The 54,159-nt window shown below is 66.1% G+C and carries 59 protein-coding genes and 1 tRNA gene (2 of these 60 cut by a window edge); 20 read left to right on the top strand and 40 right to left on the bottom strand.

Annotated features, from left to right (window positions below; genetic code table 11):
• The 10 genes from XM1_RS21025 to XM1_RS20980 form a co-directional block, all read right to left on the bottom strand.
• Positions 1-1,089, bottom strand: the 5' portion of a protein-coding gene (locus tag XM1_RS21025) for a hypothetical protein (RefSeq protein ID WP_068436955.1). The gene continues 621 nt to the left of window position 1, outside the view; the window shows 1,089 of its 1,710 coding nt (coding positions 1-1,089); it begins with the start codon at positions 1,087-1,089; the stop codon falls past the left edge of the window.
• Positions 1,086-1,487 (bottom strand): response regulator, encoded by a 402-nt coding sequence (locus tag XM1_RS21020; protein WP_068436953.1) that lies wholly within the window; start codon positions 1,485-1,487, stop codon positions 1,086-1,088. The genes XM1_RS21025 and XM1_RS21020 overlap by 4 nt, the downstream gene beginning before the upstream one ends.
• A 16-nt stretch (positions 1,488-1,503) precedes the next feature.
• Positions 1,504-3,519 carry an ATP-binding protein gene (locus XM1_RS21015; RefSeq protein WP_068436949.1) on the bottom strand — a complete coding sequence of 672 codons (2,016 nt, stop codon included), beginning with the start codon at positions 3,517-3,519 and terminating at the stop codon, positions 1,504-1,506.
• Between the two features lie 21 nt (positions 3,520-3,540).
• On the bottom strand, positions 3,541-4,986 hold the full coding sequence (locus tag XM1_RS21010) for a glycosyltransferase family 2 protein (protein ID WP_156428816.1): 1,446 nt from the start codon (positions 4,984-4,986) through the stop codon (positions 3,541-3,543).
• Complete coding sequence (locus tag XM1_RS23650; protein ID WP_082700634.1) at positions 4,983-6,032, bottom strand: HEAT repeat domain-containing protein; 1,050 nt, start codon at positions 6,030-6,032, stop codon at positions 4,983-4,985. Before XM1_RS23650 ends, XM1_RS21010 begins: the two co-directional genes overlap by 4 nt.
• 2 nt (positions 6,033-6,034) lie before the next feature.
• A complete protein-coding gene (locus tag XM1_RS21000; protein ID WP_068436946.1) occupies positions 6,035-7,156 on the bottom strand; it encodes a YaiO family outer membrane beta-barrel protein in 1,122 nt (373 codons plus the stop codon).
• On the bottom strand, positions 7,153-7,539 hold the full coding sequence (locus XM1_RS20995) for a response regulator transcription factor (RefSeq protein ID WP_197603091.1): 387 nt from the start codon (positions 7,537-7,539) through the stop codon (positions 7,153-7,155). The genes XM1_RS21000 and XM1_RS20995 overlap by 4 nt, the downstream gene beginning before the upstream one ends.
• Before the next feature lie 290 nt (positions 7,540-7,829).
• Positions 7,830-8,237, bottom strand: a complete 408-nt coding sequence (locus XM1_RS20990) for a DUF1489 family protein (RefSeq protein ID WP_068436942.1) — start codon at positions 8,235-8,237, stop codon at positions 7,830-7,832.
• Positions 8,238-8,379: 142 nt separating this feature from the next.
• Positions 8,380-9,174 carry a TOBE domain-containing protein gene (locus tag XM1_RS20985; protein ID WP_068436939.1) on the bottom strand — a complete coding sequence of 265 codons (795 nt, stop codon included), beginning with the start codon at positions 9,172-9,174 and terminating at the stop codon, positions 8,380-8,382.
• An 87-nt stretch (positions 9,175-9,261) separates the two neighbouring features.
• Positions 9,262-9,465: a molybdopterin-binding protein gene (locus tag XM1_RS20980; RefSeq protein ID WP_068436936.1), complete on the bottom strand. Its 204-nt coding sequence runs from the start codon at positions 9,463-9,465 to the stop codon at positions 9,262-9,264.
• A 546-nt stretch (positions 9,466-10,011) separates the two neighbouring features.
• Here XM1_RS20980 and modA point away from each other — a divergent pair.
• The 3 genes from modA to XM1_RS20965 are packed head-to-tail and all read left to right on the top strand — an operon-like array spanning position 10,012 to position 11,762.
• Entirely contained in the window at positions 10,012-10,782 is a 771-nt protein-coding gene (gene modA / locus XM1_RS20975; RefSeq protein WP_068436932.1) for a molybdate ABC transporter substrate-binding protein, read from the top strand.
• A 36-nt stretch (positions 10,783-10,818) separates the two neighbouring features.
• Positions 10,819-11,184, top strand: coding sequence for a NifB/NifX family molybdenum-iron cluster-binding protein (locus tag XM1_RS20970; RefSeq protein WP_068436930.1), 366 nt, complete (start codon positions 10,819-10,821; stop codon positions 11,182-11,184).
• 14 nt (positions 11,185-11,198) lie between these two features.
• Positions 11,199-11,762, top strand: a complete 564-nt coding sequence (locus tag XM1_RS20965; RefSeq protein ID WP_231920612.1) for a nitrogen fixation protein NifQ — start codon at positions 11,199-11,201, stop codon at positions 11,760-11,762.
• Between the two features lie 10 nt (positions 11,763-11,772).
• Here XM1_RS20965 and XM1_RS20960 read toward each other — a convergent pair whose 3' ends face one another.
• From XM1_RS20960 to XM1_RS20935, 6 genes are all read right to left on the bottom strand, one after another.
• Entirely contained in the window at positions 11,773-12,429 is a 657-nt protein-coding gene (locus tag XM1_RS20960; RefSeq protein WP_068436928.1) for a nitrogen fixation protein NifQ, read from the bottom strand.
• A gap of 65 nt (positions 12,430-12,494) precedes the next feature.
• The gene (locus tag XM1_RS20955) at positions 12,495-12,908 is read right to left on the bottom strand and encodes a winged helix-turn-helix domain-containing protein (RefSeq protein WP_082700633.1); all 414 of its coding nucleotides are present in this window, start codon (positions 12,906-12,908) and stop codon (positions 12,495-12,497) included.
• 98 nt (positions 12,909-13,006) lie between these two features.
• Positions 13,007-14,344, bottom strand: a complete 1,338-nt coding sequence (locus tag XM1_RS20950; RefSeq protein ID WP_068436926.1) for a di-heme oxidoredictase family protein — start codon at positions 14,342-14,344, stop codon at positions 13,007-13,009.
• Positions 14,341-15,612, bottom strand: coding sequence for an ABC transporter substrate-binding protein (locus XM1_RS20945; RefSeq protein WP_068436924.1), 1,272 nt, complete (start codon positions 15,610-15,612; stop codon positions 14,341-14,343). Before XM1_RS20945 ends, XM1_RS20950 begins: the two co-directional genes overlap by 4 nt.
• A gap of 22 nt (positions 15,613-15,634) precedes the next feature.
• Complete coding sequence (locus XM1_RS20940; protein ID WP_068436923.1) at positions 15,635-16,387, bottom strand: TonB family protein; 753 nt, start codon at positions 16,385-16,387, stop codon at positions 15,635-15,637.
• A gap of 8 nt (positions 16,388-16,395) precedes the next feature.
• A complete protein-coding gene (locus XM1_RS20935; RefSeq protein ID WP_172821950.1) occupies positions 16,396-18,432 on the bottom strand; it encodes a TonB-dependent siderophore receptor in 2,037 nt (678 codons plus the stop codon).
• 492 nt (positions 18,433-18,924) lie between these two features.
• On the opposite strand from XM1_RS20935, the gene XM1_RS20930 reads away from it, so the two are divergent.
• The 3 genes from XM1_RS20930 to XM1_RS24325 all read left to right on the top strand — a co-directional run bounded on the left by XM1_RS20930 (position 18,925) and on the right by XM1_RS24325 (position 21,928).
• Complete coding sequence (locus XM1_RS20930; protein WP_068436920.1) at positions 18,925-20,040, top strand: site-specific integrase; 1,116 nt, start codon at positions 18,925-18,927, stop codon at positions 20,038-20,040.
• A gap of 88 nt (positions 20,041-20,128) precedes the next feature.
• A complete protein-coding gene (locus XM1_RS24330) occupies positions 20,129-20,446 on the top strand; it encodes an AAA family ATPase (protein WP_156428815.1) in 318 nt (105 codons plus the stop codon).
• 18 nt (positions 20,447-20,464) lie between these two features.
• A complete protein-coding gene (locus tag XM1_RS24325) occupies positions 20,465-21,928 on the top strand; it encodes a hypothetical protein (RefSeq protein ID WP_156428814.1) in 1,464 nt (487 codons plus the stop codon).
• A gap of 24 nt (positions 21,929-21,952) precedes the next feature.
• Here the strand turns inward: XM1_RS24325 and XM1_RS20920 are convergent, their stop codons facing one another.
• The 4 genes from XM1_RS20920 to XM1_RS20910 all read right to left on the bottom strand — a co-directional run bounded on the left by XM1_RS20920 (position 21,953) and on the right by XM1_RS20910 (position 23,916).
• A complete protein-coding gene (locus XM1_RS20920; protein ID WP_068436916.1) occupies positions 21,953-22,234 on the bottom strand; it encodes a helix-turn-helix domain-containing protein in 282 nt (93 codons plus the stop codon).
• A 58-nt stretch (positions 22,235-22,292) separates the two neighbouring features.
• The gene (locus XM1_RS24320; RefSeq protein WP_068436914.1) at positions 22,293-22,508 is read right to left on the bottom strand and encodes a type II toxin-antitoxin system PemK/MazF family toxin; all 216 of its coding nucleotides are present in this window, start codon (positions 22,506-22,508) and stop codon (positions 22,293-22,295) included.
• Positions 22,509-23,178: 670 nt separating this feature from the next.
• Positions 23,179-23,442, bottom strand: coding sequence for an AlpA family transcriptional regulator (locus tag XM1_RS23645; protein ID WP_156428813.1), 264 nt, complete (start codon positions 23,440-23,442; stop codon positions 23,179-23,181).
• A gap of 382 nt (positions 23,443-23,824) precedes the next feature.
• A tRNA-Ser gene (locus XM1_RS20910) sits at positions 23,825-23,916 on the bottom strand.
• A gap of 201 nt (positions 23,917-24,117) precedes the next feature.
• Here XM1_RS20910 and XM1_RS20905 point away from each other — a divergent pair.
• The gene (locus XM1_RS20905) at positions 24,118-24,957 is read left to right on the top strand and encodes a hypothetical protein (protein ID WP_068436912.1); all 840 of its coding nucleotides are present in this window, start codon (positions 24,118-24,120) and stop codon (positions 24,955-24,957) included.
• A 12-nt stretch (positions 24,958-24,969) separates the two neighbouring features.
• On the opposite strand, the gene XM1_RS20900 is transcribed toward XM1_RS20905, so the two are convergent.
• Complete coding sequence (locus XM1_RS20900) at positions 24,970-25,626, bottom strand: MBL fold metallo-hydrolase (protein ID WP_068436906.1); 657 nt, start codon at positions 25,624-25,626, stop codon at positions 24,970-24,972.
• Positions 25,627-25,775: 149 nt separating this feature from the next.
• Here XM1_RS20900 and XM1_RS20895 point away from each other — a divergent pair, with 149 nt between their 5' ends.
• A complete protein-coding gene (locus XM1_RS20895) occupies positions 25,776-26,672 on the top strand; it encodes an LOG family protein (protein WP_068436904.1) in 897 nt (298 codons plus the stop codon).
• 349 nt (positions 26,673-27,021) lie between these two features.
• Here XM1_RS20895 and XM1_RS20890 read toward each other — a convergent pair whose 3' ends face one another.
• The 6 genes from XM1_RS20890 to XM1_RS20865 form a co-directional block, all read right to left on the bottom strand.
• The gene (locus XM1_RS20890; protein WP_068436902.1) at positions 27,022-27,288 is read right to left on the bottom strand and encodes a hypothetical protein; all 267 of its coding nucleotides are present in this window, start codon (positions 27,286-27,288) and stop codon (positions 27,022-27,024) included.
• Between the two features lie 93 nt (positions 27,289-27,381).
• On the bottom strand, positions 27,382-29,091 hold the full coding sequence (locus XM1_RS20885) for a methyl-accepting chemotaxis protein (protein WP_068436900.1): 1,710 nt from the start codon (positions 29,089-29,091) through the stop codon (positions 27,382-27,384).
• A gap of 62 nt (positions 29,092-29,153) precedes the next feature.
• On the bottom strand, positions 29,154-29,459 hold the full coding sequence (locus XM1_RS20880; protein ID WP_068436898.1) for an STAS domain-containing protein: 306 nt from the start codon (positions 29,457-29,459) through the stop codon (positions 29,154-29,156).
• 180 nt (positions 29,460-29,639) lie between these two features.
• Positions 29,640-30,413: an ATP-binding protein gene (locus XM1_RS20875; RefSeq protein WP_068436895.1), complete on the bottom strand. Its 774-nt coding sequence runs from the start codon at positions 30,411-30,413 to the stop codon at positions 29,640-29,642.
• A 2-nt stretch (positions 30,414-30,415) separates the two neighbouring features.
• Entirely contained in the window at positions 30,416-31,720 is a 1,305-nt protein-coding gene (locus tag XM1_RS20870) for a PP2C family protein-serine/threonine phosphatase (RefSeq protein WP_068436894.1), read from the bottom strand.
• 146 nt (positions 31,721-31,866) lie between these two features.
• Positions 31,867-32,298 (bottom strand): hypothetical protein, encoded by a 432-nt coding sequence (locus XM1_RS20865; protein ID WP_156428812.1) that lies wholly within the window; start codon positions 32,296-32,298, stop codon positions 31,867-31,869.
• A gap of 179 nt (positions 32,299-32,477) precedes the next feature.
• Here XM1_RS20865 and XM1_RS20860 point away from each other — a divergent pair, with 179 nt between their 5' ends.
• Positions 32,478-34,163 (top strand): PAS domain S-box protein, encoded by a 1,686-nt coding sequence (locus XM1_RS20860; protein WP_231920611.1) that lies wholly within the window; start codon positions 32,478-32,480, stop codon positions 34,161-34,163.
• 129 nt (positions 34,164-34,292) lie between these two features.
• Entirely contained in the window at positions 34,293-34,547 is a 255-nt protein-coding gene (locus XM1_RS20855) for a hypothetical protein (protein WP_068436888.1), read from the top strand.
• 127 nt (positions 34,548-34,674) lie between these two features.
• Here XM1_RS20855 and XM1_RS20850 read toward each other — a convergent pair whose 3' ends face one another.
• Together XM1_RS20850 and alaS are read right to left on the bottom strand one after the other, a co-directional pair.
• A complete protein-coding gene (locus XM1_RS20850; protein WP_068436886.1) occupies positions 34,675-35,220 on the bottom strand; it encodes a hypothetical protein in 546 nt (181 codons plus the stop codon).
• Between the two features lie 712 nt (positions 35,221-35,932).
• Positions 35,933-38,569, bottom strand: coding sequence for an alanine--tRNA ligase (gene alaS, locus XM1_RS20845; RefSeq protein ID WP_068436884.1), 2,637 nt, complete (start codon positions 38,567-38,569; stop codon positions 35,933-35,935).
• Positions 38,570-38,856: 287 nt separating this feature from the next.
• Between alaS and XM1_RS20840 the strand changes: the two genes are divergently transcribed.
• From XM1_RS20840 to XM1_RS20830, 3 genes are read left to right on the top strand one after another with little or no spacing between them, the layout of a single operon-like run.
• Positions 38,857-39,087, top strand: coding sequence for a DUF2249 domain-containing protein (locus tag XM1_RS20840; RefSeq protein WP_068436882.1), 231 nt, complete (start codon positions 38,857-38,859; stop codon positions 39,085-39,087).
• A 15-nt stretch (positions 39,088-39,102) separates the two neighbouring features.
• Positions 39,103-39,564: a hypothetical protein gene (locus XM1_RS20835; RefSeq protein ID WP_068436880.1), complete on the top strand. Its 462-nt coding sequence runs from the start codon at positions 39,103-39,105 to the stop codon at positions 39,562-39,564.
• Positions 39,565-39,582: 18 nt separating this feature from the next.
• Positions 39,583-40,122: a thermonuclease family protein gene (locus tag XM1_RS20830; RefSeq protein ID WP_068436877.1), complete on the top strand. Its 540-nt coding sequence runs from the start codon at positions 39,583-39,585 to the stop codon at positions 40,120-40,122.
• Here the strand turns inward: XM1_RS20830 and XM1_RS20825 are convergent.
• The 3 genes from XM1_RS20825 to XM1_RS20815 all read right to left on the bottom strand — a co-directional run bounded on the left by XM1_RS20825 (position 40,119) and on the right by XM1_RS20815 (position 42,675).
• The gene (locus XM1_RS20825) at positions 40,119-41,003 is read right to left on the bottom strand and encodes a GyrI-like domain-containing protein (RefSeq protein ID WP_068436875.1); all 885 of its coding nucleotides are present in this window, start codon (positions 41,001-41,003) and stop codon (positions 40,119-40,121) included. The genes XM1_RS20830 and XM1_RS20825 overlap by 4 nt on opposite strands.
• Before the next feature lie 90 nt (positions 41,004-41,093).
• Positions 41,094-41,600: a heme utilization protein gene (locus tag XM1_RS20820; protein WP_068436873.1), complete on the bottom strand. Its 507-nt coding sequence runs from the start codon at positions 41,598-41,600 to the stop codon at positions 41,094-41,096.
• 58 nt (positions 41,601-41,658) lie between these two features.
• Positions 41,659-42,675: a glycosyltransferase family 1 protein gene (locus XM1_RS20815; protein ID WP_068436871.1), complete on the bottom strand. Its 1,017-nt coding sequence runs from the start codon at positions 42,673-42,675 to the stop codon at positions 41,659-41,661.
• A 317-nt stretch (positions 42,676-42,992) separates the two neighbouring features.
• Between XM1_RS20815 and XM1_RS20810 the strand changes: the two genes are divergently transcribed.
• The 4 genes from XM1_RS20810 to XM1_RS20800 all read left to right on the top strand — a co-directional run bounded on the left by XM1_RS20810 (position 42,993) and on the right by XM1_RS20800 (position 44,338).
• On the top strand, positions 42,993-43,187 hold the full coding sequence (locus XM1_RS20810; RefSeq protein WP_231920610.1) for a hypothetical protein: 195 nt from the start codon (positions 42,993-42,995) through the stop codon (positions 43,185-43,187).
• An 88-nt stretch (positions 43,188-43,275) separates the two neighbouring features.
• Complete coding sequence (locus XM1_RS20805; protein ID WP_068436867.1) at positions 43,276-43,539, top strand: hypothetical protein; 264 nt, start codon at positions 43,276-43,278, stop codon at positions 43,537-43,539.
• Between the two features lie 75 nt (positions 43,540-43,614).
• On the top strand, positions 43,615-43,836 hold the full coding sequence (locus XM1_RS23640; RefSeq protein ID WP_156428811.1) for a hypothetical protein: 222 nt from the start codon (positions 43,615-43,617) through the stop codon (positions 43,834-43,836).
• A 97-nt stretch (positions 43,837-43,933) separates the two neighbouring features.
• Positions 43,934-44,338: a bacteriohemerythrin gene (locus XM1_RS20800; protein WP_068436865.1), complete on the top strand. Its 405-nt coding sequence runs from the start codon at positions 43,934-43,936 to the stop codon at positions 44,336-44,338.
• A gap of 3 nt (positions 44,339-44,341) precedes the next feature.
• Here XM1_RS20800 and XM1_RS20795 read toward each other — a convergent pair whose 3' ends face one another.
• Positions 44,342-46,153: an aminopeptidase P family protein gene (locus XM1_RS20795; protein WP_068436863.1), complete on the bottom strand. Its 1,812-nt coding sequence runs from the start codon at positions 46,151-46,153 to the stop codon at positions 44,342-44,344.
• A gap of 247 nt (positions 46,154-46,400) precedes the next feature.
• On the opposite strand from XM1_RS20795, the gene XM1_RS20790 reads away from it, so the two are divergent.
• Entirely contained in the window at positions 46,401-47,237 is an 837-nt protein-coding gene (locus tag XM1_RS20790) for a hypothetical protein (RefSeq protein WP_068436861.1), read from the top strand.
• Positions 47,238-47,249: 12 nt separating this feature from the next.
• Here XM1_RS20790 and cyoE read toward each other — a convergent pair whose 3' ends face one another.
• From cyoE to XM1_RS20760, 6 genes are all read right to left on the bottom strand, one after another.
• Positions 47,250-48,101 (bottom strand): heme o synthase, encoded by an 852-nt coding sequence (gene cyoE / locus XM1_RS20785; RefSeq protein ID WP_068436859.1) that lies wholly within the window; start codon positions 48,099-48,101, stop codon positions 47,250-47,252.
• Positions 48,102-48,133: 32 nt separating this feature from the next.
• On the bottom strand, positions 48,134-48,556 hold the full coding sequence (locus tag XM1_RS20780; protein WP_068436857.1) for a DUF420 domain-containing protein: 423 nt from the start codon (positions 48,554-48,556) through the stop codon (positions 48,134-48,136).
• A 7-nt stretch (positions 48,557-48,563) separates the two neighbouring features.
• Positions 48,564-49,793, bottom strand: coding sequence for an anion transporter (locus XM1_RS20775; protein ID WP_068436855.1), 1,230 nt, complete (start codon positions 49,791-49,793; stop codon positions 48,564-48,566).
• Between the two features lie 223 nt (positions 49,794-50,016).
• Entirely contained in the window at positions 50,017-50,775 is a 759-nt protein-coding gene (locus XM1_RS20770) for an SDR family oxidoreductase (protein ID WP_068436853.1), read from the bottom strand.
• The gene (locus XM1_RS20765; RefSeq protein WP_068436851.1) at positions 50,772-51,134 is read right to left on the bottom strand and encodes a DUF86 domain-containing protein; all 363 of its coding nucleotides are present in this window, start codon (positions 51,132-51,134) and stop codon (positions 50,772-50,774) included. Before XM1_RS20765 ends, XM1_RS20770 begins: the two co-directional genes overlap by 4 nt.
• Positions 51,131-51,574, bottom strand: a complete 444-nt coding sequence (locus tag XM1_RS20760; RefSeq protein ID WP_068438127.1) for a nucleotidyltransferase family protein — start codon at positions 51,572-51,574, stop codon at positions 51,131-51,133. The genes XM1_RS20765 and XM1_RS20760 overlap by 4 nt, the downstream gene beginning before the upstream one ends.
• A gap of 105 nt (positions 51,575-51,679) precedes the next feature.
• On the opposite strand from XM1_RS20760, the gene XM1_RS20755 reads away from it, so the two are divergent.
• Positions 51,680-52,582: a YicC/YloC family endoribonuclease gene (locus XM1_RS20755; protein ID WP_068436849.1), complete on the top strand. Its 903-nt coding sequence runs from the start codon at positions 51,680-51,682 to the stop codon at positions 52,580-52,582.
• 5 nt (positions 52,583-52,587) lie between these two features.
• Positions 52,588-53,232, top strand: coding sequence for a guanylate kinase (gene gmk / locus XM1_RS20750; protein ID WP_068438123.1), 645 nt, complete (start codon positions 52,588-52,590; stop codon positions 53,230-53,232).
• 152 nt (positions 53,233-53,384) lie between these two features.
• On the opposite strand, the gene XM1_RS20745 is transcribed toward gmk, so the two are convergent.
• Positions 53,385-54,159 carry the 3' portion of an MFS transporter gene (locus XM1_RS20745; protein WP_068436847.1) on the bottom strand. 440 nt of this gene lie beyond the right edge of the window, so the window shows 775 of its 1,215 coding nt (coding positions 441-1,215); its start codon lies beyond the right edge, outside the window — the gene reads right to left on this strand; the stop codon is at positions 53,385-53,387.

The following is a 54,159-nucleotide window of genomic DNA, read 5'->3' as shown; positions in this document are numbered from 1 at the left end:
GGGATTGGCAGTGTTGTAGGCGGCGTAGGCCCCTGCCCATTGCTCGAAGCGGGGGCGCTCGGACGGCAGGACGGCATGCGGATCGCCGATCACCGCCCAGACGGCGATGCCTCGCCGCCCTGCCTCGGCGATGAAGGCGCCCAGACGGTCGGCTTCCTCCACCCCGCCGTCACCGACGGGAACCGTGACGTAGACCATCCGGGCGTCATGGCGGACCAGATGCTCGATCAGGGACGAGGCCGTTTCGCGCCAATGGGCGGGCCGCCACATCCAGGCGGATCGGAGGGGCGTCTGGACCGACGCGGCTGCGGTCAGCTCCATGCTGGAAAGCTTCAGCGTTCCGCCGGCGCGTGGGCATTCCACCATGGCCGAAAAGCCGGCCTCGCCCCAGGAGAGATCGGGGATGGGAAGTTGGGGCGCGCCTCCATCGAGGCGTCCAAGCAGCAGCGGATTCTGTTGCTGCTGCCGTGGCGCGTCGGACAGGCCGAACCACCATGCGCCGCCATCGCCCTCGACCTTGAGCCGAACGGACAATCCCGACAGGGGCGGCATGGTCCGCTGTGGCTGGGCCAGCACGAAACCCGCCGGCTGCTCTCCCGGACGGCAGGAGAGAATGGCCTGATCGGCGCGCCGCTCCAGGCCGGCCCGCTCCTCGGTGCCGAAGGGCCTGATGTCGAGCATGGGCAGGATATCGGCCCCCAACGGCATCGGTTCGGGCGGGGACGGGGCGGCGGGCGCTTCATCGGCGAAGTGGATCTCGGAAACCTCGAATCCCCCGGAACCGGCCGGGCCTTGCAGGCTGACGCCGCGCTCGAACCGCCCCGGTCCGTCGGGAAGGGGGCCGAACCACACCACCTGCCCGGCGGCGACCGGGATGGGTGTTGCCCGACATCCCTCGGCGGGAATGCCGTCTCCCAGGGTAAGCCAGCGCCGCTCGCCGGGCGGCTGAAAAACAGGGCGGGAGCGGCCATGCGTCCCCGCCGCCTCGGGCCCGGCGCACCAGCCGACCCAGCCGTCCGTTCCGGCCATGGACGGTCCGGCAAGCAGCAGCAGGGCGGCCGCCAGCGCCGCCGGCTTCCCCTTGATCAAGCCGAACCCCGTGGGTTGGGGATATGGCGGGCGACGACCTTGCGCAAGGCGGTTCTCAGCGCTTCTTTTTCGACGGTCTTGACGATGTAGTCCTTCGCCCCGGCATCCAGGGCGTCCAGCACCATGGATTCCTGGCCATGGGACGACACCACCACGATCACCGCGGAAGGGTGGGCTTCCATGATCTGGCTGGTTGCGGCGATGCCGTCCATTCCCGGCATGGTGATGTCCATGGTCACCAGATCGGGCCGCAGGGACTGGAACATGGCAACCGCTTCGGCGCCGTCGGCGGCGAAGCCGACGACCCCATACCCGAATTCTTCCAACAGCGACGCCAGGCGCTTGCGGGCGACGCCGGAATCATCGACGACAAGGACGGAAACAGCGGAGGGGGACATGGCGAGGCCGTTCCTTTCACGCTGCCACTTGGCAGGATTCGGCGGGCAGGCGGAACACGAAGGTGGTCCCCTGGCCCTGATTGGTGACGATGGCGATGTCTCCGCCAAGCCCGCGGGCGGCCACATGCACGGCGGCCATGCCGACGCCCCGGCCCGACCACGGATTGGCTTCGTCCCGGCTGGACAGGCCGTCGCAGAACACCAGGTCGGCCAGGGATGCGTCCTTCAGGGCCGGATCGGCGGCGCGACGGCGCAAGGCCGCCACGTCGATTCCGGCGCCGTCGTCGGAGATTTCCACCATGATGCCGTCCTCCGTCCTGCCGATGCGACACGTTATGCTGCCGCCCCGGGGCTTTCCCGCCGCGTCGCGGGCGTCGGCCGTTTCGATCCCGTGATCGATGGCGTTGCGGAACACGTGTCCCAGGCTGCGCAGGAAGGGGCCGAAGCGATCGGGGTCGATCCTGATGTCGGCGCCCGACACCTCGAAGCGGTCGAGCTCCTTGCCCAGCCGTTCGGCCATGCGCCGCGCCATGCGTTCGTAATCGAGCAAGGCATGCCGCAGCGACGCCATGCGGATTCGGGACAGTTCGATCAGCACCGGCAGTTCCTCGCCCGGCAGGTCGCCCGCCTGCAGATGGCGGTTGGCGAAGCGTTCGAAGGTGACGGCCTGGACCGGATCGATGGTGACGACGTTTCTTCGCTCGATGAAATCCTTGCCCAGCGCCTGGGTGATGACGGAAAGGTCCGTCTCCATCAGGTTCAGCCAGTCGATGGAGAACACCATCCCGGCGACCTGGGCGGAGGAGGGCTCCTGGTCCAGCTCGCGCAGTTGCGTCTCCACATCGTGCAACTGGGCCGGCAGGCGCTGGAAGCCGAACTGGTTGAAGGTGCCCTTGAAGGTGTGAATGGCGCGGTAAAGCTCGACCGGCGCCCGCTCGCTCCAGGACGAGGAGCCGGCGGCGACGAATTCCCGGAAGCCGTCGAGCGCCGCGAAGAAGTCGTCCTGGTCGGTCACCGCCGCCAGCACCATCTCCATGCGGTGGCGCTCGCGGTCGACGGCGTCGTTCAGGCGCTTGCGCTCGGTCACGTCCGACAGGACCAGCATCACGCCGCCGTCGACCGCGATGTACTGGGCCGACAGGTAGTGCTCGCCCACCGCCAGGTTGCGGGGAAGCAGCGAAAGATAGACTTCGGCCCGGATCGGCGTGTCCGCCTCCCAGGCGGCGCAGGCCCGCGCCACGCTGCGACGCATCAGGGCCCTGGCGTCGGGGTCGTTGCTGAACAGGAGCATGTCGACCGGATGTCCTTCCGGTTCACGCCCCAAGGCCGAAACGCAGGCGCGGCTGTAGCGCCCGTGTACCACCAGGTCGGGCCCGAAGAACAGGAAGCCCTGGCCGGAATTGTCCAGCAGCATGGCCACTTCCCGCAGCGCCTGCTCCGCCTGCCGGTGGGCGACCACCGCCGTCTCGCGCGCTTCCACCATGGCGAGGTGGAACGAGACGGAACGGCCGGAGAAGGCGCGGAAGACGGCGGCGATGTACAAGATCGCCGTGACGACGGTGGTGATCGCCGTCGGGGAATAGGGATGCTGCAGATAGGAATTGGCGACAACCACGAAGGCGATGGAGATGACGGTCATCAGATTGCCGGCCCAGGCCCCGATCAGCAGATAGGCGGCGGGGATGCTGAGCGGGAACCACAGAACCCGCAATTCGTCGGCGGTGTTGTACAGGAAGGCGATGGCTTCCAGCAGAAACGACACCAGCATGCCCGGCACCATGATCCGCGACAGGTGGGCGGGGCGGGAGCGTATGGCCACGTAGCAGCCCAGGAAGACGGCGCAGTAAAGCTCGCCGCCCCACAGGTAATAGGGATGCAGATGGGCGGCGCCGCCTAGGGCGGCGATCACGAAGATGCCGGTGACGGTGGCGCTGAACAGCAGCAAGATGCAGGCGAAGCGGTGCTGGAAGCGGCGGTATTCGTCGCCCGGCTCGAAGCGATAGGTGCCGAAAACCAGATTGCCGAAATCCATTGCGGTTCCCTCCCCTCTGGTTCAGTCCTGACGGTTGGTCGGTTGGCGGCCGAAGCCCTGGCGCGTCATGGTTCCCCATTGGCCGCGCGTGCCCCGCAGGAAGCGCCACCATCCCTCGACCCGCCACAGGGTGTTGATCTGGCGGTAGCCGAAATTCTCGAGAACGGCGATCAGGAACAGGATCGCCAGGTCGCGGGCGCGGGGAAACCGCCTGAGTTCCAGCTCTTCCAGGATCAGCGACGACACGCTGATGAAGACGCCGAAGACGCAGGTCAGGGCGAAGAAGGCCAGCGGATACTCCGCGTCGAGCATGCCGATCAGCCAGAGCAGCGGCAGCAGCGCATAGCCCAGGGCCTCGAGCGGCGGCCCCAGCACGTCGACGATCAGCACGTGGCCGAAGCCGATCAGCCCGATGCGGCCGTAGCGGGGATTGAGGGCCATGTCGCGGTGACGGGAAAAGGTTTCCAGCGCGCCGCGCTGCCAGCGGATGCGCTGACGCCGCAAGACGGCTGCCGACGACGGCGCTTCCGTCCAGCACACCGGCTCGGGCACGAAGCGGATGGCGTAGGGGCGTCGCGCCGCGATCATGGCGCGGTGCAGCTTGACGATCAGCTCGAAATCCTCGCCCACCGTATCGTGGCGATAGCCGTTCACCTGGATGGCGGCGTCGCGGCGGAAAATGCCGAAGGCGCCGGAAATCAGGGTGACCGCCCGCATCTCGCTCCAGGCCAGCCGCCCCATCAGGAAGGCCCGCAGGTATTCCATGGTCTGGAACAGGGGCAGGATGGCGGTGGGCAGGCCCACCCGGACCACCTGGCCGTTCTCGACGGTGCAGCCATTGGCCAGACGGACGGTGCCGCCCACCGCGATGGTTTCCTCGGGCGCGTCGACGAAGGGTTCGACACAGCGCAGCAAGGCGTCGGATTCCAGCACCGAATCCGCATCCACGGCGCAGAACAGCGGCATGCGAGAAATGTTGATCCCGGCGTTCAGGGCATCGGCTTTGCCCCCGTTGTCCTTGTCGACCACCAGCAGCGACGGGAAGGCGGGATTGCCGTAAAGGCCGTGAATTGTCCGATGCGGAACGGCATGATCCCAGGACCGCGACACCGGCCGCAGATCGAACCCGGCGATCAGGGCGTCCAGCGTGCCGTCGGCCGAGCCGTCGTTGATGACGACCACCTCGAATTGCGGATAGCGCAGGGCCAGCAGCGAGCGGACGCTTTCGACGATGGTGGTCTGCTCGTTGTAGGCGGGCACCAGCAGCGAGATGGGCGGCGCCACCTCGGCATATTGACGCCAAAGATTGTCGGCCGCGTCGAAATGGGTGCGCCGGGCCAGATGGCGGTAGGCCAGCAGCAACTGGACGGTATAGACGGCGTTCTGGGCCAGCCCACCGGCGATGACTGCCCATGAAACCGGCTCGGCCAGCAGCATGACCAGACTGAAGAAGGTCAATTCCGTCATGATGGGACCGCTCCGGATTCGGCCAGGACCAGTTGCGCCGTCTGGGCGGCGGGGCCGGTTCCCTTCGCCGTGCGCTCCAGCGCCTCCATCCCCTGCATTCCCAGTTTGGTCAGGGCTTCCGAGACCCGGAAACGCACCCACCATTGCGGATCGGACAGCGCGGCCTCCAGGGCCGGGACGGCGGAAGACAGGCCGATCTGGCCCGCGCATCGCGCCGCCTGCCCCCGAACCTGCCAGGCCGCATCGGCCAGCCCGCCGGGGATGGCCCGTTCCGCATCGGGATGACCGAGCTGGGCCAGGGCGCGGAAGGCTTCGGTCCGTACCGTCACATCGGCATGGGACGCCGCCTCGATCATGAGGTCGATGGCCCCCAGGGTCCCGCTCTGCCCGAGCGCATGCAGGGCCGCGGCCAGAACCGGCGGCCGGGGATCGGCGCGCATCAGGTCCACCAGTTCCAGCGGCGACGAGGCGGCGATCAGGACCAGCAGGGCGCGCAGCCGCAGAGATCCGGCATGTTCCAGCCCGCCCAGCGCCTCGGCGATGACCGGCAGCGGGGGCGGGCTGCCCCATTCCGCCAGGGCGAAGGCGGCGCTCATGCGGACGGCGGAAACCGGGTCGCGGCACAGGACATCCATCAGGGCGGAACGGACATCGTCGCGGTCGAACGGAGCCAGGCAGGAGACGGCCCTCTCCCGGCGCCGGGCCGAACGGGCCGTCATGTCGGCCAGCACCGCCTCGACGACGCCGTTCTCCTCCATCGCCGCCAGCAGACGGGCGCGATCCTCGCCCCGGACCAGGTCCACCAGTTCGCGCCCGATCTCGGCCAGGATGCGGCGATCGCTCTGGCCGGTGACCGGCGGCAGGGCCGAACGGTCGTCGGCATCGATGGCGGCGATGAGGTGGGCCTGCAACTGGGCACGCCTTGCCGCGTGGCGTGCGTCGGCGCGGTCGATGAACACGCGCCGTCCGATCAGGACAGCCATGAACAGCAGCGAAATCGCGGCCAAGGCCAAGCTGACGGTCCAGATGACCTCCAGCGGGCTCATGGCTAGAACCGCACGGACAGGGCGGCCCCGACGGTCTTGCGCCAGGGATCGCCGCGACTGGCCGAGAGGGTGACGTCCACATCGGGGGTCAGCCCGACCACCACGCCGCCGAACCGGCTGCTGGTATAGGCGGTGACGTTGGCGTTGGTTTCCGGGGCGTTGGAATAGCCTCCGAAAATGCGGAACCATTCCAGCGCCTGCCAATCCGCCCGGGTTTCATAGCCCGGATGGGGCTTGCCGTTCTCGTCGGTGACGCGCAGGACCCGCCCGGTGAGCCAGACCCGCCCGTCGAACAGATATTGCTGCAGGCCCGGAGCCACGACGCTGACCGTTCCGCTGCGATAGGCGGAGCGCTGCCAGTCCAGGGACAGCCAGGTGGCGTCCAGCAGCCCCTTGTCGTCGCGGACCCTGACCGCGCCGCCGAGATTGATCCGGCGCTTGGGCAGGAAGTCGGCGTCGGGGGTCATGCCCACCGCCGCCGAGCCCCGCAGCCAGGGAAGGAAGCGGTGGTCCGCCCCCACTTCCACGTAGCGGTCGATCAGGCTGAAACGGTGGGACTGCCAGCCGATGGCGTGAATTTCGGTATCGTCGGACAGGGCGTAGCCGACCCGCAGGCTGCTGTCCTGCCATTCCTTCAACCCCTGCGGCCCGAACCGGCTGACGTCCAGGCCGGTGTCGACCCGCCAGCGCCGCTTGCGGGCGGCCTCGACCCGGGCGAGGCCCTGCAGCGCGTCGCCGTGATCGGGGCTGAGCGTCAGGGCCCGCTGGTAGCGCCGGTGGGCCGCCGCCACATCGCCGCCATACCAGGCGATGTCGCCCGCCAGGATCAGGATCTCGGCATTGGCCGGATGCTGCTTTCGCAGGACCGATACGGCCTGGCCGGCGTCGTCATTGCGTCCCGACCAGGCCAGCAGCCGGGCCTCCAGGATGCGGGCTTCGACGTCATTGGGGTTTTCCGCCAGGATCCGGCGCACCACGGCCAGACCGGCTTCCGCCTGATTGTCGTGGCCAAGGCGGGTCGCCTCGGCCATCAGGGCGTCCCGCGAGGCCTGTGCGGCCAGCGCGGACGACAGTCCGACCATGGCCAGGCAGACCACGGCGGCAACACGCAGAGTGCGGATCATTGCCTGGGCGCCTCCAGCAGACGCTTGACCCGCAAAACCAGCTCCTCGGGGATGAAGGGCTTGACCAGATAGTCGGAAGCGCCGGCCGAGAGCGCACCCACGATGTCCTTTTCCCCCTTGAGGGAACTGAGCATCAGGATGGGAATCGACGCGGTCGCATCGTTGGCCTTCAAGGTCTTGATGACGGCAAAGCCGTCAAGGCCGGGCATCATGCCATCGAGCACAAGGATGTCGGGCATCAATCGATGGGCGGCCTCGACCGCCTTCACGCCATCTTCCACCGCCACGACGTTGAAGCCCCTCGATCCGAGGCGGTGCGCAAGAAGCTGGGTAACCAGAGGATTGTCATCCGCCACCAAAACGGTTCTGTTCAGCACGACCACATCGCCTCCAAAAGACATGGGCAGGCCACATTATATATCCCAAAGGTATCTTTGCGTGAAATGCCATAATTGGTGGCAAGCCTTGCGTGGCTCAAATGGCTTGAGGCATCCAGCGGCATAAGGGGCTTTTCCCCATGCGGGCGAAACGATCCGAGCCGCCGCCCCGGCTGATCCCATGGCTAGGCCGGGCGCCGGCAACCAAAACAAAACGCCGCCAACCTTTTGGGGTGGCGGCGTTTTCGATTCTGGATACGGGATTGGGCGGCCGGGGCGCGGTGTCCGCCGGGCAATCAGATCAGCCCCAGCGCCCGCAATTCGGCGGCCATTTCGGGGGGCGGTTCCTGCTCGCCGGGGCGGCGGTCCCGCGGGGCGGATTCGGGGGGCAGGTAGCGCCAGCCCTGGAACGGCTTCATGGCGCGCGATTCCACGTTGACCACCTTTGCGTCCAGGATCAGGCGGCAGCGCGGCCGTCCTTCCTCGTCCCAGTCTTTCTGCACCTCCAGCACCCGCTGGCGCGCCGCGATGAAGCCCTTGATGACCCAATAGATCGAGCCGTCCCCGGTCAGTTCGTCGGCGCGCTTGGGAACGGAGCGGGTCAGGTGGAAGATGTGGCCGAAGGCAGCCAGCCGCGCCGCCTGGAACGCCTTCAGGGCGTCGATGCCGTCGCAGCCCACTGCCAGCTTGACCAGGTGAATCATGTCCTTCTCCGAGTTCACGCGGTTCGGCCGAAAGGCCGATGTCCTCTCGCCCCCATGATGGGGGAGGCGTCGAGGCCATGGCAACCCGGATCCCGGACTTTTCTCAGGCCGGAACGCGGGGGCGGAATGGGACGGGTATGGTCTATTCCACCGCCAGGATGACGTGGGAGGCCTTGAACAGGGCCCAGGCCGCTTCGCCGGGGATCAGTTCCAGCTCGTCGGCGCCGTCGCGGGTGACCACCGCCGCGACGGTCTTTCCGCCGCCGATGTCGAGGATCACCTCGGCGCTGACCGGGCCGTCGTCGCGCCGGGCGACGATGCCGGGAATGCGGTTGCGGGCGGAGACCGGCGGGCATTCGCTGCCGGCGGCCAGCATGACGAACGAGGCCTTGACCAGCGCCGTCACCGCCTGGCCCTTGGCGATGCCCAGGTCCTCCATGCTTTCGGCGGTGACCACGGCGGCCAGGGTAAGCTGATCGGTGAGGCGCAAGATGACCTCGGAATTCACCGCGCCGGGGCGGATGTCCTCGACGGTGCAGCGGAAGGCGTTGCGGGCGCTGGTCTTCATGCCGAGGCTCCGGATCAGGGTCAGGGGATCAAGGGGGGAGGCGCTGGCGGCGAACAGGGCGGCGGCGCGGGCGAAGCGTTCCTCCAGCATCCTGAAGGCGGTGATCAGGGCCTGGCCGTCCTCGGTGACCATGGCGCCGCCGCCGTGCTTGCCCCCGGCCTGGGCGGAAACCGCCGGGCGGGGCAGCAGGTTGTTGACCGCGGCCAGGGCGTCCCAGGCCGCCTTGTAGCTGAGGCCCACCGCCTGGGCCGCCTTGGTGATGCTGCCGTGGGCGGCCACCGCCTCCAGCAGGGCGATGCGGTCCCGCCCCACCGGCGAGCGATTGCTTCCCTTAAGGGCCAGGATGGCTTCGATCTGGTCTTCGCTCACGCGGGGTCCTCCGTAATATAATCAGAATATATTACGATGGACCCCGGACGTCAGCTTGAAAATGGCGGCGGGAGGGGGCGGGCAAGCCTACTTGCCGATGATTACTTCCGACGCCTTGATGATGGCGGAAACGTCGTCGCCGACCTTGAGGGCCAGATCCTCGATGGCCTCGATGGAGATCAGGGAGGTGATGAACTGCCCGCCCACGTCCACCTTGACCTTGGCCACCACCTGGCCCTTGGAAATGTCCACGACCTTGCCCTTCAGGGCGTTGCGAGCGCTGAGTTTCATTGGGAATTCTCCAGAAGAACCGTGATGGGGCGCCCATGAAGCGTGCCCGATCAGGAAAATATGGGTGATCATCTTGCGAGGTCAATTAAAAATAAGAATTATGTTTGCATTTCGTTATGTTGGTTAAGTTAATATCGGGTGATGTGGCCTGAAATGTCGTGTATATTCGCTATATTGTTTGGCTTGATAGCGCATTCGCTTTATACATATTTTACGATGTTTTGTCTGTGGTGGGGTGGCTCTCTGTACCCTGTTTGCCCGGCCTTCTGCGGTTTGGTGCCATGGACGGGGAGGCGATATGGTGTGCAGCTTCATATCGCCATTGCATTAAATTATATTTTTGATATAACGCTTTTTGTCGAGACGATCCGTTTCGTGGTGGGCGATCTTCCTGTCCCCACTCACGGCCTCCGCCCGGTGTCCCTTCCAGGCCCGGCGGAGGTTCGTCCCGGCCCTGCTTCCGATTCGCCGGCCGATCGGGATTGCCCGGGCTGGGGTTTCGATATATACATCGACTATATTTCGATCCGACGATGGAGTTGCGTCATGCTGATGAAGCGCCTGCTGGGAGCCGCCGCCGGCTTCGCCCTCTGCCTGGCCGTGACGGCGGGGGCCCGCGCCGAGGATGTGGTGGTGTTCGCCGCCGCCTCGCTGACCAACGCCCTGAACGAGATCAACGAGAGCTTCACCGCCAGGACCGGCAACAAGGTGGTGCCGTCCTACGCCGCCTCCTCGGCGCTGGCCAAGCAGGTGGAGCAGGGTGGCCCCGGTCAGGTCTTCGCCTCCGCCGACTTGAACTGGATGGACTATCTGGCGGGCAAGAAGCTGATCAGCCCCGACACCCGCTTCAACCTGCTGGGCAACACCCTGGTGCTGATCGCGCCGGCCGAGTCCAAGCAGGGCAAGGTCGAACTGACGCCCAAGACCGACATCGTCGCCCTGGCCGGCGAGGGGCGCATCGCCACCGGCAACCCGGACGCCGTGCCGGTCGGCCTCTATTTCCGCCAGGCCATGGAGCGGGCCGGGCAGTGGGGCAAGGTCAGCGCCAGGATCGCCGCCACGGATTCGGTGCGCGCCGCGCTGGCCTTCGTCGAGCGGGGCGAGGTGCCGCTGGGGGTGGTCTACGCCACCGATGCGGCGGTCAGCAAGAAGGTCAAGGTGGTCGGCGTGTTCCCCGACACCATGCACGATCCCATCGTCTATCCCTTCGCCCTGGTGGCCGGCAAGGAGAGCACCGCCGCCCGGGCCTATCTCGACACCTTGCGCACCAACGAGGCCAAGGGCGTGTTCGCCAAATACGGTTTCAAGGTCAACTGAGCCGGGCGGGCCGGCCACCGGTGAGGAGACGCCGCCATGAAGGTCGCCATCGCCACCCAGGACCTGGCCCGCGTCGACGCCCATCTCGGCTGGGTAAGGCACCTGATGCTCTACGAGGTCGACGAGGAGGGATACCGCTATCTCGGCCTGGAGACCCTGGCGGACGGCGATCCCTCGCTCCGCCTCCGGGCCATGGCAGGGTGCCGGCTGGTGTTCGCCGCCGACGTCGACGCCGATGGGGAGTTCCAACTGGCGCGGCTTCAGGTGATCCCCATCCGGAAATTTGCCGGAGAGCCTGTCGCACTGGCTTTGGAGGCACTACGTGATGGAATGCGTGGCCATGCGCCGCTCTGGCTGCGCCAGGCGGAGCAGAAATATCGCCGCGAAAGCATCAACGGCTGATTGCCGCAGGAACGATGACCAGGACACGCGGTATTTACGGCCGGCTGATGGTGGCCCGAAGCGATCTTCATGAACCGGACCGCCATGTGCTGGCCTCGGTGATTTCGCTGTCCCTGGCGGAAGGCGGCTCCCCCTTGCCCGAGGCCTTGGGCCTGGACGGCGCCGTCCTGGCCCGCCTGCTGGACGCGGCCTTTCCCGGGGCCTTCGCGCCCGGCGAACTGGCGGCCGCTGATGCCGGCGCCGGCGACGACGCCATCGAGGAGCCCGACTATCGCGCCCTGCTGCTGGCCGGCCGGGCCTCGGGCGTCGAGATCGAGGAATGGCTGGCCCGTATCGTGGCCCGCCGTTCGCTGCGGCCCGAGCATCTGTGGATCAGCCTGGGCCTGCGCCACCGCCAGGAGCTGTCGGACATGCTGCACCGCCATTTCCCCGGCGTGGCGGGGCGCAATGTCCGGCACATGCGCTGGAAGAAGTTCTTTTACCGCGAGATGTGCCAGGCCGAGGGCGTCTATGTCTGCAAGTCGCCGGTCTGCGACGTCTGCCCCGATTTCGCCCATTGCTATGGGAACGAGGATTAGGCGTGCCCCTTCAGAGTTCGGGACCGTAGCATTCCGGGTGGTGGGGGCAGATCTCGCAGGAACTGGCGGTGCAGGTCCAGACCTTCTCCTCGTCGCACAGAAGCTTGTAGAAGAACTTCTTCCAGCGCATGTCCCGGTCGTTCCGGGCCGCCAGGGGGGCGAAGTGACGCTCCAGGATGCCGCTCAACTGGTCGCGGCCCTCCAGCCCCAGGCTCATCCACAGATGCTCGGGTTCCATGCAGGCCCGGGCGATCAGCCGGGCGAAGATCACCGGCCATATTCCGCCGCCCGAGGCGTGGTTGAGGAACAGGCGGCAAAGGTCCTGCTCCTCCTGCTCCAGCAGCGAGCGGCTGAAGCGGCCATAGCCCGGATCGGGGCGCTGGTCGTGGCAGGCGACGCCGCTCCGGCTGGTCTCGGCGCTGTGGCGGCGCCAGCAGCCGCTGATGGGCCAGCCGGCGTCCTCGGCCGCCGGGAAGAACCGGGTGGTGACGGCCTCGATCTCCTCGGGCTCGAGCCCCAGGGCGTGGCGGTAGGGCGCATCCGGGCAGGCGCAGCGGTGGGTCAGCACGCGGGCCAGGGCGCGGATGTCGGGATCGTTGGGCCGGGCGCTGTACCGCACCAGCCAGTCGTCGCCCCACTTGATCCCGCTCTGGCAGATGGCCGCCATCGCTCCCCTCCCGCTATATTGCGGCGGATATTAATACGGAAGCGGCGGCGGCGGGGTGACCTTGATCAATCGCCGTCCCGGCAGCCGGCCGGGCCGCTGCCGTCGCCTTGTCCGCCGCATTCGGCGGTCCAGCCGGAATCGGGAGACAGCAGCGCTTCCAGCGCGTCGATGTCGCCGGCGAACATGATCCTGGCCTTGGTCTCCACCGAGCGGTAGATGCCCAGCACGGCGTGGCCCGTCGCGGTCAGCGAGGCGCCGCCGCCCCGGCGGCCGCCCATGACGCGTTCCACCAGCGGCTCGCGGAAATGGCGGTTGAGGTTGTCCACCAGCTTCCAGGCGTTGGGATAGGCGATGCCCAGCACCCGCGCCGCCGCCGAGATGGAGCCGTGGCGGTCGATGGCTTCGAGCATCTGCATCTTGCCGGGGCCGAGCAGGGGGACGATGCGCACCTGCACGCGCAGATCGGGTTTGCCGGCCATTGATCCTCTCCCGTCGCTGGACAGCGACTGGCGTACCCGTTTGCCGGTTCAGCGTCAACCTGCTGATTTTTCGCTATATTGCTGTCATTTATAGCGCATCACAGGCTGTCGAGAAAGCGCAGCAGCGCCCGCCGGTCGTCGGGAGTCAGGCGGCGGACCGCGTCGGCGGCCGCTTTGGCCTGGCCGCCGTGCCAGAGGATGGCTTCCAGCGCATTGCGCGCCCGGCCGTCATGCAGCAGGCCGACCCGTTCGGCCACCACCGGGCGAAGCCCCAGTCCCCACAGCGGGGGCGTGCGCCATTCCCGCCCGCTGGCCAGGAAGTCGGGGCGGCCGTCGGCCAGACCCTCGCCCATGTCGTGGAGCAGCAGGTCGGTATAGGGATGGATCGTCTGTCCGCCCAGCTCCGCCAGCCAGGGATGGGGGCCGGTGGTCAGGACAGGGCGGTGGCAGGCGGCGCAGCCGGCGGCGGCGAAGATTGCCTCGCCCCGGCGCACGCTGGGGTCGTCGATTCCGCGCCGCGCCGGCACGCCCAGGCCCAGGTGATAGGTTTCCAGCGCCAGCAGCTGGCCGGCGGTCAGCTCCGGCTGCGGCGGGGCGGCGGCCCGGCGGCACGCCTCCTGGGCCGGGGCGCAGTTCTGTCCGGAAAACAGTGGCGAGGTGATGCCGATGTCGCCCAGCATGGCTCCGGCCAGTTGCTGGTGGACGCTGGGCTGGTTGGCCTTCCAGCCGAAACGGCCCAGCACGGTCTTGCCGTGCCCGGCGTCCCACACCCGGTTGGGGCGGCCGCCGTTTTCGGCGGCGATGGCCAGGATGTCGGTCTCGGGGATTGCGGCCAGCAGCCCCAGCCCGTGGACAGGCGGGGCGATGCGCGGGGAGGTGAGGGCGTCGGCTCCCAGCGGGCCATAGGCCAGTCTCACGAAGCGCAGCTCCGGGCGGCGCAGGCGGACCACTTCGCCGCCCGGCAGCGTCTCGCGCCGTTCGCGCCAGCGGATCATGGCGCGCCCCTCGCCGGGCACGCCGGGGACGCCTTCCTCGTTCAGCTGGTCGCCATAGGCGGGATGGGGCTTGGGCCCGCCGTGCGGGTCGGCTCCCGGTACCGACAGGCGGACCAGCATGGTGCGCATGGGCTCGTCCGGCCCCTCGGGGGCGAAGCCGCCGCTATTGCGCGGATGGCAGGCGACGCAGGACAGCCGGTTGAACAGCGGCCCCAGCCCGGTGAAGCGCTCGTCGAGCGACGGGGCGGCCAGCCAGGGGCGGTTGAACACCGTGCGGCCGTGGGCGAAGTCGCGGTGAAGCGCCTCGGGCAAGGCGGGGGCCATGGTCGAAAAGGCCGCCCGACCGCTCTCGAACACGGTGAAGGCCCCGCCCGACAGGGCCTCGTCGGCCGTGGCGGGGGCGGCCAGGGACAATCCGGCCGCCAGCAGAAGGCGCCTCATCGGGCCAGAACCGCCCGGGCCCGGGCCGTGGCGGCGGCCGCCGCCTGGGTCCAGCGGCCCTTGAGCGCCTTGGCGCCGTCACTCTCCAGATCCTCCAGGGTGGCGCTGGCCTTGGGATCGCCGGCCTCGGCCTCGCTCACCGGCATGGCGGTCAGCAGGCGCCTTGCCTCGGCCGCCCGCGCGGCGTCGCCCGCCGCCTCGGCCTTGCGGATGGCGGCGAAGACTTCGCGCAGCTCGGCGTGACGGCTGGTGATGAAGGCGTCGAACAGGGCGTTGAAGGCGTATTGGCGCGCCGTCCCCTTGGCCGGGTCGAAGGCGAAGGCCGCCGCCTTGCCCTCGAACGGCCGGGGGAAGTCGGCCGGGGCCTTGGCATAGGTGGAGGGCCGCACCGGCAGGCGCATCACCTCGGGCGTCATCAGCAGGGCCTGGCCCTCGTCGGACAGCACGAAGCGGACGAAATCCTCGGCCGCCTTGGGGTGGGGGGCCTTGGCGGTGATCGCCACATGGGCCGGCACATAGGCGGTGACCTCGGGATAGACGAAGGTCACCGGCTTGCCGTCGGCCCGGGCCGAACGGACGAAGAAGTCGATGATCATGCCGATGCCCTTGGCACCCTCGGCCAGTTCGTTGACCATGGCGACGCCGCCGCCCGAATCCTGCAGTTCGGCGTTGGCGGCGATCTCGGCCAGCAACGCCCAGCCCTTTTCCCAGCCCTGGTGCTGCAGCACCACCTCCATCATGGGGGGCGCGAAGCCGGTGGACGACGGCACCGGCATGATGACGTGGCCGGCGAAGGCGGGGCGGGCCAGGTCGGCCCAGTCGCGGGGCGTGGGAAGGTCGTGCCGCTTCAGGTAGTCGGGGCGGACGGCAAAGCCGTAGCCGGCCAGCTCGAAGGCGGCATAGGTTCCCTTGCCGTCGGTGAGTGCCATGCCGCCCACCTTGTCCGCCACTCCGGCCCCGGCCTTGCCGATGGGGCGGAAGGCGCCTTCCCGCGACAGGGCGGGAAAGGTCTTGAGCGCCGGCGACCACAACACGTCGACGCCGCCCTGGTCGGGCTGACGCAGGGTGGCGGCGGCGTCATTGCCGTGGCCCCACTGGAAGTCGAGCTTGATGTCCGGGTGGCGCTTGGCGAAGGCCTGCTCGTAGCGGTCCATCATCTCCTGGGGATAGGAGGTGAAGACCCGCACGCTGTCGGCGGCCCCGGCTGGTGACCAGGGGGCGGCCCCCAGACAGAGAAGGGCGAGGGCATTGCGCAGGATGGCTTTCATGGGGGGCTCTCCGGGTGATGAATCAGGGTCTGGCCAGGGTGAAGCTGACCGGCACCTCGACCGCCATCGCCCCCTGGGGCGGCGGCGGCACAGCGGCCAGCCGGCGGATGGTGTCCAGCGCGCCGCGCCGCAGAATCTCGTCGTCGGTGCCGCCGGTCTGGGCCAGCGAGCCCAGGTCGATGCGCCCGTCGGCCAGCAATTGGAAGCGGACCCTGACCTCCCCGGCCAGGTTCAAGCGCCGGGCGGCGGGGGGATAGACCAGGGCCTGCTGGATAGCGCGGCGCAATCGGTCCAGATAGGCCTCCATCTCCTCGCCGCCGCCCCGGCCGGGACCGGCCGGGCCATGGGGGGCTCCCGGCTGTCCCGTTCCGGCGCCCGGCGGGCCTTGCTGGCCGCCCTCCGCCGCCGGATGGTTGCCGCCGGTATCGATCTCGGCGGCCAAGGCGGCGGCGGAGGAGGGCGTCGGGATGTTCTGGGTCCGCTGGGGCGATGGGGAGCGGGGACGCGCCGGACGGGGCGGGGCGGGCTCGGTCCGGGCCGGCCTCGTCGCCTGCGACGGAGTGGGCGTCGGCCGGGCGGCCGCATCGCCGCCCGGCTGGCCGGGGGCGGCGACGATCTGCACCGCCAGGACCGGCGGCGGTTCGGCCGAAGGCGGCAGGGGACGGGCCAAGGCCAGGGCGATGGCGGCGATGCCGCCGTGCAGGGCCAGGGACAGCAGCGCCGGCCAGCCCTCCCGCCTTTCCCATCCGCCGCCGGTCCAGGCCGCCGTCGCCATGGGCGTGCCTAGAACTTGACGCGCAGATTGGCGAAGATGTTCCGCCCCTCCTCATGATAGCCGTCCGAGATCTTGTAATTGCTGTCCAGCAGGTTGTTGGCGCCCGCTTCGGCGTAGACCTGCTCGGTGAATTGGTAGCCCGCCTTGAGATTGGCAACCACGTATTCGCCACCCTCGAACGTGGCGGTGGTCGGCAATGCCCGGGTCAGGTAGCGATTGCCGCCGATCTCGACGCTGGGCACCACGCTCAGGCCGTCCAGCGGCTTCCAGTTGGCGTAGACGAAGGCCTTGTGGCGGGGTGTGTCGGTCAATTGGGTCGACTTGTCGGGCACGGTGCGCAGCAGGTTGGCGTAATTGGCCCCCACCTCCAACTCGGGAGAGAAGGCGTGGGTCAGCTCGAGTTCGAAACCCTTGTGGATGGCCTTGCCGATGTTCTGGTTCTGGGTGGTGTTGCCGCCCAGCGCCACCGAGACGATGGCGTCCTCGAGCCAGCTCTGGAACACGTTGGCGCCCAGCTTGGTGTGGCCGATGGTCTGGGTGACGCCGGCTTCCAGGTTGTTGGACCTTTCCGCCTTGAGGTCGGCGTTGCCGGTGAAGGTGCCGAAGCGGTTACTGAAGCGCTCGAACAGGGTGGGGAAGCGGGTGCGGCGCGATGCGCTGGCATGGACCGAGCCGCTGGGATCGTAGCGCCACGCCACGGCCAGTTGCGGGTTAAGCGCATGGTCGTCGTTGCGCGGATAGGCGATCATGCGGCCATTGGCGTTGTTGTTGTTGCTGTAGGAGAACTTGTCCGCCTTGATCAGGTGGCGGTAGTCGTAGCTGATTCCGGGAATGACATCCACCTCGGGAATGGGGTGGAAGGTGTTCTCCACCGCCAGCGACCAGGTTTCCTCGCGGGTGCGCTGGTGCGGCTCGGTATAGTTGGTGGCGACGGTGCCGATCTTGTACTTCTCGTTCCACTCGTCGTGGATGTCGTGGCGGTAGTGCAGCGCCGCCTTCAAGGTGTTGCGGCCGTTCCACATGGCCCAGGCGCCCTCGGTGGTGCCGCCGAAGGCATAGTCCTCGTAGTAGCTGCGCGCGGCGCCGGTCGTGGTCTGGGCCAGCAGCTCGCTGTCGTCGTAGAAGTTCAGCTGGTTGAAGAAACGGTCCACATAGGCGCGCACCTTGACGTAGGAGCCCTTCTCGTCCAGCCCGGTCTTGGAGATCCAGTACAGGCTCTGCTTGTCCCAGGCCGGCCAGATCCAGTAGCGCGAATTGCTGACCTCGTTGAAGGGAATGTCCTTGGCGCCGAACTGGGTGACGACGTTCAGGCTGTATTCGTCGAAGGGCGAGGGCTCGTAGCCGACCTTGACGTTGGCCTTCATGTTGTCCTTGAACGAGTGGTCGCGGAAGCCGCCCGTCTCGATCTGCGTCGCCTGGTAATCGTCCGACAGGCTGTAGCGCTGGCGGGTGGTCTTGGTCACCGAGCCCTGCACGTACCAGTCTTCCAGGCGGGCGCCGCCGAAGGCGTCGGCGACGAAGCCGTTGAAGGCGCCGTTGTCGCTGAAGCTGGCGCCGAGGCGCAGGTCGGCCTCGCGCGGCCGGGTGACCTTGCGGCTGACCAGATTGATGGCGCCGCCCATGGCGCCGGGGCCGTCGATCATCGAGGTGTAGCCCTTCGACACCTGGATCTCGGCGATGTCGTTGGTGGTGAACAGCCCGAAATCGATGCGGTTGTCGGCCGGCATGTAGGCGCGGATGCCGTCGAAGTAGAGCGGCACGCGCCAGCGGTCGAAGCCGCGGATCCAGATATTGCGCTCGTTGCGGGCGCCGCCCAGGCTGACGCTGGCGCCCGGCACCAGGTCGATGGCGCGGTCCAGGCTTTCGCGGTTGAATTGCTGGATGTCGTCCTGGGTGATGGTCGAGCCGCCCATGTCGGTGGTCCCCTGGGCGGGGGCCGAGGCGTTGACTTGGCCCAGGGTGAAGACCTTCGACGGCTCGGCGGCCGACAGGGAGACGGGAACCAGGGCGGTGCAGGCGGCCAGGGCGGCGAACGTCTTCTTCACTTCATCCTCCATGGGGCTGCCGGCTCCGGCCTTACCGCCACCCGTTATGTTTTTTATTTACATAACGGGTGGCGAACCTGACGCGGGTCGGGCGAAAGGCCCAGGCAGCGCTGTATCAAAATTAATATGATAGTTTTCTTGATATAGCGGTGGCGCCATTGCCGCAAGCGCGAAAGACGCTGTCAGGACATCGATATGGCGTAAGTCATGTCTGCCGCCGCCGTATCCCCGGCGGTGCGCCCGCAGCCGGGCCTGGCCGCGTCAATTCCTGACGCACGCCCCATCGGCGGCCATCTTTCTTGCCCAACGGGACCCCGTCGGGGCTGTGGGAAACAATATTGTGCGAGGGGAAGTGGCGGAGGGGGCGGGATTCGAACCCGCGCAGGGATTTAGGTCCCTGGACGATTTAGCAAACCGTCCAAAAATGGCTGCTTTACAGGGATTTTACAGGGATTATCATAATTCGTCCCTTCATTGTCCCATGAGGCATCCATGGCCCGGATCAAGGAGCGTGCAGGCCGCTATACCTGCGAGGTGCGATACAAGGATGTCGCCATCGGGCAGACCTTTCACAGCCGCACCGAGGCCGCCCGTTGGGGCAAGGCGGTGGAGGTCGCCATCGACTCCCGCCAGTGGCCGCGCAAGGACCTGATCCCCCCGCACCTGTGGGACAAGTGGGGGCTGGCCGAGGAAGGCCCGGCCCAGGTGGACGACAGCAAGCCCCATGGGGGCTGGAGCCTCGCCCGCGCCCTGGAATACTACGCCGAGACGGTGACCGTGAATAAGAAGGGATGGGTGCAGGAGGGCGTCCGCATCCGCTGGTGGCGCCGCCAGGCCGTCGCCCAGAAGCGCCTCGACGCCATCACCCCGGAGGACTTCCAGGCCCATGTGGGGCGGCGCCTGGCTGAGGGGCGGGCCAACAACACCGTCCGCAACGAGCTGTTCCTGATCTCGGGCCTCTACGAGCTGGCCCGCGACCGCCCCACCAAGGGCGGCTGGGACCTCAAGGGGCTGGATAATCCCGTCCTGCATGTGGCCCTGCCGGAAATGCCCCCGCCCCGTAAGCGTCGCCTGGAGGATGCCGAGGATGACCATTCGAAGGGGGAGGAGGCCCGCCTGCTCGCCGCCCTCAAGGACGGGCCGGACGGCGAGGTGATGGTGCCGGTGTGCATCCTGGCGCTCGATACCGGCATGCGGCAATCCGAGCTGCTGGATATCCGCCTGGGGCAGGTGCGCAACACCCGGAGCGGGCGCTACATCGAGCGCCCTGACAGCAAGAACGGCCATCCCCGCCGGGTGGTGCTGACCACCCGCGCCGCCGAGACCCTGGACGAGCTGATCGCCAAGCTCCCCGCCAACGCCCAGGAGGGTCACAAGCTGTTCCGCCTGGATGCGGTGCAGGTGGACTACCGCTGGCGCCTCGCCCGCAACCGCGCCGGGGTCAAGGGCCTGCGCTTCCACGATCTCCGCCACGAGGGCCTCAGCCGCATGGCGGAGAAGGGGCTGAACCTGGGCGAACTGCGCGAACAGTCAGGGCACCGGACGGCACAGGTGCTGCTCACCTACGTGAATGCGCGGGTGTCTGAGGTGGCGAAGAAGCTGGGTTGAGTGGTTGCCCAAGCCTGATTTCTGTCTATAAATAGATGTGGTGCGTCTGCGTCGATCTAATTTGGGTTTACGGTGGTGGGGGGCGGCTATGCAGTTGATTAAAAAAATTGAAATAAGCTACCTGCGTTCATTGCATAAGGCTGTAATTGACTCCCCGGGTGACCTGAATCTTCTTTTTGGGAGAAATGATTCTGGAAAGTCTAACGTTCTAAGGGGATTAAGCCTTTTCTTTAATGGAGTAACGGAGCCTGGTAGGGATCTGGATTTTGCACTCGATTTTTCAGATATTCGCCGAAAGGAGGTTAAGGCTGTAAAGGGAAAGCAATTTATATCTGTAAGAGTTGATTTCAATGTGCCGAGCAACTATAGGAGGTCTCTTGGCGATACGGTATCGTTGAAGCGGTAGTGGAATATAGATGGAGATATGACGGAGTTTATGCCGCGAGGATGGGCTGCTGGAAAGAAGATGCAATTAACAAAGTTCATAAATCAAATAGATTTTACATATATTCCGGCTATTAAAGACACAAATGTATTTGGAGATCTTATACAGAGAATGTACAACGCTGCTGCTCAGGCAAGTGGATTGCGGTCTGCAACGGGAAGTTTTGTTGATGCAATTCGATCGCAAACAAGTGTTCTCTCGGATCGTCTTGGGGTTATGTTTGGTTCTGAGACGCGTTTATCTGCTCCAACAGAAATGGGTGTCCTGTTTCGGTCGCTTGATTTTTCTCACGGCAATGAGGGGCATTCGTTGTTACGCCAGAAGGGTGATGGTATTAAGGCTCGACATCTGCCTGAATTACTCCGCTATATAAACCAGAATGAAAGTAGTAAGAACTTTTTTATATGGGGCTTTGAGGAGCCGGAAAATTCTCTTGATCTTGGAGCTGCTGAAGCAGAGGCGCGGAATTTTTCTGAGATATCTTCTAGAAGTGATACGCAGGTATTTATTACTAGTCATTCTCCAGCTTTCTACCTTGCTGAGCAAGTTAAGAAGTGTCTGGTTCGTAGATTCTTTGTGACAAAACAGTCTTCTGATGGTGGTGCCGTCTCGCCTGCTAACGCTGTCAGTAAAATTGATAGCTTAGATGATGCGGAGACATTGATGGTGGGGGCCAGTCTTCTGGAGCTCCCTTTTGTTATTAGGAAACTGGGGGAGCTTAGGGACAGAGTTGCCGAGCGTGAGCGACAAGTGTCTGCGATCAGGGCTCGGCTTGATGATCTTGTTGCCCCAACAATATTTGTTGAGGGTAAGACGGATAAGGCTATGTTTGAGGCTTCTCTGTCGAGGATCGGGGTAAGTAGCGCAGATGTTTCTATTCGGATTCTCGATGGTACGCCAAAGAGTTCTGGTGAACTGCTTTCTAAGATTATGGCTTCTGGCGGGTATATTTCTAGTGCTCCATTAATGTTTTTATTCGACAATGACGTGGCCGGAAGGCAGGCATTTCGTAGTTTATCTGGTAATAAAGCACTTGGTGATAGCCCTTCATGTATTTCTGGTAATGTATTTGCGTGGGCTCTGCCGATATCAGATGAATTCAATCAGTTCATGACGGATAGATGTCTCAATCCAGACCAGGTATTCTTTGTATCAGAGTTTTTGTTTGGTGCTGAGGACGCTGCAAAACTATGTTTATCAATGATGACGGCCAAGCAGGTTGACGAGTCTCGTGCGGAAATACATGACTCATATCATAGAAATCTAAAGCAATCGGCATCTCAGCAGATGCGTGAAGCTATCCCAGGAACTCCTGTTTGGTATTGGACGCGTGGTGTTCCAGATAATATCAAGGTTAAATTTGGAGTAGAGGCAAGCAAAAAACTTGATGCATCATATATTGATGCTACTCTCAGAAAAATTCTTACTTTTCTTCTTCTGTGATAATTGCTCTCTCTGGAGTCTGGGCTATTCCGCAGGAACCAGTTCCACATGCAGCCTGCTGCCGGTGGCAGCGGCGTAGCGGGACAGGGAGGCGGCGGAGGGCATGGAGCGGCCGCTTTCCAGGCGGGCCACCACCGATTGGGTGGTGCCCATGCGGCGCGCCACCTCGGCCTGGGACAGCCCGGCCCGCTGGCGGGCGCGGATCAGTTCCTCGGCGATCTCGAATTCGGGGGGCTGGGCCTCGTATTCGGCCCTGGTCGCCGGGTCGGCAAGCAGGCGCTCCTTCAGGTCTTTCAGGCTGCTCACGGCAACACCTCCTTGGGGCTGGCCTTAAGGGGCTTCCCCTTTGTGGCTGTGACCAGGATCATGCAAATCCCAGAAACAGCGCCAACGCCCTGTTGACCGCAACCATGGTTCCATCGTCGATCCGCCCGAACACCTCTCCCAGTTTGTCCCGATTCACCGTCATGGTCTTGTCCACCATGATCTGGGACACCTTGCGCAGGCCGTTGTCGGGTGTCGGGCTGACCGTCAGCCGGTCGCACATGGCTTCGGGAATGGCGATGTCGAACGCCTCCACCACCGTGTCGAGGCCGGAGGCGAGCAGGCTTGCCTTTGGCTGCCATAAAGAGGGATCAGGGATGGTGATTGCGGGAAAGTCGCGGGCTGTTCCTGTATCCCCGATCCCCCCTCTTAGTGGGTGGGGGGATCGGGGCTTGGATGATGCGGAAGAAGAGTTGTGTGCCGCCGCCCGCCGGGCGGCGCGGGGCGAGGTGTTCCCCCTCGCGCTCCCCCGCTCGCCGCATGGCAGAGGGGCAGGGGCGTTCCGTCCCTGCCCCTCTGGGGCGGGAAGCTTGGGAGTTGCCGCCCCGTCAAGGGTACGGGCCGACCGGCCCCCGTGCTCGCCATGCTCGCCCCCTTGGGGCTGTGCGTGGCTCCGCGCGGCCCTTGACCGGGCGTCATCGGGGGAAGCGGGGATGGGAATGGGCATGGCGGGACCCTCCTGGTGAGGATCGCCACCGGCAAGGTTCAGGCGTTCGGAGAAAGGGCTTTGCCCTTGTTCTCCGTTTGCCGGACGCCTAGATTCGGGAGTGCAGAAGGAAACGAATCGAGGCTGTCAAACCTAGCGGGATGGCGACCGAAGCGTTTTCCGTGATGGGCCGGTGAGGTGCGAACTCACCGGCCCGTTTCGTTTCAGCCTCAATGGTCGTCGGGTTGCGGCGGACCTCGGCTGCTCGCCGCCATCTGGATTAGGCCGACTTCCGGGGGCGGCCCCGACGCGGGGCCATTGCGCCCGGCTTGGGGTCGTTGGGCAGGCCTTCCAGCCAAGCCAGCACATCGGCACGCCTCCAGCGCCTGCACCGAGTCCCCGGAGGGGTTACCGAAGGAGGCACTGCGGCGGGATTTCGGCTCAGGTCATTGCGGATGGTGCCCTCGCTTCCCCTCAGCAGGGCGGCCAAGTCCGAGATGGTCAGCAAGTCGGGCATGGCGGCAAGCGCGTGATCCCCAGCCATCAACATTCTCCGCTGGAATGGTGTGTGTATTAGTCACAGGCTGGCACTTTGAAAATCATGAGTCAACAAAAGTTGCAGAAAGTGTGAAAAAATGTAGGTGAGTGCGTTTAAACGGTTTGCTGATCTTTCTGGAAAAGTTTTGCCTAGTGCGGCTACGTGGATTACGTAGTTTGCTTGTTGATATGAAGTCATGATTTCATTATTTCATAATCATGATTTAATACTTCTATACTTTTACCGCAAAGCGGCGCGCCGCACGTCGCCGTGGGACAAGGCCTGTCCCTTTGTCCCACTATTGTCCCACGGGAAAATGGGTGCATGCGTGATCGCGGGTGTTATCCCGTGATCGCTGGTGCAGCTAAGTGCTTGAATTTAAAGCCGGTGGCGGAGGGGGCGGGATTCGAACCCGCGCAGGGATTTAGGTCCCTGGACGATTTAGCAAACCGTTGGTTTCAGCCACTCACCCACCCCTCCGCAGAGGCGGTTGCTTACCGCATTGGCCGGAGCGACGTTTCTAACCAAAGCGAATGCGGGCGTCAACGCTTCCTTTCCTCTAATCGGCAAAGGAATCGCGACGGGCGGCGCCGAGGGGACAGCCCCTGGGTTGCGGCAAAGGCGAGGCCGTCGTAAGGTGGCGGGTGTTCGGGGAGCCGGCCGCTCCAATGGGGAGGAGGAATGCGCAGTACTTGGCCGTTCATCGCGGGAGCGATCGTTGCCGGTCTGGTGACGCTTTTCACCCTGCCTATCCTGGTCGGCACCGGTCTCATCATGATGGCCGCGGGCTCGTTCGGCCGTAACGAAGCCACCCTGTCCGGGGGCTCGGCCTTTTCCATGCGCGACGAGCGCGGGCGCATCACCTCCAGGCTGGTCAACACCACCTACAGCGTCGTCTCGGTTCCCATCACCGGCGAGCCCCGGCCGCGCCGCACCTTGCTGCGCCAGCGCGTCACGCTGGGCGACGACGGCGAAGGCCGGGCCAGCCTGTCCGCCTGGCTGGTGGGGGCGCCGTCGGAATTGCGCAAGCCGCCGCTGTTCCACTTAAGCGTGGTCGCCCACGCCGCCAGCCTGGGCGACGATTTCCTGTTCTGGACCGAGAAGGGCGGGCGGCGCACCGCTTATTCCCTGGCCAACGGCGACTGGCTGTTCGATGCCGATCTGCCGCTGGCCACCTTCACCTTCGAGGCTGAGACCCGGCGCATGGCCGCCCTGTCGCAGGCGGACGAGGAATACGCCTCCAAGGGCGGCGTGGCGGTGTTCACCTACGCCGCGCCCGGCCGGGTCTTAAAGCGGATGGTGCTGGTGGTCGACGATCCCATCCGGGCTGGCATGCTGCGGGCCACCCTGTCGGCCACCAGGCTGGTGACCTATACCGACGAGGCCCTGGGCGGGCGGGTGGTGGAATTGCCGTTGGGCTCGGGCGCGGTGCGCATTCCCGTCACGCCCAACGACATGGACATCCGCCGGGCGGTGGTGCCGCCCGGCATGCGGCTGGTGCCGATTCAGATCTGGGGGTAGGGGAGGGGGCTCCTAGCCCACCATCCGCCACCAGCGCCGCGCCTCGCGCACCGCCCATTCCGGGCCATGGCCCGAGAACAGCATGACGTCGTCGTCGAGCAGGCCGAGCAGGCGGTTGATGGAGGCCCACAATTGCTGCTCGCTGCCGCCCGGCAGGTCGGTGCGCCCGACGCCGTTGCGGAACAGGGTGTCGCCGGTCAGCACGAAGCCGCCGAAATCCAGGCAGATGCCGCCCGGGGTATGGCCGGGGGTGTGGATGACGCGGACCGGTGCGCCGCCCAGGCTTTCGGTCGGCTCGCCGGCGAAGGTCTCCAGGCTGCCCGGTCCCTTCTGCGGCTGGCCGGTGAAGGTGCGGTTGAGGTCGCTGGAAGTGGAGATGACCTGGGCCTCGTCCACGTGGGCGCGGGTGGAAATGCCCAGCGCCGTCTCCAGCTGATGGGCGGCGCCCAGATGGTCGGGATGGCCGTGGGTCAGCCAGATGACCTCGGCCTTGGCGCCGGTGGCGGCCACCGCCTCCAAGATGCGCTCGCCGTCGCCGCCGGGATCGATGATCGCTAGGGTGTTGGTGGGCTTATGCACCACCAGATAGCAGTTCTCGTACCAGGGCGGGCTGGTCACCAGGACCGACAGGGAAAAGTCGCCGAAATCGCCGAACTGCTGATGGGTCATGACTGTCTATTCTCATCCGCGGTAGATTCCCTCCCCTATAGCGAAGGCTGGCGCGCTTTCCAAGCAATGCTTTCGCCTTTACGCCATGGTAACGGTGCATGGCGGACACTGAACCTTGGTCATAGGATGGGTTGAGGAGTTGCCGTTTCATGCGAAAGCCGCCCCGCAAGCGCGGACCGTTCGTCTCAGCCCGGCGTGAGGTTTCCGAAACCGACGGCCCCGGCGCCTCGTCGGCGCAGACCGCGTCGCCCGCCTATCGCCTGGCCTTCGAGGACGTCGACTTCCTGCTGCGCCAGGATCTGCGGCCGGTGCGGCTGCAGCTGGAGCTGCTGAAGCCGGAACTTCTGCAGCAGCAGCACGGCATCAAATCGACGGTGGCGGTGTTCGGCTCCGCCCGCATCCCCTCGCCCGAGCGCGCCCAGTCGGTGCTGGGCCAGGCCGAGGAAGAGGCCCGCAACCACCCCAAGGACAGGGAGGCCGCCCGGCGGCTGGCGGTGGCGCGGCGCATGGTGGCCAACAGCCGCTATTACGAGGAGGCGCGGCGCTTCGCCCGCATCGTCACCGGGACCTGCGTCGGCGAGCATGTCTGCGACTTCGTGGTCAAGACCGGCGGCGGCCCGGGCATCATGGAGGCGGCCAATCGCGGCGCCGACGACATCGGCGGCAAGTCCATCGGGCTGAACATCGTCCTGCCCATGGAACAGGAGCCCAATTCCTACATCACTCCGGACCTGTGCTTCCGCTTCCACTACTTCGCCATCCGCAAGATGCACTTCCTGACCCGGTCCAAGGCGCTGGTGGTGTTCCCTGGCGGTTTCGGCACCCTGGACGAGCTGTTCGAGGCGGCGACCCTGATCCAGACCGGCAAGATCGAGCCCATTCCCATCCTGCTGTTCGGACGCGAGTACTGGGAGCGGGTGATCAATATCGACGCCATGATCAACGAGGGCATGGTGGCGCCCGAGGACAAGGACATCTTCACCTTCGTGGAGACCGCCGAGGAGGCGTGGAACTGCATCGCCGACTTCTATCGGCTGCCTAAATAGGGTCGGAACCCGATTTACAAACCCATACGTAGGTCTACGATAAGGGCGGTTCCGAGATCCCTGGGGAGGGATGGGCCGCCCCTCGATCCACCGCCTCTGGCGGGTGGGTCGAGGCGGCGATAAATCCGGACAGGACAGACGAAAGCAAGACGCGCGAAGGAGGCTTCGCCCGGCTTCCGGCATTCCGTGCGATTCGAGGATTATACCAAACTGCGATGAGCGCGACTCATCGCAGTTTGGATAGGCCCAAAGGGCCGCGCCGCTTATGCGGCGGGAGCCAAGCCGCCACAGGCGGCGCCCGGCGATTGAGGGCGATGCGATGATCGGTTCCGATCAGTGCATCATAGTATTACTTATCGTCGAGCAGCGTCTCGCACAGCTCGTTGAGGCGCTTCGGCGAAATTTCCGAAACGCGCAGGCCGCGCAACGCATCCAGTTCGGCCGGTCCGACGCCCTTCTTGGCGGCGGCCATGGTGTCGAGGCCCTGGATGTACTGGGACAGGCGGTTGAACTTGGAAATCTGGCGGGTGGCGGCCAGCACGTCCTCGATTCCAACCGACGAGGGGCCGATGGTGTCGCCAAAGGCTCGCTTCAAACTCTTGCGCCAATCGTCCATAAGCCGGTCCCTCCCATCCCGAAGGCTGGGATCATACCTTCGGGCTAGGTGGGAGTCTCGCGCAAAGTAGTAATAGATCGACTCGCCTAGAGCCTATCCCCGAACCGAGCGCAAGAAGTCCTCGGCCTCGGTCTTGAGGTCGCTGACCGCCTCGGACAGGGTCTTGGCGCTCCAGATCACCCGCACGGCGCCGGCGCAGGACCGGGCCGAGGAGCGCGACAGGGTCGAGACGCTGCCCGACACTTCGCCCGCCTGGGTGGCGACCTCGTCGATGTTGCTGGCGATGTCGCGCGTGGTGGCTTCCTGCTGCTGCACGGCGCCGGCGATGGCGGTGGAGATGTTGTCGATGGTGCGGATGGTTTCCACCACGCCTTCGATGGAAGACGTCATCTCGCGGGTGGAGGTCTGGACCGCCGCCACCTGGTTGGAAATCTCCTCGGTGGCCTTGGCGGTCTGGTTGGCGAGGTTCTTGACCTCGTTGGCGACCACGGCGAAGCCCTTGCCCGCCTCGCCGGCCCGCGCCGCCTCGATGGTGGCGTTCAAGGCCAGAAGGTTGGTCTGCGCCGCGATGTCGTTGATCAGCTGCACCACGTTGCCGATGGCCTGGACGGAATCGGACAGGCCGTTCATCTGGCTGGCGGTGGTGTTGACGTTTTCCACCGCCTGCTGGGCGATGCGGCTCGATTCGCCCACCTGCTGGGCGATCTCGTTGATGGACAGCGCCAGCTGGCGGGTCGCCTCGGACACCGTGGCGGCGCGCTCGGTGGTGATGTTGGCCGCTTCCGAGACGTCGAGCGAGCGCGAGCCGCTTTGGCCCGAGCGGTTGGCCATGGCGTGGGCGGTCTTCTGGATGCCGGTGGTGGAGATCTCGACCTCGGCCACCTTGGCCTTGACCGTAGCCTCGAAATGGTCGGCCATGTCGCGCATGGTCCGGGCCCGTTCCTCGGCGGACCTGAGGCGCTCCTGCTCCTGGGTGGCGCGCAGGTGTTCGGCCTCCAGCATGTGTTCCTTGAACACCTGGACGGTGCGGGCCATGTCGCCCACCTCGTCCTTGCGCTCGATGGCCTCGATCTCCACCGAGGTGTCGCCATCGGCCAGACGCCCCATCAGGGTGGTCATGCGGCCGATGGGCCGCGTGATGACGCTGGTCAGAATCCAGCGGACGCCGAACACCGACACCAGGGTGGCGATGATGCCGAAGGCGAACAGGCCGATCAGGATGGTGTGCAGTTCGGCCTTCTCGGCGGCGGTGGACAGGGACGACGACAGCACGGCGATGACCTCGCCATCGTTCATGCCCATGCCGCCGTGGCAGGAATGACAGACCTCGTCCTTGGCGCCGTCGGTGACGCCCAGCACGATGGGCATGGCGTAGCGGTAGGAATCGCCCACCATCCGCCCGACCGCCTTGCCGGTGTCCAGGGCCTCGCGGTCGATGTCGTCCTGGGGGAGCTTGGGGGCGCGCTCAGGCTCGACGTCCTTCATGTGGGCGGCGACCTTGGGGCCCCAGACGCTCCAGACCTTGCCGGCGTAATGAATGTTGCGGGAGTCGAACCACTTGTTGAAGACCTTGATGCCGATGTTGTCGGCATCCTCGGGGCGGGTGGCCATGACGTTGAGGATCAGGGCATGCAGCGAGGTCATCTCGTTGACGCTGAGCTCGTGGAGCTTGCGCTCCATGGCGCGCTCCTCGAACCGGGCGATGAAGATCACGATCACGGCGGCCATGACGATGACGCCCAGGCCGACCACGATCATGAAACGCTGGCGCAGTCTCAAATTCTGCCAGACACCGTCGGACATGCGAAATTTCCCCCTCGCGTCTTCCGCCTGATGAAACTCCGCCTCCCCTTAGGCGGTCGGAATCAGCGCTTGATCTCGAAGGTCTTGTGAGCTTCGGTCAGTTCCAGCATGCGGAACACGTTGTCGCGCGGATTGACCAGACTGATGGAGGAACCGCTTTCGGCCAGATCTTCGCGGGCGATGTAAAGCAGACCAAGCCCGACCGAGTCGATATGGCTGAGGCCAGACATCTCGAACGTCACCTTGCGGTTCTTGATCCCGTTCAGCTGGGTCAGCAGGGACTGGAAGTCCTCGTTGGCGGCGAAGTTGAGCTGCCCTTCGAGCGACACGTGGACAGCGGATCCATCATCCTTGACACGAAACTGCATGCTACGGTCCTCCTCGTCTCGACTTGTGGCTAAGCTCCGTCGCCGCCCTTCCCCGCAACGCGTCACCGGCCTGTCGCTTAAGTCGAGTATTAGGGTGAAAGCCTTACCTCCGGCGCCGGGGCGAATGCAAGAGGTGAGTGTCTGGATCAGGCGAAAAAAGTCGTTATGTGACGCGCTCTCCTAGCGGCAAAACGTCATGACCAGGGTGCGGCCGCCATCTTCTCCGTGCAAGGTGTGGGTGACCTTGCGGATCAGGGACAGGCCGCGGCCATTCTTGGCCGTGGTTTTCGCGGTATGGGCCAGTTTCTCGGTCAAGTCGAAGCCCGAGCCCTGGTCGGATACCGCGACGCAGAGGAAATCGGCGCTTCGGGCCTGGACGTTGATCTCGATGCGCCGGGCGGCCAGGGCCGGGTCGGCCATGCGGGCGTGCATGATCCTCTGGAACTCGGCGAAGCCTTCGGTGGTGGTCCTCAGGTGGTTGGGAATGCCGAGATTGCCGTGGATGACCGCATTGGAGAGGGCCTCGGCCAGGGAGATCTCGATGAGGTCGGCGCAATTTCCGATCATCTCGCCGAAGCGGCTGCGGATGGCCTGGGCCACCAGTTCCAGGGTTTCCAGGCGATAGACGGTGGCGGTCTGCAACGACAGCGTCATGCCGCCGCCGCGCGCCATCTCGAAACAGCGCAAGCCGACGCCCAGCACGCCTTCCTCGCCAAGCTCCATGAAGCCGCAATAGGGGCCGGCAAGACCGGTGCGGACGGATTCCGTGTTTCCCGCTCCGCCCAGGATCGGCGCGGCGGGCAGGTCGGGGCTGGGGACGGCTTGGCGCAGGTCGATGCCCAGGGCCCGGCATTGGGCGGCCAGATCCTCGGACGGCGGGGTCGCGACCACCAGGCAGGGGCGTCGTTCGGAAGCGTGGCAGCCGGGCGAGGGCGGGGTCATCACCGAGGCCATGCTCAGCCCTCCCTCGCCAGGCGCCGGATGCACACGGCGGTCAGGTCATCCTCGAAAGGCATCCGCACATGGCGGCAGACCTCGTCCAGAAGGTGCTCGACGCGCAACTCGCCGTGGTTGCGAAGCAGCCCATGCACGGCCTCGCCCAGTCCGGCCTCGCCGAACAGCTGCTCCTCTCCGGTCGGCGAATCGGTGATGGCGTCGGAATACATGAACAATGCGGCGCCGGGCGGGAAGGGCTCGCGATGCTCGCGATAATCGGGAGTCTTGGACAGGCCCAGGGGAATGCCCTTGGCGTCCAGGAAGCGGTAGTCCTGGCCCCGCATGATCACCGGGGCGGGGGCGCCGGCCGACGCCCATTCGATCTCGCCGGCCTCGGTGTCGATGGTGCACAGGAACATGGTGGCGAACTGCCCACGGCCCAGCAGGGATTTCAACGCGCCGCTGAGCACGGTGAGGGTCTCGGCCGGTTGCCGCCGGGGGTCCCAATGGTCCGAGATCAGGGCGTGCAGGCGAAAGACGTTCAAGGCCGCGCCGATGCCGTGGCCGGTGAAGTCGAAACAGTAGAAGCTCATGCGCGGGCCGCCGCAATCCAGGCAGCCCCAGAGGTCGCCGCCGATGCCCGACGACGGCTCGAAAAAGGATTCCACCTCGACGCCGAGCGACGCCAGCCGCTCGTCCAGGCGCTCGGGCCGGGGCAGCAGGTCGAATTGCATGGCGCGGGCGGCGTTGACCTCCTCGACCAGATGGCGCTGCTGCTGGGCGATGCGCTCCAGCAGCGCCTGGCGTTCCAACTGGCCGGCCATGCGGGTGATGGCGTAGCGGATGGCGCGGCCCACCGTCCGTTCGGGGTCGTCGCTCTTGATCAGGTAATCCTGGGCGCCGGCCTCCAGGGCGTAGGAGGCGAAACGCGGGTCGTCCAGGCCGGTCATGATGACGATGGGCGTCCTGGAGGTGGCCTCCTGCATGCGCGAGACCGTGGCGATGCCGGTGGAATCGGGCAGGCTGAGATCCAGCAGGACCACGTCCACCGGCTCGTCGCCGCCCACATGGGCGATGGCGGCCGCCAGGGTGGTCACGTGCTTGACCACGAAGGTGGGGGTGCTCGACATCCTGAGCGCATATTCCACCAGACGGGCGTCGCCGGGCTCGTCCTCCACCAGGAGGACGTGCAGGACGTCCTTCACCACCCGAGAGGCGCTGGTTCCGGGTATGGCCCCCGTCTCTCCGCTCTCGGGATCGGTTCGCCAGCCGCCGGTTCGGCTGGGCAGGCGGATCAGTCGCCCTCCCCGGCTCGCCACGTTCATGGTCCCGCTCCCCGCACCCCTTGGTATGACCTGTCGGCTAGACTAATGGATGTATGTGTCGAGCATTGTTGCGTGCTGTCAACGCAATGTAAATGGATATGCAAGCATCCATAACATACCGTATTTTCCTGGCTTGTCGCCAAGGGTCAGTTGTTACCCGGGTCGCCGGAGTGATATTTGACGCCGTCGGTGAGGTGCAGGTCGCGTTCGCTGACCAGGCAGGCGGCCTCGCCGGTGCCCTTTCCCCCCAGCGGCTCGACGACCGATTGGACCATGCAGCGTTGCGCACAGGTCTCGGCGCAGATGAGATACTGATTCTCCCAGCGCTCCATGGAGGAGTAGTCGATATAGCCTTTCATGGCTGTCACTTCGTCGGCGGGGTAGCGGTCACCCAGCGCCTTGGGGTATTCCGCCAGCATGCGGGCGGGGGTGATATCGGAGCAGCCGCAATTGGCGATCAGCCCCATGAAGCGTCCCATGCGGGTGAAATGCGCGGGCTGGTCCGGGGGCGGAACGCAGGCGGAGAGCAGGCCGAGCAGCAGGGCGGCAGTCGCGAGCTTATAAGGGACTCTGACCATGGCGATCATCCCTGATGTCAGGATTATGCAAGTTGGCTATTATAGCGCTTGGACACAAATCCAGAAAGGGTGCGTCGCCGTTTCGGGGCGGCGCAAGATGGGGGCGAAACCAAGCTGATGTTCATTGGGAATGGGCGGCCCGTGCGGCGGTGATGAACGGGCGCAGGCGCAATCTTATCGTGATCGCGGCGATTCTGGCGGCGGGGCTTGCGGTCCTGGCGGCGCTGCCGTCCGGGCTGCCGGCCTGGGGGCTGGCACTTTTGGCCGCGGCCGCGGCGGCGATATTGTGGCTGGCGTCGCGCTGCGGCCGCGACGAGGCGGAGGAAGTCCAGAGGCTGCGAACCCAGATGGCGTCGCTCCGCCAGGAGCGCGACCGCCTCAGCCTGCTGTCCGAGGTGGTCAAGGAGAGCTCGGAGCGGTACCGCGAGTATTCCGAGGCGGCCGCCGACTGGTTCTGGGAAAGCGATTCCGAGCAGCGCTTCACCTTCTTTTCGTCCTCCTTCGACACGGTGATGAACGTCTCGTCCGACGACCTGCTGGGCCAGCGGTCGTGGGACATCGTCAGCGAGCGCATGGAGATCGATTCCGACCAGTGGCAGGCCCACATCGCCGACCTGACCGCCCAGCGGCCGTTCCGCGACTTCAAGTACTGGCTGGAGGACCGCAGCGGCCGCGCCCGCTGGATCAAGGTCAACGGCCTGCCCCGCTTCGACGACGACGGTGCGTTCATCGGCTATCGCGGCACCGGCACCGACATCACGGCGGCGGTGGAAAACGCGCACCGCATGCACATGCTGAACCGCGCGGTGGAACAGAGCCCGGTCTCCATCGTCATCACCGACCTGAAGGCCGACATCCAGTACGTCAACGGGGCGTTCCTCAAGGTCACCGGCTATTCCATGGACGAGGTGATCGGCCGCAATCCCCGCATCCTGCGCTCCGACAGGACCCCGTCCGAGACCTACAACGCCATGTGGGCGGCGCTGTCCATGGGCGAGAAGTGGGAAGGCGAATTGGTCAACCGGCGCAAGAACGGCGAGCTTTACTGGGAACTGGCCACCATCCAGCCCATCCAGAACATCGAAGGCGAGATCACCAACTACCTGGCGGTCAAGACCGACATCACCGAACAGAAGCAAGCCGACGCCAAACTGGCCGAACTGGTCGAGGAACTGCGCCGCTCCAATGAGGAGCTGGAGCAGTTCGCCTATGTGGCCTCCCACGACCTGCGCCAGCCGCTGCGCATGATCACCGCCTATCTGGGGCTTCTGGAGAAGAAGCTGGGGGCCAATTTCGACCAGGATTCCCGCGATTTCTTCGGCTTCGCCCTGGACGGAGCCAAGCGCCTGGACCGCATGATCGTCGACCTGCTGGAATACTCGCGCATCGGCCGCATCGGGGCGCCCATGGCGCCGGTGGAGCTTGCGGGGGTGGTGGCCGACGCCGTGCGCCATCTGGACGTGGCGGTGGCCGAAAGCGGGGCCGAGATCGCGGTGCCCGAATCGCTGCCGATGATCTCGGGCGACGCCAACGAACTGATCCGCCTGTTCCAGAACCTGATCGGCAACGCCATCAAGTACATGCCCGAGGGCCGGGCGCCCCGCATCGAGGTGCTGTGCCGCGATGCCGGCGGCGAATGGGTGCTGGGGGTCAAGGACAACGGCATCGGCATTCCCCCCGACGACCTGAAGCGGGTGTTCGGCATCTTCCAGCGCCTGGTTGCCCGCGAACAGTACGAAGGCACCGGCATCGGCCTGGCGGTGTGCCGCAAGATCGTCGAACGCCATGGCGGCCGCATCTGGGCCGAATCCGAACTGGGCGAGGGCAGCACCTTCCTGGTGGCCCTTCCCAAGCACCAATCCTGATCCCGGACGCCGACCCTTGGCGTGGGCCGTCGCTGGGGGGCGTCGGCGTGATCCGGCCTTTGACCGATTGACCTCGGGCCGGGCATGGCCCACCATCCCGGCTGTTCAACAACGGGAGGGGCGTTGCCCATGGTTTCCGAGATTTTCGCCGATGGTGTCGGCCGGGTCGATTTCGTCAGTGGCGTGGTCCGCATCGAGCTGGTGTCGCTGGAGCCCACCGAATCCGGCCAGGGCAAGATGGAAGTCCGCCAGCGCATCGCCATGCCGGTGGACGGTTTCCTGCATTCGCTCAACACCATGGGCGATCTGGTCACCAAGCTGGTGGAAGCCGGCGTGCTGAAGCGTAACGAGCCCCAGGGCGGCGCCGCCCCCGTCACCAAGTAGGCGTTTCACTCCTTCCTGTCATCCCGAGCGCAGGCGAGGGATCTCGTCCTGGCACGGCTTTTCAGATTCTGCATGGCCGGTTCAGGCGGAGATCCTTCGCTGACGCTCAGGATGACAAGTGGACGCGTTAGTCGCGCTTAACCAGACCGGTGATGCCGGCCACGAACAGGGCCGAGGCGATCCAGCCGAAGGCAATGTGCAGCCACATGTAGATGGTTACCACCCACCCGGCCCAGCCCTTGCCGGTGATGGACGGAATCCAGTAGCTGTCCTGGGCCAGATCCACGAAGGGCAGCAGCAGGTCGGCGGAATAGATGGGCCAGACCGGTCGCGGATATTCCGGCGGGATGTGGTGCTTGGATACGTAGTCCGCATGCATGTAGATGCGTTCCTTGGCGGGAACCATGATCCCATATCGATCAGCCTCCCAGAACACGATGGCGCCGAGAACGATGGCACCCAGCAGCCACAACAGGGGCCGTGCCCGGCGGTAGCCATACCCGGCCAGCCAGCCATAGAGCCGCCACGCCACACGATGCCAGCGGCCCATTTTGCCGCGCTTCAGGCGGTCGTCCTCCTTGGCAATCTGAATGCGCCGGGCCTCGCCGTCATGGCCTTGGGCTTTCAGGACCTTGGCCAGTTGTTCGTAGGGCTGGGGGTCGAAGACGCCCATATCGCCCTGCCGCCCCAGCCAATCGAGACGCTCGGCCGCAGTGTGGGGAGATTCGGCGTAGATGGCGCCATAGGTGAAACCTGTAAGATGCAGGTTTCCTGTTGGAGGCCAAGAAACCTTGTCATCGGCCAACACCCCAACGGAAGCATGCGTAAGGTTTACGGTGCTTTTAAAAATGGTATTGATTAAAATAAGAAGTCCGGTAATTCGAAGGCCTATGGCCAGCACGTCGCCTGTTATTGAGCAGCTGTCAAGTACGAGGTTGCTGGCTTGTGTGCGAAGTAGGCAGATAGTGCCATTGATAACGCACTTTTTAAGCCCAAAAGGCCCATTTATAGTGCAGTCTTCAAAATCAAGGTCGCCATCAATAGTTGCTCCCTCAATGCGTAGACCTTTGGGGTGGGCGTCTTGATGGCCAGTGGGGAGCGTTGCTAGTTTAACAATGAGTGCCGCGGGAATGATTTCTCCCTCGGTGAACTCGACCCACTCACCCGTCCGCGCGGCTTTACGGACGCGATTTTCGGTGGTCTTTTGTGTGTTATCGTCTCTCATGGCGAGAGACGGTGCCACAGGCCGGGCTTTTGGGCAAGGTGACGGCGGGCCCCCTCTCCCGCAAGCGGGCGAGGGGGGAATGAAAAATCCCCCCGCCCTTACGGGCCGAGGGGATTTTTTGTTGAAAAGACGGGGTGCGGGGCGGCAGCCCCGACTCCATCTATCCCGCCAGGGCCTGTTCGATCTTGTCGATGGCCGCCTGGGCGGCGCTGGCGTCGGGGCCGCCGGCCTGGGCCATGTCGGGGCGGCCGCCGCCACCCTTGCCGCCCAGGGCCTCCGAGCCGATGCGCACCAGGTCGACGGCGCTGTGCTTGGCGGTCAGGTCCTCGGTGACGCAGACCACGATGGAGGCCTTGCCGTCGGCGTCCGACACCAGGGCGATGACACCCGAGCCGATCTGCTTCTTGATCTCGTCGGCCATGCCCTTCAGGTCCTTGGCGGGCACGCCCGCCATGACCTTGCCGGCATAGGTGATGCCGTTGACGGTCTTGGTGGCCGCACCCTGGCCGCCGCCGGTGGCCAGCTGCTTCCGGACCTCGGCCAGTTCGCGCTCGAGCTTGCGGCGGTCGTCCATGAGGCCGGCAATGCGGGCCGGCAGGTCGGCGGGCGCCGCCTTCAAGGTGTCGGCGGCCTTGGCCAGCAGATCTTCCTGCGCTTGCGCCCAGGCCAGGAAGGCCGGGCCGGTCACCGCCTCGATGCGGCGCACGCCCGACGCCACGGCGCTTTCCGCCACGATCTTGAAGCCGCCGATGTCGCCGGTGCGGTTGGCGTGGGTGCCGCCGCACAGTTCGGTGGACAGATCGCCCATGGAGACCACGCGCACCTCGTCGCCGTATTTCTCGCCGAACAGGGCCATGGCGCCGGCCTTGATGGCGTCGTCGGGGGTCATGACCTTGGTGGCCACTTCCGCGTTGGCGCGGATGCGGCGGTTGACGTCGGCCTCCACGGCGCGGGTCTCCTCGGCCGACAGCGCCTTGGTGTGGGCGAAGTCGAAGCGCAGGCGCTCGGGCCCGACCTGGCTGCCCTTCTGCGTCACGTGGTCGCCCAGGATGGAGCGCAGCGAGGCGTGCAGCAGGTGGGTGGCCGAGTGGTGGCCCCTGGTGGCGTCGCGGCGGGTCGAATCCACGGCGAAATGGGCGTCCTCGCCGACTGCCACCGGTCCGCCCTCGACGGTGCCGAAATGGACGATCAGGTCGCCCAGCTTCTTTAAGGTGTCGGTGACGGTGATGATGGCCTTGGCCGAGGAGCCCGGCATGCCGATGGTGATGATGCCGGTGTCGCCCATCTGGCCGCCCGACTCGCCGTAGAACGGGGTCTGGTTGGCGATGACCGCAACCTGATGGCCGGGATGGACGGCCTCGACAGCCTTGCCGTCTTCCACCAGGGCGATGATCTTGCCCTCGGCCTGCTCGGCGTCGTAGCCCAGGAACTCGCTTGCCCCCAGCTTCTCGCGCAGCTCGAACCACAGGGATTCGGTGGCCGCCTCGCCCGAGCCGGACCACGCCTTGCGGGCCTCGGCGCGCTGGCGCTCCATGGCGGCCGAGAAGCCGTCGGTATCGACGGAGAGGCCCTTGGCCTTCAGCGCATCCTGGGTGAGGTCCAGCGGGAAGCCGTAGGTGTCGTAGAGCTTGAACGCCACCTCGCCGGCCAGCTGGCCGCCGCCGCCGATCCGGGTGACTTCCTCGTCCAAGAGCTTCAGGCCCTTGTCCAGCGTCACCTTGAAGCGGGTTTCCTCCAGCTTCAGGGTCTCGGTGATCAGGGCATTGGCGCGCACCAGCTCAGGGTACGCCTCGCCCATCTGCTTGGTCAGCGCCGGGACCAGCTTGTGCAGCAGGGGTTCGGTGCAGCCCATCAGGTGGGCGTGGCGCATGGCGCGGCGCATGATGCGGCGCAGAACATAGCCGCGGCCCTCGTTTGACGGCAGCACGCCGTCGGCGATCAGGAAGGACGACGAGCGCAGGTGGTCGGCGACCACGCGGTGGCTGACCTTGTGGGGGCCGTCGGCGTCGGTGTTGGACGCGTCCGCCGAGGCCTCGATCAGGCTGCGCATCAGGTCGATGTCGTAATTGTCGTGCTTGCCCTGCAGCAGGGCGGCCAGACGCTCGAGGCCCATGCCGGTGTCGATGGAGGGCTTGGGCAGCGGAATGCGGGTTTCCTTGTCCACCTGCTCGAACTGCATGAACACGAGATTCCAGATCTCGATGAACCGGTCGCCGTCCTGGTCGGGGCTGCCGGGCGGGCCGCCGGGGATGTGGTCGCCGTGGTCGTAGAAGATCTCCGAGCACGGACCGCAAGGCCCGGTGTCGCCCATGGCCCAGAAATTGTCCGAGGTGGGGATGCGGATGATGCGCGAGTCCGGCAGGCCGGCGATCTTCTTCCAGGCGTCGGCCGCCTGGTCGTCGTCGTGATAGACGGTGACCAGCAGGCGGTTCTTGTCGATGCCGAAATCCTTGGTGATCAGGGTCCAGGCATGCTCGATGGCCAGGTCCTTGAAATAGTCGCCGAACGAGAAATTGCCCAGCATCTCGAAGAAGGTGTGGTGGCGCGCGGTATAGCCCACGTTGTCCAGGTCGTTGTGCTTGCCGCCGGCGCGCACGCATTTCTGGGCGGTGGCGGCGCGGACGTAGTCGCGCTTCTCGACGCCGGTGAAGACGTTCTTGAACTGCACCATGCCGGCGTTGGTGAACATCAGCGTCGGATCGTTGCGCGGCACCAGCGGGCTGGAATTCACGACGGTGTGGCCGTTCTTCTCGAAGAAGTCGAGGAATGTGCGGCGAATCTCGTTGGCGGTCTGCATGGCATCCATCGTGGGCTAGGGGTGCGGCGTAACGGGCGGTTTTAACCCGTGGGGGGACGGGCTGTCCAGGGGCGGCCCGACGCCGGGGCAGGGGGCTCGGGGCAATACCTTATATGGGATTGTGGTTTTGTAAAGTGACGCCGATGAGATCGCTTGACCAGGCTCAAGGCAAAGACACAGCGTGGCGCTTATGTATTTGTTCGCGCCCCGGTGCGGCAGGCCCTCCCCTCCCCACTCCCCTCCCGCCGTATCGGGGCCTCCCCATTCTTTCAGGAGCCGTGACTTCCATGTCCGAACCTCAACTCGACGTCCGCGCCATCCAGCCCCGCGACCGCCACCCGCAGATTTTCGGCACCTTCGAATCCCTGGCCGTGGGCGGCGCTTTCATTCTGGTCAATGACCACGATCCCAAGCCGCTCTATTATCACTTCAACGCCGAGCGGGCCGGCACCTTCGGCTGGGAATACCTGGAGGAAGGCCCCGAGGTCTGGCGGGTGCGCATTTCGCGGACCGTCTGAGAAAGGGAAAAGACGATGATGAACCGTTTGGGGCTGGTCGCCGTGGTCCTGTGGCTGGTTTCGGCCATCGGCCTGGGCGTGCTGTTCGTCCATGGACGGACTGAAAAGGCCCCCGACGGTCGCACCGCCGTCCTGATGAGCGGGCCCGAGCGCGAGATGGTCTTCTCCGAGATGCGCGGCCTGCTGGTGGCGGTCCGCGACATCACCGCCGCCCTGGCCGAGGGCGACACCGCCAAGGTGGCGAAGATCGCCCGCTCCATGGGCATGGGCGAGGCCCACGACAAGGCCCCCGACCTGCTGCTGAAGCTGCCGCTGGACTTCAAGCGTCTGGCCATGGGCCTGCACGGCGGCTTCGACCAGATGGCCGACGCGGCGGCCAAGGGTGAAAACCCCGCCCAGCTCAACCGCCGCCTGATCGAGCAGTTGGACCGCTGCACCACCTGCCATTCCGGGTTCCGCATCGACGTCGCGCAATAAGTGCCGTAGATTGGGCGAATGCATGCAATCGCGTTCGTCCTGACCCTGCTGCTCCTGTCGGTCCCGGCCTTGGCCGCCGGGCCGCCTCCCGCCGCTCCCCCGCCGCTCCGCTGCGCCGAGGATGGGGACGGCGGTGCCTGCGTCTGGGGCAAGGCCGAGGGCTTCGACGCCGGGGCCGTCCAGGTGCGTGGGCTGCATGTGGCGCTGGCCGGCATCACCGCGCCGGGGCGCAAGGATTTGTGCGGCTCCAAATCGGCCAGGAATGAATTCGACTGCGCCCGTCCGGCCAGGAAGCGCATGGGCGAATTGCTGTCCAAGGGCGTGGCCTGCGAGATCGTCGACGTGGCTTCGGGCCAGCTGTGGGGACGCTGCAAGGTGGCCGAGGGGGATTTGGGCCGCCTGCTGGTGGCGGGCGGTCTGGCCCGCGCCGCCAAGGACGGCCCCTATGCCGAGGCGCAGAAACAGGCGGTCGCCGCCAAGCGCGGCCTGTGGGCCGCCGACATGGTGCTGCCGCGGGACTGGGAAACCGCCCGGCGCAAGGCCGAGGACGAGGATTAGGCCTTCAGCGGCAGGAATACCTCCGCCACCGCCTCGTGTTCCGGCACCTCCGGAAAGAAGCTCAGCCGCTGGCAATAGATCGGGAAGTCGCGCGCTTCCTCGCCGCTGGCCGGAAGCCAGTCGCGATAAAGAAAGAGCGCGGCTGGCTCCAGGTTGTCGGTGTGGCCGACGACGCGCAGCACCGCGCAGCGCCCGCCGGGGATCTCGCCGGCCTTGACGTGCTCGCCGTTGGGCGCGACCGGCCGGTCGGTCCCGGCGCAGAGGTCCACGCTATAATCGGCCGGCGATTCGGGACAGCGCTCGGAACGCCAGACATTGAAGGTCGGGCTTGTCCTGGGGTGCAGGCCGGCGGCCCTGCGCCACGCGATGAACCGCTGGATGGTGGCGCCGAGCGTCGCCGGGTCGCCCCGATGCTCCATGATCGCCACCGGGGTGGTGGGGACATCGCGGATGGTCACGTCGTCCGCGGTGAAGGTTCTCTGCATGCGCTTGCTCCTCGCATTGTCCAGGGGGGTGAAGGCCGCAAGCCACGGCTCCCAATCGGGAGACTTCCGGAACGACGAGGGGGATTGCCCGAACCGTTGCCGGAAGGCGCGGGCGAAGGCGTCGGGCGCGTCGTAGCCGGCATCCATCGCGATGTCGGTGACATTCTGGCTATCCCGGTAGGCGAGCCGGTACGAAGCGCGCTTCATGCGGGCGAGCTGGACATAGCGATGCACGGACAGCCCGAAGGTCGCCGTGAACTGCCGGTGGAAATGATACTTCGAGTAGGCGGCGACCCGGCTCAGCGTTTCCAGGTCCAGGTCCTCGTCCAGATGCCGGTCTATGTGGTCCAGCACCCGCTGCATTCGGGTCTGGTGGTTACGAATTGCCGCCTTCATGGTTCCGTTCTCCGTGGCGGCACCAGCTAAGCGTAATCGAAAGGTAAAGCGCTCGACCGATCTTGCGGTATTGCCATGGACGGCGGGAGCCTAGTTCTTGGCGACCTTCTTGGGCTTCTTCTCGGAATCCGCCGCTTTGGTCTCGGTACAGGCGGTGATATCGGCCGGCTTGCCGACCGTGTCGGTGGCCAGGGCGGCCAGTTGCTGGCCGTTGGCGGCGATGGCCTTCTCGAACAGCGGCTGGCTGATCTCGCAATAGCCCTCGGTCTCGTGGACCCGCACCGATTCCCGGTTGGTCAGCACTGTGTTGTAGCGGTCGAAGCCGGAGACACCCTTGCCGGTGCGGGTGAAGTAGGCGCGCATGACGTTGGCGTTGACGCTCATGGTGCCGCCGTGGCGGTGGACGTAGCTGCTCCACTTGGCCGGAAGCGAGGGGTCGTCGCCGCGGCAGTTCAGGGCCGCCACCTGCAGCTGGTAATGGAACTGGCGCAGCTGGGCAGCCCTGATCTCTTCGGGGGACCCGCAGGCCGATCCGGCCGCGGCGGGAAGGGCGAAGAGCCCGAAGGCAAGGGCGAGGGCAATGGTGCGGTGGCTCAAGGCTTGTGTCCCGGCAGGTCGATGGAGGCGACAGTCTGCCCGTCTCGGGGGGCAAAGATCAACCGGCCTGTGCGCGCCGCTGAAAGGGGCGCAGATGGCTGAGAAATTCCGCCGTCACCCGTGTCCAGGAAAAGCGGCCGGCATGGCGGCGGCAATCCTCGGGCGGGATGGAGAGTGCGCGCAGCGCGGCCGCCCGCAGATCCTCGTCCAGCACGCCCACCGGCGCGCCGCCCACCACGTCCAGCGGGCCGGTCACCGGATAGGCCGCTACCGGCACGCCCGAGGCCAGGGCTTCGAGCATCACCAGCCCGAACGTGTCGGTGCGTGACGGAAAGACGAAGGCGTCGGCGGCGCGATAGGCACGCGCCAGTTCCTCGTCGCCGTTGACGATGTGGAAATGGGCCTGGGTGTAGCGCTCCATCAGCTGGGCCCTGGCCGGGCCGTCGCCCACCACCACCTTGGAGCCGGGCAGGTCGAGATCCAGGAAGGCGGGCAGGTTCTTCTCCACCGCCACCCGTCCCACATACATGAAGATGGGGCGCGGCAGGTCGAGGAAGTCCTTGGGGCCGGGCCGGAACACCCCCGTATCGACGCCGTGCGACCAGGGAACGACGCCGGAAAAGCCCTGGGCGCGCAGTTCGCGGTGGATCGAGGGCGACGGGCACAGCACCGCCGCCGCCGGATTGTGGAAGCGCCGCATCAGGGCGTAGGGCCAGGCCAGCGGCACGCCGGTGCGGGCGTGGATGTATTCCGGAAACTTGGTGTGGTAGGCGGTGGTGAAGGGCAGTTGGTGCCGCAGGCACCAGGCCCGCGCCGCCCAACCCAGCGGCCCCTCGGTGGCGATGTGGACGGCGTCGGGGGCGAACTCGTCCAGCCGGCGCGCCACCTTGCGGCGGGGCAGCAGGGCCAGGGGAATTTCGGGATAGGACGGGCAGGCCATGGTGGTGAAGGCCGAAGGCTCGATGACCCGCACCAGATGGCCGAGATCGCCCAGCATGGCGGTCAGGGTGCTCAACACCCGCACCACGCCGTTGCGCTGGGGTGTCCAGGCGTCGGTGACCAGGGCAATGCGCATGATGTTCTCCCGATGTTTGGGGAGAAGGCCTAGGCCGGGCTGCCGCATGGCTCAAGTGACAGCTCGGTTAAATCGTGCGCATTGGAACGCTCGTGCCCGTTTTAGCGGTGGCCGTTCGAGGTCTTATATATCGGATGGGCTGGGCCAAGGTGATGGGCCGTATTCCTTCGTCAACTTTCATCAATATTATCGTTCGATGAATGGGGGCTCCACCTGATTGTCCTTTGCCTTATTCCAGGTAAAATCACGTATGGTCTCCACCAGGGATTCCGACGATGGGACTGCAGGACAACACACGTTGCGCATTCGATGGGCTGATGAGCCTGGCCGGCGACGCCGACCCGGCCGAGCATGCCTTGTCGGTGCTGCGCAATGCCGGTTCGTGCAGCGCGTTGCTGTCTTGCCCGCGCCGTCTGGGCTGCTCGTGGATGGCCATGATCGTGGCGACGCGCCTGTCGGAAAGCGCCATCGCGGCGGCCGAGCATGACCGGGTTCTCGCCCTGTCGGCCTAGCTCCATCGGATGGGTCGCATGATCGCCCCGTGTTTCCCGCATGGAAGATGTGGTTGAGAATCAACCTCGCCATCCCTATCATCCCCGTATGACGAATTGTGACCTGCCCTCGGCCTGTCAACGCAAGTTCGCGGCGACCTCCAACTGCATCGCGTGTGGCGTATGGGTGGACGCCCTGGTCATCCTCGGCGACATCGCCCATTGCCCCGAGGATTCCACTTGCTCGCACCATGACGCCTGCGCCCGCGAAATCGCCCGGTGTGCCGGCGACCTGCATCAGGGGGCGCCGGTTCGCTCTCGCTTGGTGGACCGGCTGCGGCATCTGATTTCGCCGGTGACGGCTTTTCGCTAGTTTCCGATGTTCCTTCCGGGTTTGACGGCATGCATGGAGGTGGACGTGCAGGCAAAGGACGCGTCTCATCCTGACATGTCGACAGGGCATTGCGCCGGGGAATGCGCGCTGCCTTGCGCCGGTTGCCCCGAAGCCGTCGCCTCGGTGAGCCGAAGAGCCCAAGGCAACGATCTCAGCCACTCGCAGCATGACAATTGCTGGGTCGTGCGCATCGGCCACGCGGAGAAGTTGCGTAGCGACGATCCCTGTCTGGCCTGTTCCTTCTTCCGCAACCGGGCGCAATTGCTGGCCGGCTGAGGCTTCAATATCCATGGGCCGGGTGTGGCTTTGGCTTGCGTCTGAAAGCCAGAGGCGTACATTGCGGCCGGTTCGTCAGACTTGGGAAGACGTGGCGATGATTCCTCGGCATGCGGTCATCCGGTGGGGCGAAGCCCTGCTGCTTGGGGTCGGCTTCGTGGATCACGATCATTGCGAGGCGGTGGAGATGATCAACCGCCTGGCCGCCGCCACCCCGCCCGAGCGCCTGGAACTGACCCGGACGTTCACCCGGCATTGCGTGGAGCATTTCGCCCGCGAGGAGGCGATGATGGTGAAGACCGGCTTCTTCGCCCTCGATCCCCATCGCGACGAGCACCGGCGGGTGATCGCCGAGCTGGAAGACGTGATCCGGGCCCTGGAGGCGGGCGAGACCTGCGACGAATATTTCGCCGTGGACCTGCCCCAATGGTTCCTGGAGCACCGGGCGACCATGGATTACGTCACCTCGGGCTATGCCCTCGACCACGGCTGGACCGAGTAGTCCCTAAAGCGCTGCCGTCGCCCGCTCCAGCCAGTCGCGCTCCGCCGGCTCGCTCAGCAGCGGCATGATCTCGCCCCGCACCCGGGCATGATAGGCGTTCAGCCAGTCGCGCTCCGCCGCGTCCAGCATCTCCGCCGCCACCAGGGCGCGGTCGATGGGCACCAGGGTCAGGGTCTCGAAGCCCAGCAGGTCGCGTTCGGCCCCGGCCGGGGGGGCGAGCGGGGTGACCAGCACCAGATTCTCGATGCGGATGCCGTAGGCGCCGGTCTTGTAGTAGCCGGGCTCATTGGACAGGATCATCCCCGGCTTCAGCGCCACGGTGTTGCCCACCTTGGAAATGCGCTGGGGGCCTTCATGCACCGACAGGAAGCTGCCGACGCCGTGGCCGGTGCCGTGGTCGTAGTCCAGCCCCGCCGACCACAGCGGCTGGCGGGCCAGGGCGTCCAGCTGGCTGCCGGTGGTTCCCGCCGGAAAGACGGCCCGCGCCAGGGCGATATGGCCCTTCAGCACCAGGGTGAAGCGACGGCGAGCCTCGGCGGGGGGCTCGTCGCCGATCAGCACCGTGCGGGTGACGTCGGTGGTGCCGTCCAGGTACTGGGCGCCGGAATCCACCAGATACAGCTCGCCGGGACCAAGCGGCCGGTTGGTCTTGGGCGTCGAATGGTAATGGACGATGGCGCCGTTGGCGCCCGCGCCCGAAATGGTGGGAAAGGACAGGCCCTGGAAATGCGCGCCCCGGCGGCGGAACGCCTCGAGCGCGTCGGCGGCGGCCATCTCGTCCACCGTGCCGTCGCGCGTCGCGCCCTCCAGCCAGGCCAGGAAGCGCACCATGGCGACGCCGTCGCGGTGATGGGCGGCGCGGGTTCCGGCCATCTCGACGGAGTTCTTGCAGGCGCGGGGCAGGGCGCAGGGGTCGGCTCCCGCTTCGACCTGGGCGCCCGCCGCCCGCAGGGTTTCCCAGACCTGGAACGGGGTGGAGGCCGAATCCAGGCGCACCCGTTTGCCGCCGCGCCCCAACAGGCGGAGCAATGCTTCGAAGCGGGCCGGCTCCTCGACCCTGACCTGCTCTCCCCAGGCGGCGCGGATGGAGGCGGCGACGCGCCCGGCTTCCATGAACAGGTCCACTGACGAATCGGCGTGGAGGATGGCGAAGCACAGCGGCAACGGCGTGAAGGCCACGTCGGCGGCCCGGATGTTCAGCAGCCAGGCCACGGATTCCGGCGCGCTCAACACTGCGGCGTCCTGCCGGTCCGCTTTCATCTGGGCGGCGATGTCCTGGCGCTTGTCGGCGGCGGAGCGGCCGGCGAAGCCCTCGGGATGGGCGGTCACCGGGCTGGCGGGCGGCTCCGGCCGGTCGGCCCAGACGGAATCGAGGGGATTGTCGGGGCAGGGGACCAAGACCGCGCCCACCCGCTCGCAGGCCATGGTCAGGGTCCGGACCTGATCCTGGGTATGCAGCCAGGGGTCGAAGCCCAGGCGGTCGCCCTTGGCCAGTTCCTCGCCCAGCCAGTGATGAGGAGGGTGGTCGATCAGGTGAAGGGGCGCGAACAGGGCGGTGTCGACCTCGTTTCGCACCTGCAGGGTATAGCGGCCGTCAACGAACACCGCCGCCTTGCCGGCAAGCACCACCGCCGCCCCCGCCGAGCCGGTGAAGCCGGTGAGCCAGCCCAGGCGCTGGGCCGAGGGCGGGACGTACTCGCCCTGGTGCTGGTCGGCGCGCGGAACCACGAAGCCGTTCAGGTTGCGGCGCTTCAATTCCTGTCGCAGCAGGGCGAGGCGGTCGGCGGACGAGGCCGGAGAGGCTTGATGAGTCATGGGGGAACCCTAGCGCATAAGGCCCAAGCCAGGGAGGGGGGAAATTGGAACAGCTAGGGTCTGAAAATTACGGAATATGCAAAAAACGCGATTACCGCAGTGCAGCAGAAGTATTGCATACGGAGACCACCCTAGACGTAAGGAGAGCGCCCTAAGTAAGATCTTTATAGGACATGGAAAAATATGTAGCATGAATAGTAATTTCGGATGGGCATCTGTCGTGTTCAAGCTCTCCAGGTGAGATGATATGGGAGCGCAGGAAGCGGTGCCGGCCATCGAACCGGGTGGCGCCATAACGGCAAGGGAGCCGGGGGGGAAGCGATGCCGCAGCGTTGCAGCCGTCGCCATCCTTGCGTTGACGGATATTCTCGAGGAATCCGCCGTCGACGGCACGGTCACCATGGACGATGTCCGTCGCGTCGCCAAGGCGGTGCTGGCGGCCCGCGGGCCGCTGGGAGAGCATTACGCCCTGTGGGAAGACGGCTGCGACGCGGCCTTTTCGCTCCGCCGGATCGAGCAGCAGCGGGCCGATTTCCTGGGCCGCATCATCGCCCGGCCGTTCTCCGACTGCTTCGACGACAAGAACAGCGGCATCGAGCGCAAGCACCTGCCGCAATTTTTCTCGGCTGTGCGCATGATCATCGGCGAGGAGCCGTTCGACCTGCTGCGCAACCGGGCCAACAAGGCGGCCGAGCGTCACCGTACCGAGGATGGGCTGGTGTCCTGGCCCGATTTCTATGCCGACGACGACGTGCGCGTCGTGTTCGAGGAGGTGCTGGTCACCATGGCGCGGAGCTTCCGGCGTTTCGAGCCGCGCAAGGACTGGTTCCTGATCATCATGAATTCCAGCCCGTCCTCCATCTCCACCGCGTCCAACGCCTTCATCCCCAAGCGGCCCGAGGACAAGGTCCTGCGCGAATTCAGCGAGGCCCACATGGTGCGGCTGTTCCAGGCCCTGTTCGCCTCCTGCCGGCCCGACACCTTCTCGGCCGAGCGCAAGGCCGCCTTCATGGAGAAATGGGGCAGCGAGCCGGAAAAGGTCTTCGGCCCGCTGTTCGTCGCCCTGGCGGAAATGGCGCAGTAGCGCCCATTCCCCTTACCAGTGCTTGTCGACGAACACCGCGATGAACACCAGCAGCAGATAGGGCATGGAGGCGGCGAAGTTCCATCCCGCCCATTTGCGCGACGGGTCCTTGACCAGCACCACGTTGAAGCCCAGCAGCACCGCGCCCGACAGCGCGGCGATGATGCCGTAGGCGCTGCCCAGCAACCCCATCCACCAGGGCAGCAGCGACGACGCCACCAGGGCGATGCTGTTGCCGAGAATCCACCAGGCGGTGCGCTGGTTGCCCACCACCACCGGCAGCATGGGAACGCCGGCCTGGCGGTAGTCGTCGGCCAGCAGGATGGCCAGCGCCCAGAAATGGCTGGGCGTCCACAGGAACAGCACCAGGGCCAGCACCATGGGCAGCATCCACTGGGTCTGGTCCACGGCGGCCGCCCCGGCCAGGACGGCGAAGCTGCCGGCCGCGCCGCCGATGATGATGTTGGTCCAATGGCGGCGCTTCAGCCAGACGGTGTAGATGGCCACATAGACGAAGCCGCCCAGGAACAGGTGCAGCGCCACCACCCAGTTGAACACCGTGCTGGCCAGGGCCATGCCGGCCGCCATCAGCACGATGGCGAGCGTGAAGCCCACGGCGGGCGTGCCGGCTCCCGTAGCCATGGGGCGGCGGGACGTGCGGCGCATCAGCCGGTCGATGTCGCGGTCCCAGACATGGTTGAACACCGCCGACGCCGCCGAGCCGAGGATCATGGCCAGCGTCAGCAGCAGCAGCGCCACCGGGTCGACCTTGGTCGCCACGGCGCCATAGCCGGTGATCGCGGTCAGCGCGATCATCAGCGCGATACGCGGCTTCAAAAGCTCGATGAATTGCCTGAACGTCAAACCCGCCTCCGCGCCCGCGGTTATTCCGCGGGTCAGGTGTATAGATGATACAGCATAAGATACACAACGATGCCGGTGATAGAAACGTAAAGCCACAGCGGCAACGTCCAGCGGGCGATTTTCGGATGCAGGTCGAAGCGGCCCTTGAGCGCGCGCAGCAGGGTCAGCGCCACCAGGGGCAGGGCCACCGCCGCCAGCACCACATGGCTGATCAGCAGCGTGTAATAGACCGGCCGCACCATCCCGGTCCCCCGGAACACGAAGATGGGGGCGGCGAAGTGGTAGATCACGTAGAAGGCCAGGAACAGGGCCGAGGCCCCCACCGCGCCCAGCATGGCCTTGCGGTGGCTGTCCTTGCGGCCCATTCGGATATGGACGAAGCCGGTGATCAGGAAGGCCAGCGACACCGCGTTCAAGAAGGCGGTGATGTGGGGCAGGGTGGTCGCTGCGGTCATGTTCGTCCTACCAGGTCATCCAGCCGCCCAGGCGCAGCCAGATCACGGCAAGGCCCATGGTCAGCAGGGTCATGGGGATGCCGGCGCGGGCGAAATCGCCGAACGACAGGCGGCAGCCGGCGGCCTGGGCGCGCTCGGCCACGATGATGTTGGCCATGCTGCCCACCAGCAGGAAGTTGCCGGCCAGGGTGGACAAAAGGGCAAGCCCGGTGAGCGCGCCGGGGTCCGGGGTGGGCCACACCGCCAGGATCAGCATCACGGCGGGCACGTTGCCGATGGAGTTCGACGCGACCAGCGCCACCGGCAGCATGGCCTTCAAGCTGTCGGGGAACCAGCCGTGCTCGGCCAGCCAGTTGACCCAGTGGCGCGCCATGTCGGTGTCGGCGAAGGCGCCGGTGACCACGAACAGGCAGGCGAACAGCAGCAGCAGGTGCCAGTCCACCAGGCCGATCATCTCGCGCGAGCTCATGCGGCGGCTGGTCAGCAGCAGGACGGCGATGACCATGGCGCCCACCTCGCGCGGCAAGGGCGCGGCGAACAGCAGGGCCAGGATGGCCAGCGCGATGCCGCCCTTGACCGCCTGCCAGCGATGGCCCTCGGGCGGCGGATGGGCGGCCACGGGTTCGGGCGTGGCGTCCAGCTCGCGCCGCCAGACCCAGACGATGCAGTAATAGACGGCGACCAGGGACAGGGCGGCAGGCACGGCGCAGGCCGCCAGGAAGTTCCAGAAATCCAGCCCGCCCACCTGGCCGATCAGGATGTTCTGGGGATTGCCGATCAGGGTGGCGGCGCTGCCGGCATTGGCGGCGCCCACCAAACCCAGCAGATAGGGGCGGGGGTCGAGGCCGCGCCGGCGGATGCCCTCGGCTATGATCGGGGTCATGGCGAAGCACACCACGTCGTTGGCCAGCACCGCCGACAGCCCGCCCGCCACGGCGATGACCAGGGCCAGCAGCCGCCGGGCCGAACCGGGCGATTCCGCCACCTTCTCCGCCACGGCGCCATAGACCCCGGCCAGTTGGAACTGGGCCGAGATGATCATCAGGGCGAACAGCAGCAAAAGGGTCGGCACGTCGATGGAGGTGCCCATGGCCTTGACGCCCACCTTGCCGGAAACCAGCAGCACCACCACCGCCAGCAGGGCGATTCCGGTGCGGTCGAGCTTCAGCCCCGGCACGGACCCGATGGCCATGCCGAGATAGGTGAGGAAGAAGACGGTGACGACGAAGCTATCCATGCCTTCCCTTATGGCCTGTCGGCGGAGCCTGGGCAAGCCCCGGGAACTTATAACTAGATGCGATGATCGAAACCGATCACCGCATCGCCCTCAATCGCCGGGCGCCGCCGGTGGCGGCTCGGCTTCCGCGCCATAAGGCGCGCGGCCATCGGGATATATCCCGATCCCCCGGAGGGAGGGGCCTACCCAAACTGCGATGAGCCACGCTCCTCGCAGTTTGGTCTTACTTCTTCGGCATTCCCGCCGCGATGCGGTCCATGAGCGCGCTGGGCAGGCAGCCGGCGACGCGCGCCATGAGGTGCATGGGCCAGGGAAAGGCGATGCGGCCGCGATTGGCCTTCAACCCGTCGGCCATGATGCGGCTGGCCCGGTCCACGTCCATCAGGAAGGGCATGGAAAAACGGTTCACCGCCGTCATGGGGGTCTCGACGAAGCCGGGGCAGATCACCGAGACGCCGATGCCGAAGGGGGCCGTCTCGCCCCGCAATCCCTCGCCCCACACCCGCACCGCCGCCTTGGAGGCGCAATAGGCCGGCGCGCCGGGGAATCCGCGAAAGCCGGCCAGCGAGCTCATGATGCCGATCTGGCCCCGGCAGCGGGCCTGCATCAGGGGCAGCGCGGGCATCACGGTGTTGAACACGCCGTCCACGTTGACGGCGAAGATGGCCCGCGTCTGCTCCGCCGTCTCGCCGCCGCCGCCGGTACCCGCCGAGATGCCGGCATTGGCGATGACCAGATCCAGGGGCGAGGTGGAATCCGACGCCTGGACCCAATCGGCGCAGGCGGCCGGGTCGGTGACGTCCATCTGCCGGGCGTGAACCTCGGCGCCCTTGGCCCGGCATTGCCCGGCGACCTCGTCCAGCCGCGCCCCATGGCGCCCCGACAGGTGGAGGGTGGTGCCGGGGGCGGCGAAGATTCGCGCCAGTCCGGCCCCCAGGCCCGACGACGCGCCGGTGATCAGGACGGAGGTGAAGGCCTTCATCCGCCGTTTCCGTTGCCGTTCTTCTCGGCCAGCAGGGATTTGAGCGGCCCCAGTAGCGGCGGCAGATCGTGGCGGGCCGAATCGAACACGATGCTTGGATCCACCGAATGGTATTCGTGAACCAGGATGTTGCGCATCTCGGTCATGCGGCTCCAGGGGATGTCGGGGTGGCGCTCGGCCACCTGGGAGGGCACGCGCTTGGCCGCCTCGCCGATGATCTCCAGGTTGCGGACCACGGCGTCCACCGTGCGGTCGTCGGCGACGAAGCGGGCCTCGTCCATGCCGTCGGTGTAGCGCCGAATACGCTCGATGGCCTCGATCATGTCCTCGATGCGGACCCGCCAATCCTTGAAGGTCACGTCTCCTCCACTCCCTCGCCGTAGACCGGCAGGCATTCGTCCAGGATGCGCCGCTTGAGGCGCGGCTTGATGTTGCCCGAGGTGATCAGGTCCACCGGGCGGCCCAGCAGCCCCTCCAGGGCGTGCTTCAGCTCCACATAGGCGAACAGGCCGCCGGGCTTGCCGGGCAGGAAGTCCACCATCAGGTCGATGTCGGAGGTGGGCCGCGCCTCGTCCCTGACCACCGAGCCGAACAGGAACAGCGCTTTGACGCCGAAACGCTGCATGATGTCGGGGCGCGATTGCAGGCGGCCGATCACCTCGTCGCGGGCGGCGGGGTTGCGGCGGCGCGAGATACGTCCGGCATAGGCCTTGACCGCGTCGGCCTTGTCGGCGGGCACGCGCACCACGATCTCGATGACGTTGGGGCGGCCGCGTTCCGGCCGTCGGCGTTCCTTCATGACCAAAGGATAGACCGCCATTCACCCTGTGGAAAGGAGCACGGTTGTTGCCTCGCCCCGGCAAGGCTATAAACCCTGCCAGACATTATGTAAGGAGGCTCCGCCTTGACCGTCGCCAGCATGACCGGCTACGCCCGCGCCGAAGGTCGCGATTCCCAGGGTTCCTGGGTGTGGGAAGGCAAGAGCGTCAACGGCCGCGGCCTGGAGCTCAGGGTTAAGTCCGCCCCTGGCTATGACGGGCTGGAGGTTCACGCCCGCGAGGCGGCGGCCAAGCGCCTGAAGCGCGGCAACCTCCAGATCTCCCTCAACGTGCGGGCCGAGACCGAGCAGTCCCAGGTCCGGGTCAACGAGGCGCTGCTGGGCCAGCTGATCGCCATCTGCGGCCAGTGGCAGGCCCGTCACCCCGAGATCACCCCGGCCCGCATGGACGGGCTGCTGGGCCTGAAGGGCGTGCTGGAGCCGGTGGCCGAGGCGGCTGAAACCGGCGACGCCGATTCGCTGCGCGCCGCCCGCGACGAGGCCATGAAGGCCTCGCTGGAGGCCATGCTCGACCAGCTGGCCGCCATGCGCCGGGTGGAAGGGGCGCGCATCGCCGCCGTGCTCTCCGCCCAGTTGGACGAGATCGCTACCCTGTCCGCCCGGGCGGGCAATTGCGCTGTGCTGCGCCCCGAGGCGGTGCGCGAGCGCATGCGTTCCCAGGTGGCCCAGGTGCTGGAGGCCGCGCCGACTTTGCCTGAGGATCGCATCGCCCAGGAAGTGGCGCTGATCGCCGTCAAGGCCGACGTGCGCGAAGAACTGGACCGCCTGGCCGCCCATGTGGCCGCCGCCCGCGACCTGCTGGCCCAAGGCGGCGCCATCGGCCGCAAGCTGGACTTCCTGGCCCAGGAGTTCAACCGCGAGGCCAACACGCTGTGCTCCAAGTCCTCGGACGTGGAGCTGACCCGGGTGGGGCTCGACCTCAAGGCCGTCATCGACCAGTTCAAAGAGCAGGTCCAGAACATCGAGTAGGAATGATGAGCGATACCCTTCCCACCATCAGCCGCCGTGGCCTCATGCTGGTTCTGTCCTCGCCCTCGGGCGCGGGCAAGAGCACCATTTCAAGGGCCCTGCTCGAGCGCGACGGCGCCATCGGCATGTCCGTCTCGGCCACCACCCGGGCGCCGCGCCCCGGCGAGGTGGACGGCAAGGACTATCACTTCGTCTCGGTCGAGACCTTCCACCAGATGGTGGAGAAGCGGGAGTTCCTGGAACACGCCCGCGTCTTCGACAATTTCTACGGCACCCCCAAAGGCCCGGTGGACCAGATCCTGCGCTCGGGCCGTGACGTGCTGTTCGACATCGACTGGCAGGGCACCCAGCAGATGGCCCAGAACGCCCGGGCCGATCTGGTCTCGGTGTTCATCCTGCCGCCGTCGGTGGAGGAGTTGGAGCGCCGCCTCAGGGGCCGCGCCCAGGATTCCGACGAAGTGGTCGCCAAGCGCATGTCCAAGGCCGGCGACGAGATGAGCCACTGGCCGGAATACGACTACATCGTGGTCAACGTCGATCTGGAGAAATCCATCGCCGCCGTCCAGTCCATCCTGGCCGCCGAACGCCTGAAGCGCGACCGCCAGGTGGGCCTGCCCGACTTCGTCACCCGCCTGCGGGGCGAGGAGTAGCATTTATTTCGGGGGCGTTTGCCCCCGATCCCCCAATCGGGAGGCACAGCCTCCCGACCCTCCAGTTTCCTATGAATAGATATCCTGGAGGTTCGGAGACTGCGCCTCCGAGTGGGTCTGGGCGACAGCCCAGCCGCGCCGGCGGATTGTCGTCACGCCGCCGCCCGCGCCAGGGTCTGGTCGCGGATGGGCAGATGAACCAGGGCGGCGAAGACGCCTAAGATGGCGGTGCCGGCCCACATGACGTCGTAGGACAGGGTGGCGTCGTAGATCAGCCCGCCCAGCCACGATCCCAGGAAGCTGCCCACCTGGTGGGTGAAGAACACCAGCCCGAACAGCATGCCGAGATACCGGGGGCCGAACACGCCGGCGATCAGGCCCGAGGTGGGCGGCACGGTGGACAGCCACAACAGGCCGATGCTGGCGGCGAAGGCCAGCAGGGTCCATTCGTTCTTGGGTCCCATGACGAAGGCGAAGGTGATCACGGCGCGGCCGAGATAGATGCCCGACAGCACGTATTTGGGCCGGTACTTCTGGGACAGTTGGCCCATCATCCAGGTGCCGATCACGTTGAAGCCGCCGATGACCAGCAGGGCGGTGGCCCCCGCTCCCTTGCTCATGCCGCACAGCGCCAGATAGCCGGGCAGGTGCACGCCGATGAAGGTGACCTGGAAGCCGCAGACGAAGAAGCCGGCGGCCAGCAGGCGATAGCCGGGATGATTCCAGGCCTCGCGCAGCGCCTGGCCGATGCTTTGGGGGGCAATGTTGGAGGCGGGGGGCTGGGACGCCTTCTCGCCCTTGGCCAGCACCAGGGCGAGCGGGATGGAGGCCAGGGAAAAGGCCGACAGGATCCACACCGCCTGGGTGGCGCCGAATTCGCTGATCAGCCATTGGGCCAGCGGGATCATGGCCATCATGCCCAGCGAG

This window comes from Magnetospirillum sp. XM-1, from assembly GCF_001511835.1.
Classification (GTDB): Bacteria; Pseudomonadota; Alphaproteobacteria; order Rhodospirillales; family Magnetospirillaceae; genus Phaeospirillum.
Note: the sequence above shows the minus strand (reverse complement) of the source record. Positions and strands in the feature narration are given on the sequence as shown.

What these genes read in the sequence shown, in the direction of transcription:
- XM1_RS21020 (WP_068436953.1), bottom strand. Translation starts at nt 1,487, where the DNA reads ATGTCCCCCTCCGCTGTTTCCGTCCTTGTCGTCGATGATTCCGGCGTC.
- XM1_RS21015 (WP_068436949.1), bottom strand. Translation starts at nt 3,519, where the DNA reads ATGGATTTCGGCAATCTGGTTTTCGGCACCTATCGCTTCGAGCCGGGC.
- XM1_RS21010 (WP_156428816.1), bottom strand. Translation starts at nt 4,986, where the DNA reads ATGACGGAATTGACCTTCTTCAGTCTGGTCATGCTGCTGGCCGAGCCG.
- XM1_RS23650 (WP_082700634.1), bottom strand. Translation starts at nt 6,032, where the DNA reads ATGAGCCCGCTGGAGGTCATCTGGACCGTCAGCTTGGCCTTGGCCGCG.
- XM1_RS21000 (WP_068436946.1), bottom strand. Translation starts at nt 7,156, where the DNA reads ATGATCCGCACTCTGCGTGTTGCCGCCGTGGTCTGCCTGGCCATGGTC.
- XM1_RS20990 (WP_068436942.1), bottom strand. Translation starts at nt 8,237, where the DNA reads ATGATTCACCTGGTCAAGCTGGCAGTGGGCTGCGACGGCATCGACGCC.
- XM1_RS20980 (WP_068436936.1), bottom strand. Translation starts at nt 9,465, where the DNA reads ATGAAACTCAGCGCTCGCAACGCCCTGAAGGGCAAGGTCGTGGACATT.
- modA (WP_068436932.1), top strand. Translation starts at nt 10,012, where the DNA reads ATGCTGATGAAGCGCCTGCTGGGAGCCGCCGCCGGCTTCGCCCTCTGC.
- XM1_RS20970 (WP_068436930.1), top strand. Translation starts at nt 10,819, where the DNA reads ATGAAGGTCGCCATCGCCACCCAGGACCTGGCCCGCGTCGACGCCCAT.
- XM1_RS20965 (WP_231920612.1), top strand. Translation starts at nt 11,199, where the DNA reads ATGACCAGGACACGCGGTATTTACGGCCGGCTGATGGTGGCCCGAAGC.
- XM1_RS20960 (WP_068436928.1), bottom strand. Translation starts at nt 12,429, where the DNA reads ATGGCGGCCATCTGCCAGAGCGGGATCAAGTGGGGCGACGACTGGCTG.
- XM1_RS20955 (WP_082700633.1), bottom strand. Translation starts at nt 12,908, where the DNA reads ATGGCCGGCAAACCCGATCTGCGCGTGCAGGTGCGCATCGTCCCCCTG.
- XM1_RS20950 (WP_068436926.1), bottom strand. Translation starts at nt 14,344, where the DNA reads ATGAGGCGCCTTCTGCTGGCGGCCGGATTGTCCCTGGCCGCCCCCGCC.
- XM1_RS20945 (WP_068436924.1), bottom strand. Translation starts at nt 15,612, where the DNA reads ATGAAAGCCATCCTGCGCAATGCCCTCGCCCTTCTCTGTCTGGGGGCC.
- XM1_RS20940 (WP_068436923.1), bottom strand. Translation starts at nt 16,387, where the DNA reads ATGGCGACGGCGGCCTGGACCGGCGGCGGATGGGAAAGGCGGGAGGGC.
- XM1_RS20930 (WP_068436920.1), top strand. Translation starts at nt 18,925, where the DNA reads ATGGCCCGGATCAAGGAGCGTGCAGGCCGCTATACCTGCGAGGTGCGA.
- XM1_RS24330 (WP_156428815.1), top strand. Translation starts at nt 20,129, where the DNA reads ATGCAGTTGATTAAAAAAATTGAAATAAGCTACCTGCGTTCATTGCAT.
- XM1_RS24325 (WP_156428814.1), top strand. Translation starts at nt 20,465, where the DNA reads ATGACGGAGTTTATGCCGCGAGGATGGGCTGCTGGAAAGAAGATGCAA.
- XM1_RS23645 (WP_156428813.1), bottom strand. Translation starts at nt 23,442, where the DNA reads ATGGCTGGGGATCACGCGCTTGCCGCCATGCCCGACTTGCTGACCATC.
- XM1_RS20905 (WP_068436912.1), top strand. Translation starts at nt 24,118, where the DNA reads ATGCGCAGTACTTGGCCGTTCATCGCGGGAGCGATCGTTGCCGGTCTG.
- XM1_RS20900 (WP_068436906.1), bottom strand. Translation starts at nt 25,626, where the DNA reads ATGACCCATCAGCAGTTCGGCGATTTCGGCGACTTTTCCCTGTCGGTC.
- XM1_RS20895 (WP_068436904.1), top strand. Translation starts at nt 25,776, where the DNA reads ATGCGAAAGCCGCCCCGCAAGCGCGGACCGTTCGTCTCAGCCCGGCGT.
- XM1_RS20890 (WP_068436902.1), bottom strand. Translation starts at nt 27,288, where the DNA reads ATGGACGATTGGCGCAAGAGTTTGAAGCGAGCCTTTGGCGACACCATC.
- XM1_RS20885 (WP_068436900.1), bottom strand. Translation starts at nt 29,091, where the DNA reads ATGTCCGACGGTGTCTGGCAGAATTTGAGACTGCGCCAGCGTTTCATG.
- XM1_RS20880 (WP_068436898.1), bottom strand. Translation starts at nt 29,459, where the DNA reads ATGCAGTTTCGTGTCAAGGATGATGGATCCGCTGTCCACGTGTCGCTC.
- XM1_RS20875 (WP_068436895.1), bottom strand. Translation starts at nt 30,413, where the DNA reads ATGGCCTCGGTGATGACCCCGCCCTCGCCCGGCTGCCACGCTTCCGAA.
- XM1_RS20870 (WP_068436894.1), bottom strand. Translation starts at nt 31,720, where the DNA reads ATGAACGTGGCGAGCCGGGGAGGGCGACTGATCCGCCTGCCCAGCCGA.
- XM1_RS20865 (WP_156428812.1), bottom strand. Translation starts at nt 32,298, where the DNA reads ATGGTCAGAGTCCCTTATAAGCTCGCGACTGCCGCCCTGCTGCTCGGC.
- XM1_RS20855 (WP_068436888.1), top strand. Translation starts at nt 34,293, where the DNA reads ATGGTTTCCGAGATTTTCGCCGATGGTGTCGGCCGGGTCGATTTCGTC.
- XM1_RS20850 (WP_068436886.1), bottom strand. Translation starts at nt 35,220, where the DNA reads ATGGGCGTCTTCGACCCCCAGCCCTACGAACAACTGGCCAAGGTCCTG.
- alaS (WP_068436884.1), bottom strand. Translation starts at nt 38,569, where the DNA reads ATGCAGACCGCCAACGAGATTCGCCGCACATTCCTCGACTTCTTCGAG.
- XM1_RS20840 (WP_068436882.1), top strand. Translation starts at nt 38,857, where the DNA reads ATGTCCGAACCTCAACTCGACGTCCGCGCCATCCAGCCCCGCGACCGC.
- XM1_RS20835 (WP_068436880.1), top strand. Translation starts at nt 39,103, where the DNA reads ATGATGAACCGTTTGGGGCTGGTCGCCGTGGTCCTGTGGCTGGTTTCG.
- XM1_RS20830 (WP_068436877.1), top strand. Translation starts at nt 39,583, where the DNA reads ATGCATGCAATCGCGTTCGTCCTGACCCTGCTGCTCCTGTCGGTCCCG.
- XM1_RS20825 (WP_068436875.1), bottom strand. Translation starts at nt 41,003, where the DNA reads ATGAAGGCGGCAATTCGTAACCACCAGACCCGAATGCAGCGGGTGCTG.
- XM1_RS20815 (WP_068436871.1), bottom strand. Translation starts at nt 42,675, where the DNA reads ATGCGCATTGCCCTGGTCACCGACGCCTGGACACCCCAGCGCAACGGC.
- XM1_RS20810 (WP_231920610.1), top strand. Translation starts at nt 42,993, where the DNA reads ATGAGCCTGGCCGGCGACGCCGACCCGGCCGAGCATGCCTTGTCGGTG.
- XM1_RS20805 (WP_068436867.1), top strand. Translation starts at nt 43,276, where the DNA reads ATGACGAATTGTGACCTGCCCTCGGCCTGTCAACGCAAGTTCGCGGCG.
- XM1_RS23640 (WP_156428811.1), top strand. Translation starts at nt 43,615, where the DNA reads ATGTCGACAGGGCATTGCGCCGGGGAATGCGCGCTGCCTTGCGCCGGT.
- XM1_RS20800 (WP_068436865.1), top strand. Translation starts at nt 43,934, where the DNA reads ATGATTCCTCGGCATGCGGTCATCCGGTGGGGCGAAGCCCTGCTGCTT.
- XM1_RS20795 (WP_068436863.1), bottom strand. Translation starts at nt 46,153, where the DNA reads ATGACTCATCAAGCCTCTCCGGCCTCGTCCGCCGACCGCCTCGCCCTG.
- XM1_RS20790 (WP_068436861.1), top strand. Translation starts at nt 46,401, where the DNA reads ATGGGAGCGCAGGAAGCGGTGCCGGCCATCGAACCGGGTGGCGCCATA.
- XM1_RS20780 (WP_068436857.1), bottom strand. Translation starts at nt 48,556, where the DNA reads ATGACCGCAGCGACCACCCTGCCCCACATCACCGCCTTCTTGAACGCG.
- XM1_RS20775 (WP_068436855.1), bottom strand. Translation starts at nt 49,793, where the DNA reads ATGGATAGCTTCGTCGTCACCGTCTTCTTCCTCACCTATCTCGGCATG.
- XM1_RS20770 (WP_068436853.1), bottom strand. Translation starts at nt 50,775, where the DNA reads ATGAAGGCCTTCACCTCCGTCCTGATCACCGGCGCGTCGTCGGGCCTG.
- XM1_RS20760 (WP_068438127.1), bottom strand. Translation starts at nt 51,574, where the DNA reads ATGAAGGAACGCCGACGGCCGGAACGCGGCCGCCCCAACGTCATCGAG.
- gmk (WP_068438123.1), top strand. Translation starts at nt 52,588, where the DNA reads ATGAGCGATACCCTTCCCACCATCAGCCGCCGTGGCCTCATGCTGGTT.